55 protein-coding genes and 2 pseudogenes (1 of these 57 only partly in view) are annotated in these 56,406 nt (G+C 68.3%); 16 read left to right on the top strand and 41 right to left on the bottom strand.

All coding sequences use genetic code 11. The features are described 5' to 3' along the window. Together ABT078_RS10920 and ABT078_RS10915 are read right to left on the bottom strand one after the other, a co-directional pair. A protein-coding gene (locus ABT078_RS10920) for a cupin domain-containing protein (protein ID WP_351226415.1) crosses the window boundary here: on the bottom strand, window positions 1-51 show its 5' end (the start). The gene continues 345 nt to the left of window position 1, outside the view; only the first 51 of its 396 coding nucleotides appear in the window; the start codon lies at window positions 49-51; the stop codon falls past the left edge of the window. Window positions 52-126: 75 nt separating this feature from the next. Further along, window positions 127-1,053, bottom strand: coding sequence for a prepilin peptidase (locus ABT078_RS10915; protein WP_351226136.1), 927 nt, complete (start codon window positions 1,051-1,053; stop codon window positions 127-129). A 105-nt stretch (window positions 1,054-1,158) separates the two neighbouring features. Here ABT078_RS10915 and ABT078_RS10910 point away from each other — a divergent pair, with 105 nt between their 5' ends. Then, a complete protein-coding gene (locus tag ABT078_RS10910) occupies window positions 1,159-1,515 on the top strand; it encodes a DUF192 domain-containing protein (protein ID WP_351226134.1) in 357 nt (118 codons plus the stop codon). Between the two features lie 10 nt (window positions 1,516-1,525). On the opposite strand, the gene ABT078_RS10905 is transcribed toward ABT078_RS10910, so the two are convergent. From ABT078_RS10905 to ABT078_RS10880, 6 genes are all read right to left on the bottom strand, one after another. After that, the gene (locus tag ABT078_RS10905) at window positions 1,526-2,341 is read right to left on the bottom strand and encodes a hypothetical protein (RefSeq protein WP_351226132.1); all 816 of its coding nucleotides are present in this window, start codon (window positions 2,339-2,341) and stop codon (window positions 1,526-1,528) included. A gap of 79 nt (window positions 2,342-2,420) precedes the next feature. Then, on the bottom strand, window positions 2,421-3,548 hold the full coding sequence (locus ABT078_RS10900; protein WP_351226130.1) for a mannosyltransferase family protein: 1,128 nt from the start codon (window positions 3,546-3,548) through the stop codon (window positions 2,421-2,423). A 75-nt stretch (window positions 3,549-3,623) separates the two neighbouring features. Then, window positions 3,624-4,187 carry an SUKH-4 family immunity protein gene (locus tag ABT078_RS10895; protein ID WP_351226128.1) on the bottom strand — a complete coding sequence of 188 codons (564 nt, stop codon included), beginning with the start codon at window positions 4,185-4,187 and terminating at the stop codon, window positions 3,624-3,626. 248 nt (window positions 4,188-4,435) lie between these two features. Then, window positions 4,436-4,795, bottom strand: coding sequence for a DUF7674 family protein (locus ABT078_RS10890; RefSeq protein WP_351226126.1), 360 nt, complete (start codon window positions 4,793-4,795; stop codon window positions 4,436-4,438). A gap of 67 nt (window positions 4,796-4,862) precedes the next feature. Next, complete coding sequence (locus tag ABT078_RS10885; RefSeq protein ID WP_351226124.1) at window positions 4,863-5,642, bottom strand: hypothetical protein; 780 nt, start codon at window positions 5,640-5,642, stop codon at window positions 4,863-4,865. A 31-nt stretch (window positions 5,643-5,673) separates the two neighbouring features. Continuing rightward, entirely contained in the window at window positions 5,674-7,347 is a 1,674-nt protein-coding gene (locus tag ABT078_RS10880; protein WP_351226122.1) for a polymorphic toxin-type HINT domain-containing protein, read from the bottom strand. Between the two features lie 232 nt (window positions 7,348-7,579). On the opposite strand from ABT078_RS10880, the gene ABT078_RS10875 reads away from it, so the two are divergent. The 3 genes from ABT078_RS10875 to ABT078_RS10865 are packed head-to-tail and all read left to right on the top strand — an operon-like array spanning window position 7,580 to window position 10,648. Beyond that, complete coding sequence (locus ABT078_RS10875; protein ID WP_351226120.1) at window positions 7,580-9,577, top strand: hypothetical protein; 1,998 nt, start codon at window positions 7,580-7,582, stop codon at window positions 9,575-9,577. Between the two features lie 10 nt (window positions 9,578-9,587). Further along, on the top strand, window positions 9,588-10,169 hold the full coding sequence (locus ABT078_RS10870; RefSeq protein WP_502981200.1) for a hypothetical protein: 582 nt from the start codon (window positions 9,588-9,590) through the stop codon (window positions 10,167-10,169). 29 nt (window positions 10,170-10,198) lie between these two features. Beyond that, window positions 10,199-10,648 (top strand): DUF3592 domain-containing protein, encoded by a 450-nt coding sequence (locus tag ABT078_RS10865; RefSeq protein ID WP_351226118.1) that lies wholly within the window; start codon window positions 10,199-10,201, stop codon window positions 10,646-10,648. Between the two features lie 4 nt (window positions 10,649-10,652). Here ABT078_RS10865 and ABT078_RS10860 read toward each other — a convergent pair whose 3' ends face one another. The 6 genes from ABT078_RS10860 to ABT078_RS10835 all read right to left on the bottom strand — a co-directional run bounded on the left by ABT078_RS10860 (window position 10,653) and on the right by ABT078_RS10835 (window position 14,535). Continuing rightward, the gene (locus ABT078_RS10860) at window positions 10,653-10,934 is read right to left on the bottom strand and encodes a YaeP family protein (RefSeq protein WP_351226116.1); all 282 of its coding nucleotides are present in this window, start codon (window positions 10,932-10,934) and stop codon (window positions 10,653-10,655) included. 245 nt (window positions 10,935-11,179) lie between these two features. After that, window positions 11,180-11,569, bottom strand: a complete 390-nt coding sequence (locus tag ABT078_RS10855; RefSeq protein WP_351226114.1) for a hypothetical protein — start codon at window positions 11,567-11,569, stop codon at window positions 11,180-11,182. Next, a complete protein-coding gene (locus ABT078_RS10850) occupies window positions 11,569-11,904 on the bottom strand; it encodes a hypothetical protein (protein ID WP_351226112.1) in 336 nt (111 codons plus the stop codon). Before ABT078_RS10850 ends, ABT078_RS10855 begins: the two co-directional genes overlap by 1 nt. Before the next feature lie 179 nt (window positions 11,905-12,083). Then, window positions 12,084-12,422, bottom strand: coding sequence for a hypothetical protein (locus ABT078_RS10845; protein WP_351226110.1), 339 nt, complete (start codon window positions 12,420-12,422; stop codon window positions 12,084-12,086). A gap of 47 nt (window positions 12,423-12,469) precedes the next feature. Further along, window positions 12,470-12,889, bottom strand: a complete 420-nt coding sequence (locus tag ABT078_RS10840; protein WP_351226108.1) for a hypothetical protein — start codon at window positions 12,887-12,889, stop codon at window positions 12,470-12,472. Then, window positions 12,889-14,535 carry a Hint domain-containing protein gene (locus ABT078_RS10835; protein ID WP_351226106.1) on the bottom strand — a complete coding sequence of 549 codons (1,647 nt, stop codon included), beginning with the start codon at window positions 14,533-14,535 and terminating at the stop codon, window positions 12,889-12,891. The genes ABT078_RS10840 and ABT078_RS10835 overlap by 1 nt, the downstream gene beginning before the upstream one ends. Window positions 14,536-14,829: 294 nt before the next feature. On the opposite strand from ABT078_RS10835, the gene ABT078_RS10830 reads away from it, so the two are divergent. The 3 genes from ABT078_RS10830 to ABT078_RS10820 are packed head-to-tail and all read left to right on the top strand — an operon-like array spanning window position 14,830 to window position 18,610. Then, window positions 14,830-17,310, top strand: coding sequence for a Tox-REase-5 domain-containing protein (locus ABT078_RS10830; protein WP_351226104.1), 2,481 nt, complete (start codon window positions 14,830-14,832; stop codon window positions 17,308-17,310). Between the two features lie 53 nt (window positions 17,311-17,363). Then, the gene (locus ABT078_RS10825; protein ID WP_351226102.1) at window positions 17,364-18,080 is read left to right on the top strand and encodes a hypothetical protein; all 717 of its coding nucleotides are present in this window, start codon (window positions 17,364-17,366) and stop codon (window positions 18,078-18,080) included. Beyond that, on the top strand, window positions 18,077-18,610 hold the full coding sequence (locus tag ABT078_RS10820) for a hypothetical protein (RefSeq protein ID WP_351226100.1): 534 nt from the start codon (window positions 18,077-18,079) through the stop codon (window positions 18,608-18,610). The genes ABT078_RS10825 and ABT078_RS10820 overlap by 4 nt, the downstream gene beginning before the upstream one ends. A gap of 126 nt (window positions 18,611-18,736) precedes the next feature. On the opposite strand, the gene ABT078_RS10815 is transcribed toward ABT078_RS10820, so the two are convergent. Further along, a complete protein-coding gene (locus ABT078_RS10815) occupies window positions 18,737-19,150 on the bottom strand; it encodes an ATP-binding protein (protein WP_351226098.1) in 414 nt (137 codons plus the stop codon). Between the two features lie 87 nt (window positions 19,151-19,237). Between ABT078_RS10815 and ABT078_RS10810 the strand changes: the two genes are divergently transcribed. Both ABT078_RS10810 and ABT078_RS10805 read left to right on the top strand, forming a co-directional pair. After that, complete coding sequence (locus tag ABT078_RS10810; protein ID WP_351226096.1) at window positions 19,238-19,855, top strand: DUF5753 domain-containing protein; 618 nt, start codon at window positions 19,238-19,240, stop codon at window positions 19,853-19,855. A gap of 11 nt (window positions 19,856-19,866) precedes the next feature. Continuing rightward, window positions 19,867-20,058, top strand: a complete 192-nt coding sequence (locus ABT078_RS10805) for a hypothetical protein (protein ID WP_351226094.1) — start codon at window positions 19,867-19,869, stop codon at window positions 20,056-20,058. Window positions 20,059-20,261: 203 nt separating this feature from the next. On the opposite strand, the gene ABT078_RS10800 is transcribed toward ABT078_RS10805, so the two are convergent. Beyond that, window positions 20,262-20,882, bottom strand: a complete 621-nt coding sequence (locus ABT078_RS10800) for a hypothetical protein (RefSeq protein WP_351226092.1) — start codon at window positions 20,880-20,882, stop codon at window positions 20,262-20,264. 344 nt (window positions 20,883-21,226) lie between these two features. Between ABT078_RS10800 and ABT078_RS10795 the strand changes: the two are divergent. Then, window positions 21,227-21,833, top strand: a pseudogene (locus ABT078_RS10795) (dihydrofolate reductase family protein). A 266-nt stretch (window positions 21,834-22,099) separates the two neighbouring features. Further along, complete coding sequence (locus ABT078_RS10790; RefSeq protein ID WP_351226090.1) at window positions 22,100-23,632, top strand: S1 RNA-binding domain-containing protein; 1,533 nt, start codon at window positions 22,100-22,102, stop codon at window positions 23,630-23,632. 192 nt (window positions 23,633-23,824) lie between these two features. Here the strand turns inward: ABT078_RS10790 and ABT078_RS10785 are convergent. From ABT078_RS10785 to ABT078_RS10705, 17 genes and pseudogenes are all read right to left on the bottom strand, one after another. Then, a pseudogene (locus ABT078_RS10785) lies at window positions 23,825-24,282 on the bottom strand (DUF4240 domain-containing protein). Between the two features lie 110 nt (window positions 24,283-24,392). Continuing rightward, window positions 24,393-26,390: a LysR family transcriptional regulator gene (locus ABT078_RS10780; RefSeq protein WP_351226088.1), complete on the bottom strand. Its 1,998-nt coding sequence runs from the start codon at window positions 26,388-26,390 to the stop codon at window positions 24,393-24,395. 169 nt (window positions 26,391-26,559) lie between these two features. After that, window positions 26,560-27,204, bottom strand: a complete 645-nt coding sequence (locus tag ABT078_RS10775; RefSeq protein WP_351226086.1) for a TnsA-like heteromeric transposase endonuclease subunit — start codon at window positions 27,202-27,204, stop codon at window positions 26,560-26,562. A 289-nt stretch (window positions 27,205-27,493) separates the two neighbouring features. After that, window positions 27,494-28,147, bottom strand: coding sequence for an OmpA family protein (locus ABT078_RS10770; RefSeq protein WP_351226411.1), 654 nt, complete (start codon window positions 28,145-28,147; stop codon window positions 27,494-27,496). An 8-nt stretch (window positions 28,148-28,155) separates the two neighbouring features. Next, the gene (locus ABT078_RS10765; protein WP_351226084.1) at window positions 28,156-28,746 is read right to left on the bottom strand and encodes a hypothetical protein; all 591 of its coding nucleotides are present in this window, start codon (window positions 28,744-28,746) and stop codon (window positions 28,156-28,158) included. A gap of 32 nt (window positions 28,747-28,778) precedes the next feature. Then, the gene (locus tag ABT078_RS10760; protein WP_351226082.1) at window positions 28,779-29,432 is read right to left on the bottom strand and encodes a pilus assembly protein TadG-related protein; all 654 of its coding nucleotides are present in this window, start codon (window positions 29,430-29,432) and stop codon (window positions 28,779-28,781) included. After that, window positions 29,432-29,653 (bottom strand): hypothetical protein, encoded by a 222-nt coding sequence (locus tag ABT078_RS10755; protein ID WP_351226080.1) that lies wholly within the window; start codon window positions 29,651-29,653, stop codon window positions 29,432-29,434. The genes ABT078_RS10760 and ABT078_RS10755 overlap by 1 nt, the downstream gene beginning before the upstream one ends. A 245-nt stretch (window positions 29,654-29,898) precedes the next feature. After that, on the bottom strand, window positions 29,899-31,005 hold the full coding sequence (locus tag ABT078_RS10750) for a response regulator transcription factor (RefSeq protein ID WP_502981199.1): 1,107 nt from the start codon (window positions 31,003-31,005) through the stop codon (window positions 29,899-29,901). Window positions 31,006-31,050: 45 nt separating this feature from the next. Beyond that, window positions 31,051-32,388, bottom strand: a complete 1,338-nt coding sequence (locus ABT078_RS10745; RefSeq protein ID WP_351226078.1) for a sensor histidine kinase — start codon at window positions 32,386-32,388, stop codon at window positions 31,051-31,053. A 42-nt stretch (window positions 32,389-32,430) separates the two neighbouring features. After that, complete coding sequence (locus ABT078_RS10740) at window positions 32,431-33,318, bottom strand: DUF5936 domain-containing protein (RefSeq protein ID WP_351226076.1); 888 nt, start codon at window positions 33,316-33,318, stop codon at window positions 32,431-32,433. 14 nt (window positions 33,319-33,332) lie between these two features. Then, window positions 33,333-34,271, bottom strand: a complete 939-nt coding sequence (locus ABT078_RS10735) for a type II secretion system F family protein (protein ID WP_351226074.1) — start codon at window positions 34,269-34,271, stop codon at window positions 33,333-33,335. 10 nt (window positions 34,272-34,281) lie between these two features. Further along, entirely contained in the window at window positions 34,282-35,619 is a 1,338-nt protein-coding gene (locus ABT078_RS10730; protein WP_351226072.1) for a TadA family conjugal transfer-associated ATPase, read from the bottom strand. Window positions 35,620-35,675: 56 nt separating this feature from the next. Further along, window positions 35,676-36,056, bottom strand: a complete 381-nt coding sequence (locus ABT078_RS10725; RefSeq protein WP_351226070.1) for a TadE/TadG family type IV pilus assembly protein — start codon at window positions 36,054-36,056, stop codon at window positions 35,676-35,678. Between the two features lie 3 nt (window positions 36,057-36,059). Continuing rightward, window positions 36,060-36,482, bottom strand: a complete 423-nt coding sequence (locus ABT078_RS10720) for a TadE/TadG family type IV pilus assembly protein (protein ID WP_351226069.1) — start codon at window positions 36,480-36,482, stop codon at window positions 36,060-36,062. A 12-nt stretch (window positions 36,483-36,494) separates the two neighbouring features. After that, window positions 36,495-37,757 (bottom strand): CpaE/TadZ family protein, encoded by a 1,263-nt coding sequence (locus ABT078_RS10715; RefSeq protein ID WP_351226067.1) that lies wholly within the window; start codon window positions 37,755-37,757, stop codon window positions 36,495-36,497. A 20-nt stretch (window positions 37,758-37,777) separates the two neighbouring features. Beyond that, window positions 37,778-38,482, bottom strand: a complete 705-nt coding sequence (gene cpaB / locus ABT078_RS10710) for a Flp pilus assembly protein CpaB (RefSeq protein ID WP_351226065.1) — start codon at window positions 38,480-38,482, stop codon at window positions 37,778-37,780. Window positions 38,483-38,556: 74 nt separating this feature from the next. Then, window positions 38,557-39,441 (bottom strand): hypothetical protein, encoded by an 885-nt coding sequence (locus ABT078_RS10705; protein ID WP_351226063.1) that lies wholly within the window; start codon window positions 39,439-39,441, stop codon window positions 38,557-38,559. 477 nt (window positions 39,442-39,918) lie between these two features. Here ABT078_RS10705 and ABT078_RS10700 point away from each other — a divergent pair, with 477 nt between their 5' ends. Then, the gene (locus tag ABT078_RS10700) at window positions 39,919-41,634 is read left to right on the top strand and encodes a chitinase (RefSeq protein WP_351226061.1); all 1,716 of its coding nucleotides are present in this window, start codon (window positions 39,919-39,921) and stop codon (window positions 41,632-41,634) included. A 39-nt stretch (window positions 41,635-41,673) separates the two neighbouring features. On the opposite strand, the gene ABT078_RS10695 is transcribed toward ABT078_RS10700, so the two are convergent. Continuing rightward, window positions 41,674-42,018 carry a hypothetical protein gene (locus ABT078_RS10695; protein WP_351226059.1) on the bottom strand — a complete coding sequence of 115 codons (345 nt, stop codon included), beginning with the start codon at window positions 42,016-42,018 and terminating at the stop codon, window positions 41,674-41,676. A 175-nt stretch (window positions 42,019-42,193) separates the two neighbouring features. Then, complete coding sequence (locus ABT078_RS10690) at window positions 42,194-43,510, bottom strand: Nramp family divalent metal transporter (protein ID WP_351226057.1); 1,317 nt, start codon at window positions 43,508-43,510, stop codon at window positions 42,194-42,196. A 155-nt stretch (window positions 43,511-43,665) separates the two neighbouring features. Between ABT078_RS10690 and ABT078_RS10685 the strand changes: the two genes are divergently transcribed. Beyond that, complete coding sequence (locus ABT078_RS10685) at window positions 43,666-45,054, top strand: M14 family metallopeptidase (protein WP_351226055.1); 1,389 nt, start codon at window positions 43,666-43,668, stop codon at window positions 45,052-45,054. 557 nt (window positions 45,055-45,611) lie between these two features. On the opposite strand, the gene ABT078_RS10680 is transcribed toward ABT078_RS10685, so the two are convergent. From ABT078_RS10680 to ABT078_RS10665, 4 genes are all read right to left on the bottom strand, one after another. Continuing rightward, window positions 45,612-47,084, bottom strand: a complete 1,473-nt coding sequence (locus ABT078_RS10680) for a GntP family permease (protein WP_351226053.1) — start codon at window positions 47,082-47,084, stop codon at window positions 45,612-45,614. A gap of 160 nt (window positions 47,085-47,244) precedes the next feature. Further along, entirely contained in the window at window positions 47,245-47,655 is a 411-nt protein-coding gene (locus ABT078_RS10675) for a RidA family protein (RefSeq protein ID WP_351226051.1), read from the bottom strand. Window positions 47,656-47,681: 26 nt separating this feature from the next. After that, the gene (locus ABT078_RS10670; RefSeq protein WP_351226049.1) at window positions 47,682-48,434 is read right to left on the bottom strand and encodes an IclR family transcriptional regulator; all 753 of its coding nucleotides are present in this window, start codon (window positions 48,432-48,434) and stop codon (window positions 47,682-47,684) included. Next, entirely contained in the window at window positions 48,431-49,462 is a 1,032-nt protein-coding gene (locus tag ABT078_RS10665; RefSeq protein WP_502981205.1) for a sugar kinase, read from the bottom strand. Before ABT078_RS10665 ends, ABT078_RS10670 begins: the two co-directional genes overlap by 4 nt. Window positions 49,463-49,704: 242 nt before the next feature. On the opposite strand from ABT078_RS10665, the gene ABT078_RS10660 reads away from it, so the two are divergent. From ABT078_RS10660 to ABT078_RS10650, 3 genes are all read left to right on the top strand, one after another. Next, window positions 49,705-50,985, top strand: coding sequence for an alanine racemase (locus ABT078_RS10660; protein WP_351226047.1), 1,281 nt, complete (start codon window positions 49,705-49,707; stop codon window positions 50,983-50,985). 293 nt (window positions 50,986-51,278) lie between these two features. Continuing rightward, window positions 51,279-52,874: an N-acyl-D-amino-acid deacylase family protein gene (locus ABT078_RS10655; protein WP_351226045.1), complete on the top strand. Its 1,596-nt coding sequence runs from the start codon at window positions 51,279-51,281 to the stop codon at window positions 52,872-52,874. Window positions 52,875-52,965: 91 nt separating this feature from the next. Beyond that, a complete protein-coding gene (locus tag ABT078_RS10650; RefSeq protein WP_351226043.1) occupies window positions 52,966-53,493 on the top strand; it encodes a cupin domain-containing protein in 528 nt (175 codons plus the stop codon). Between the two features lie 42 nt (window positions 53,494-53,535). On the opposite strand, the gene ABT078_RS10645 is transcribed toward ABT078_RS10650, so the two are convergent. Then, entirely contained in the window at window positions 53,536-55,623 is a 2,088-nt protein-coding gene (locus ABT078_RS10645) for a bifunctional polysaccharide deacetylase/glycosyltransferase family 2 protein (RefSeq protein ID WP_351226041.1), read from the bottom strand. Next, complete coding sequence (locus ABT078_RS10640) at window positions 55,620-56,087, bottom strand: hypothetical protein (RefSeq protein WP_351226039.1); 468 nt, start codon at window positions 56,085-56,087, stop codon at window positions 55,620-55,622. The genes ABT078_RS10645 and ABT078_RS10640 overlap by 4 nt, the downstream gene beginning before the upstream one ends. Window positions 56,088-56,406 lie beyond the last annotated feature (319 nt).

Below are 56,406 nucleotides of genomic sequence, written 5' to 3'. Positions count from 1 at the left end.
GTCGTCGAAGGAGGCGAGCGCCTCGGTGAGGTTGACGGGCTTGGACTCCATGGCCTCGGTGTCCATGGCACGAGTCTGCGCGCGGCACGTACGCGGCGTCTTGTACGCATGGGCGCACAGGCGGCACTAGGCCGCGAGCGCTCCCAGCAGCAGCCCGATCAGCGCCCCCGAGATCATGAACGGCCCGAACGGGATCGCCGACTTGCGCCCGGCCTTGCGGAGCACGACCAGCCCGAGCCCGTATGCCGCCCCCAGCAGGAATCCCGCGAAGGCCCCCACGAACAGGACACCCCAGCCGTACCAGCCGAGCGCAACCCCGAGCGAGAGGGCCAGCTTCACGTCGCCGAAGCCCATGCCATTGGGGTTGATGAGGAAGAGCAGCAGGTACGCGGCGCCGAGCACGAGCCCGCCGAGCAGGGCCGTCGGCCACGATCCGGCGGCACCGGGCAGCAGCGCGGCGCCCCCGAGCAGCACGGCGGCCGCGCCCGCCAGCGGCAGGGTCAGATGGTCCGGCAGCCGGTGGACGTTGCGGTCGATGAGCGCGAGCAGTACGGCGACGGGCGCGAGCAGCGCCCAAACGGCGGCTTCGGGCCGGGCCCCGGCGGCCGCCGTGAGCGCGGCGCAGACGAGTGCGGTGAGGGCCGGGACGAGGAGCGAGGGCCGGTACGGCACGGGCTCGCGCTCGAGAGCGGTGTCCTCCGTCGTGGCGGCTTCCGGCGTGCCGGCTTCCGGTGCGACGTCTTCCGGTGCGGCGTCTTCAGGCGCGGCGTCTTCAGCCGCGTCCAAAGCCTGACCCGCCGACGGCACGGGTGCGGGCGCCGGAGCCGGGGCGGTAGCCGGAGCCGGAGCGGCCACCGCGCAGCTCGCGCACCGAGCCGGCCCCAGCCAGCCCCGCGCGGGCCCGGTGATCGGATGCGCCGCGGGGCACGCGTCCCGCCACTCCTCCTCGGGCTCCACGGACAGCCGGTACGCGGCACGCGGCACGAGCGCCCCCGCCCCGGCCCCCCAGGCGGCGGCGATGACGGTCAGCGCGACGACGTACCCGTTCTCCACGCGCTCGACCCTAGAACCGCCCCGCGCCACGGTCATGGGCCCAGGGACCCACTCCCCCGTGGTCCTGGGCCCATAACCGCACGACTGCCGCTACGGTCTACCCCCATGGGCATCTGGCATGACGGCAAGGGCGAGTTGAGAGTCCCGGGCCACGACCATCCGGTGGATCTGGTGATAGCCGCCTCGTACCGGGCACGCACCCGAGGCCTGCTGGGCCGGGACGGCATCGACGGCGCGATCATGCTGACCCCGTGCAACAGCGTGCACACCTTCCGGATGCGCTTCGCCATCGATGTGGCCTACCTGGACAAGCAGTTGCGCGTCATCGACGTACGGACCATGAAGCCGGGGCGGCTGGGCATGCTGCGCCTCCGTTCCCGCCATGTGCTGGAGGCGGAGGCGGGGGCGATGGCGGGATGGGGCGTGCGACCGGGCGTACAGCTCGCGATCGAGACGCCCTGAGCCGTTCGCGCTAAGGCAACTTCGCGGACTGCTTCTGCACCAGGGCCACCGGGATCTCAGGCGTCTGCGCGTCGATGAAGTTGGCGGTGTAGAAGGTCGCGACCGTCGCCCCCCGGCGTACGACGTGGAACACAAGCGGCATCTTGCTGCCGTCCATGGCGCCCGTCACCTGGTAGGCGATCGCGTCGTCGCCCACCTTTTGCGTGGGCAGCTTCTTCACCTCGGAGTAGGTCGAGGCGCCGCCGTCACCGCCGTGCGTGGTGAAGCCCTCGGCACACGCCTCGACGGCGGTACCCACCGACTTCAGGACGGCGTCCGCCGAACCGGCCGTGTGGGAGGTGAGGATCACGGTGACGACCGTCTGCCTCTCGTTGCCCTCTTCCCTCTTGTCCACGACCGTGCGGTACAAGGTGGCGCTCGCGGCGGGTTCGGGGGCGCCGTTGATGACGGCCGCCAGCGGCTGGCAGTCCGGCTTGTCCGCCTTCTCGGTGCCGGGCTCCTCGCCGCCCTGCATCGGTGTGACCACGTAGTTCGGTACGTCGCCGGTCACGAGGGCCGCCTGCGTCAGCTCCGCCTTGGTGAGGGTCTTGCCGGTGCTCGGCTGCTCGGAGGCGGGCGGCACGGGCGCGTCGGACGCCTCGGGCGGCACGCCGTTCGACGGAGGGGCCTCCGAGGGTGTCACGGACGCGGACTCCTTGACAGGCTTCTTCGCGTCGCCCTCGGCCTTGTCGTCGCCCTCGCATCCGGTGGCCAGTCCGGCTGTCAGCGCGGCGGCCGCCGCGGTCATCACGATGCGTCGTGCCGTACCCGCGATCCGCGTCCCCATGCCGTTCCCATCTCGCTTCGTGTGTGTGAGCAGCACGCTAACAACGGGGCCCCGGGCGGCACATGGGCCCACGGGCCCATTACGGCGGCCCCGATCCGAGCAGCGTGAACGCCCCGTACGCGCCCGAGGCGACGGCGAGCAGCGCCACGACCACCACGACCGTTCGCTGCCGCAGCCGCGCCAGCGCCACCGCGGCGGGCAGCAGAAGCGGGAACGCCGGCATGATCAGACGCGGCCGGGAGCCGAAGTACGCGGCCCCGATCAGCGAGACGACCACGATGCCGATCCCGTACACGAGCAGGGGCAACGGCTGCCGCTGCCGCACGCACAGCCACACCACCCAGCCGAGCAGCCCGAGCGCGGCGATCAGCCCGATCCCGGCGAGCGGGGTCGGTCCCGTCAGCTGCTCACCGACGAACCGGGCGAGGGCGACGCCGCCGTCGATGTTGTTGCCCCAGGCGGCCTGGACCTCGAAGTACGCGGTCGGGCTGCCTTCGCGTACGGCCACGAAGACCACGTAACCCAGCCAGCCCAGCGGCGCCAGCACGACCCCCATGGCCATCCGCCAGGTCAGCACCCCAAAGCCCTCCCGGACGAGGCTCACGAGTGCGGTGATCCCGATGGCCGCGACGAGCGCCGCGGCCGACGGCCGGGTCAGCCCGGCGAGCGCGCACAGCGCCCCGGCGGCGATCCAGCGCCCCGTCAGCACCGCGTACAACGACCAGGCGGCGAGAGCGGTGAACAGCGTCTCCGTGTACGCCATCGACTGCACGAACGCGGTCGGGTACACCCCCCACAGCACCGCCAGCAGCGCCCCGGCACGGCGCCCGGCCACATGCGCCCCGACGGCGTAGATCCCCCACGCGGCCGCGAAGGCGGCGACCCAGGCGACGACCAGCCCGGCGGTCGCGGCGTCCACGCCCGGCACGACCTCCGAGACTCCGCGTTCCAGCGCCGGCAGAAGGGGAAAGAAGGCGAGGTCGGAGTGGAGGCTGCCGTCGGGGAGCCGGACCTCGTAGCCGTACCCGTTCTCCGCGATCCGGATATACCAGACCGCATCCCAGCGCCCTTTGAGCCGCTTCAGCCCGTCCGTCCCGGCCAGGGCCGCGCCCACCGCGAGGATCACCATGCCGGTCAGCCGTACGGCCGCGTAGCCGAGGAGCGCGGGCGCGGCGCGGCGCGGACGGAGTTCCTGATCTGTGGACATGCGCTCGATTATGTCCGTGCCGCGGCGCGGGACCGCGCACTCCTCGCGCTCCGACGCCGCCTGCCATGGGCCGGGTCAGCTCAGGGCCAGGTCCTCCCACCAGCTGGTTCCTGTCGCCGAGCGCGACTTCGCCTCCGGGTCCCGGGCCACCGCCCAGGCGGCGAAGCGGTCCAGGCACCAGTGGAAGGTCTCGTACTCCTCGCTTTCCTCCAGCGGGTCGACGAGGTCGCAGAACCGGGTCCAGCGCCAGACGGTCTCGACGTACGCGGTGACGGAGGTGTTCACCAGCCCGCCGGTGGTGTTGCCGGGCCGCGGTACGCCGAAGACACCACCCGCCTTCGCGATCGCCCCGTAGTCGCGCAGCCAGCTGCTGGCCAGGCGGTACGCGCGGGCGCCGTCGGCGAGGGTGAGGGCCGGATCGGCGGCGTCCTGGAAGTCGGCGGTCGGGCTGTGGGTGGCTGCCCCGACCGGATGGGTCACGGGCAGCCCCCACCGTACGAGCGCGTCGATGTCACCGGCCGGAAGTCGCCAGGCCCGTACCGCATCGCCGGGGCGCGCCACTTCGGGCGGCGGGCCGACCACGGCGTCCAGGTCACGGGTGAGCAGGTCCTCCAGGGCGCGCTGGGCCACCTTGTCCATGGGACGCAGGGTAGGGGGCACGTCCGGCGCCGGGCGGGCCGACGCCACGGCGACCGGCGCCATGAGCGTTGGGGCCACCATGGACGGCAGCCGCAGGGCGGTCCGCGTCCACATGGGCCGCGTCGACCTGCGACGGCTCGACCCCGGCGGCCTCGGCCAGGGCCGCCACCATCGCATCCGGCTCCGGCCGGTGCACGGTCAGGAAAGTGCGGAGCACGATGAGCGACAATTGCGGCGGCTACGGTCATTCAGCCCGAGGGCCGGATCTTCGCGAACTTGGCCGCCAGGACCGGGCCGAGGTGCTGGACGATGTCGTGCCCGGGCCGCCCCGGGTAGGGCAGGTCGTCGAGGAACGACGTCACGATGACCGCGTCGATCTCCGGCACCCCGCGAGCGCTGTGCTCCTCCAGGAAGTCGAGGGTGCGGCGCCAGTCCGGCGCCTCGGGGTCCTCGCCGAGATACGACCGCACGACCTCCTGCACGACGTCCCAGAAGAACACATGCGGGAGGACGCCGTCCTCGTTGAACACGTGTGACTCGTACAGATCCTCGTACTCGGGGATCCGGGCGACGAGGTCCTGCACCAGCTGCACATCCGGCGTCGTCATCAGCAGTCCAGTCCGGGCGGTTGTGCAGGAAGGCTCGAGAGCACTGCCCAACAGGCAGGTCGAGTCGTCAATCGATCAATTCCTCAAGCGACTCCACCCACGTGGTCAGATAGGAGCGGAGCACCTCGCGGCCGCCATGGAGGCCGGTGCCACGGCCGTCGTTGCCACCGTCGCCCACCCGGATCCGGTCTCGGAGGCCCCGCATCGCCGCGAGCGCCTCCCGGTCCTCGTCCAGTTCGATCCGGGCGATGACCTCGTCGTCCGTCAGAACGTAGAACTGCGCGAGCCAGCCCATCAGCTCGGGATCCCGCGGTGTACCACCGCCCGTACGAGACGGCTCCCGACCCAGCGCCGTCTCCGGCGCACGGAGCAGCCAGCCCGCGTAAAGGCCATCGGTGAAGAGCAGCTCCAGCCCGTCGGCGACTTCGACGCCCAACAGTTCCCCCTCGGCGCTCCCCTCAGCGACCTGGCACACCAGCATGTCGTCCTCGATGCTGCAGTGTCGGGAGACCGTCTGCGGAAGTCGGAACGGGTCGGCCGCCTTCGCCACGAGCTGCCCCTTGACGGCCGACCTGTCCGCCCACCGCGCCGGCACGTGCTTCGCCTCATCCGTCTGCGAGGTCGCCGGGATGCTCAACCACGCACTGACCAGGCGCAAATCGTCTGTGGAGAAGCGCAGCTCCTCCTCGCCCGACAGTCGCCAGTCCCCGCAACCGAAGGTACGGGCGACATGCAACTCGTGCTCCTCCGGATCACGGGTCGGGCCGACATCCAGCGAAAGCGGGGCAAGGTGAGGCAGTTGGGGGAGGGTAAGCCCCTCCTCGATCCAGAACTCGGCCTCGCCCAACGCAACCGTGCGCATTTTTCGGTCCCCTGCCTTACATGATGAACTTGATCGCGCGAGCCGCGTAACCGTTCTTGGTACGCATCTTGCCCTGCTCGATCATTTCAGCCGTGATCGGAATGCCCGGGTCGCTGGCCTTGCCTCCGAAGATCTCGGCGCCGGACGAGCCTCGCGGACCATCCTTGCCGTAGGCGGTGACAGCCTGTCCGATCGTGGCGCCCTTGCCGTCCAGGAACACAACGTTGCCGTCCTTGTAGAAGATGATCCGCCCTTCCGTCCCCTGGGAGATGTAGATCCCTTCGGGGTTGGAGAGGATGTCCAGGACCTTCTCGTCGGTCAGGCGCCCGTGATAGCTGTACTTGGGGTTCTTGTCGACCTTCTTCTTGAACTTGCCGGACTTCGCATCATCGATGATCTTCTGGATGCGCTTCTTCATGCGCTTGTGTTCTTGCTCTTCGCGCTTCTTCTTCTTCTCGCACTCCGTCGGGTCCTGGTTATGGACGAGGACGCCCGTACTGCCGGCTCCTACGTAATACGTATGGATGGATTCGACAGTGAGGTCGTGCGTGCGCTGCTGCTTCAGATAGCGGCTGATCCCGATGACAGACAGCGAGCGCCCGGTGGAGCTGCGCAACTCATCGCCCACATCGATGTCACCGGCGTCGACCCAGCGCTCTTCGCCGACCACCCAGAAGGGGTGGGTGTCCGTGGCGGTCAGCGTCGTCGCGCGCCCGCCCTGGCTCACCGTGAGGCGGGTGAACTGCTTGTCGTCCGCGGTCGAGATGGTGTCCGTGACCACTCGGGCTTCGGTACGCCCTCGCTCGGGATCGGTGGCCAGCACCCGGTCGCCGATGCGTACCGTCTCGATCGGGATCCTGGTCCCGTCCGCAAGCAGAACCGGCGTGCCGGGCAGGAAGCTGTGAGTGGGGCAGGAGTCCTTCTTCTTGGGTGGGTCCTTCTTCTCGGCATCGAGCTTCTTCTTCGCGTCGGCGAGTTTCTTCTCGGCCTCCTGGACCTTCTTGCGGTTCTTGATCAGGCCCTTGATGCCGTCGTAGAGGTCACCGCCGTGCTTCTTGAGCTTCTTGATGAGCTCGGCAGCCTTCTTCCATTTCCACGGCGCGCCGTACTTCGCCGCGAGCTTGCCCACCGCGCCACCGATCAGACTGGTGAGGATGTTGATGAGGGTCTCGGTACAGGCGCCCATGTCGCCCTTGGTGATGCAGTCGAAGGCATCCTTGATGCCGAGCTCCTCGGCAAGGATCTTGGCAAGCTCCTTGGCGGCTTCCTTCGCCTTGTCGGAATCCGACTTCTCCGCTGCCTGGGCGTCCTGGAGCTCCTTCAGCGCCTTCTCGTAGTCGATCTGCTCCTGCGACTTCGGCGCGTCAGCGTCGCCGCCGTCGTCCGACGCGGGATCACTCTGTGTGCCACCGGTGCCATCGGCCTGGGCATCATCGCCCCCGCACTCGCCACCGCCGATACATGACACCTGCGCCGCGATCTTCTGGGTCAGCTCCGCACCGATCCCGGTCCCCACCAGCGCACCGACGATCGCCACCACGACCAGAACCAGACCCAGGTACTCCAACGCACCCTGGCCACGATCCCGCCCCCGACGCCGCCGACGCAGCCCGAGCAGCCGCGCCTCCGTCCGAGGCACCCTCAAACGAACCTGTCGGCGAACTCGCCTTACTACCCCCAGTGGTGACATATGCGCGACGCTAACCACCCACGACACCAGCCGTCATGGGCCCCAGGACCCAGAGCCGGTCCCAGAGCACCCGGCCAACCAGCACAGTTGCCTGCCCCCGTCCGGTTGGGCCCGAGATTGGGGCCTGGGACCCACGTAACCGGGGCCGCGCGCTCGTACGCTCGCGCCGCGAGCAGGCAGCGCGGATGCAGCCGGATGCAGCACCGGCTTCGGAGACGAGAGAGGTACGGCCGTGAGCGGTGGCGGGACGTGGGGCAGCGGATACGGACGCAGCGGGTACAACCCCCCGGGGCGGCACGGCCCCGGCGGCTCAGGTCCGTTCTTCGCGCTGATACGCAGCTGGGCAGCGGCGATCATCGTGTACTTCGCCAGCGGGCTGCTCTTCGCCAAGGCTCTCCTGGAGCCCCTCGCCACCTCCGAACGGCTAGAAGTCTTCGGCTGGCGGCTCGCGCTGCTGCATGTCCCCAGCATCCTCACCGTCACACTGACCGCGCTTGCCGCCGCCCGCGTTCTGCCCGAACCTCAGCGCGACTCCCTCGCCACTCGGCTCCCCGCGACCCTCACCGTGCCCGTCGCCGGCCTCGTCTACGGCTACGCCGTGTCCTGGGACCTGCTCTCGGCGGAGGGCATCTTCATGCCAGTCGTGGCCTTCGCCACCGGCACCGCCACGGGCCTGGCGTTCGACCGGCTGCTGGAAGGGCGCAGTGCGGACGACCGTACCCCTGCATATCCGTACACCTGGCGGGACAGCGGCGCGACCGCCTTCGAGTACCTCGGCGTGATCGTCGTGGTCGTCGCCCTGGTCCTCGCGATCTCCGCGGCGGGTATCGGCGGCGGCATCGGTGACCGTATCCGATGCGCCATCACCTCCCTCACGGGCTCCGGCGGGGGCAACTGCGCCACCGGCCCGGACGGCACCGCGAAGCCCAAGACCGACGCGGACTACGAGCCGAAGCTGTGCCAGGTCTCCAACGTGTCCGACACTGCGGGTGGCAAGGTGAAGATCGGCTGGTTCGAGTGGGGCGAGGAGTACGGCTTCCAGCAGAAGGTCGCCCAGGCGAACACCGACGTGAACGAGGACGGCAAGGTCGACGGCAACGACAAGCTCGTCTACCTCACCTTCACCGACGCCGCGTCCGCGGGTGTCAACGGCTCCACCCCCGGCATCAAGCTCGGCAAGCTCGGCAAGGCCGATGTGGACCTCGGCGCCGGCATCAAGGTGACGAACGGCGACACCTGGGTCTTCAAGAGCGAGGAGGACGCCAAGAAGATGCGTGACGACATCGAGGAAATGAAGATGTGGGAGACCTCGATGACGCACAGCGGTGGGTACGGCGGCGGCAACTGGTACGCCGCCAACAAGTGGGGCGAGAAGAAGGAAGCGATCGAGAAGCAGATCGGCGACAAGAAGATCTCGTACTCGACGATCGGCGCCTACGTGCAGGCGGACGGCGGGCTCGGCATCAAGGCGGGCGACGACACCAAGCTGGGCGCCAAACTGGGCGGCAAGGCCAAGTTCTCGCCCGACGTGACGATCACCAAGGACGACGTCAACGGAAACGAGTCCTACACGTACACCGCCAAGCTGGAGATCGAGGGCAAGGTCAGCGGCGAGGCAGGCCCGCTCGGCGGCACGGCCGGGGCGAAGGACTCGTACACCGGCGCCATCACGGTCACGCGCGACCAGAAGACCGGCAAACTGGTCCGTATCGACATGACGAAGACGTTCGAGGGCACGCAGACCTCCGACAAGACCGAGGTCGGTCACGACAACGGAAAGAAGAAGGACGAGAAGCGGGGCGGCAAGGGCAGCGTCAACGACTCCTCCGGGCCGACCGGCATCGAGGTCCAGACGAACTCCATCGTCTTCGGCAAGGAGAGCGACCAGCCGACCGAGGACAAGAGGGCCATCGCCGAGCAGTGGCTCGACGGCTCCGGGAACAACACCGCCCCGTTCGAGTACATGTTCGGCGACAAGTCGCTTCAGCAGAAGCCCGAGGGGAACGACCCCTTCGAGCAGATGATGTTCCATGACGGCCTGTCGAGCACGATGAACTACCACGGCGAGACGGACGCCCAGGAGTTCGGTTTCGAGGTCTCACTGGGCATGAGCCTCGGGTTCTCCATCTCGGACGAGCACAAGGAGGAGACACTGACGGACGCCCAGTTCCTCGGCGCCCCGCAGGGCGACAAGCGCTCCTACCTGCCGTACAGCTACTGCGCGAAGTAAGGACGTAAGGATGATGAAGAACTTCCGAGCGCTCAGTGGCGCAACGGCTGCCGCCCTCTCCCTGGCCCTGCTGACCGGCTGCGGTGGCGGCGCCGATGCCGCAGCACTCCCTGACGGCTGGGACACGCTCGACACCAAGAGCCTGTCCGTCGGCTACCCGGCCGGGGAGGGCTACAAGGAGCAGCCCGCCGCCGAGCGCAGCAAGCACAACGCCGCGGTCGCGCTCAAGGAGGAGGGCGGACTGCGCACCGGCATGGTGTCCGTGCAGCTGAACTTCGCCACGGGCGTGGACGACGCGGCGGAGGCCGCATCCGCGGCGGGCGCGGTGATCGGCATCGGAGCCACGCGCAAGGACACCAGCGACGTCCGGCTGAACGGCGAGGAGAGCGCGCGGCAGGCACGCCGCATCAACTACGAGTTCACGTCGAGCGGCGAGGAGCGGACCCCGGAGCAGGGGACGCGCATGACGGGTGTCATGGTGGCGGGGGTCGATTCGAAGGGGGTCCCCTTCCTCGTACGGATCAACGCGGTGAAGGATGCCCTGAGCGAGGACGAACTCGATACGTTCGTGGAGTCGATCACCGTCAAGTAGCCCACGCCAGTGACGTAAGGCAGGCAGCGATGCAGATCCTTCCCGGTGGCAGCGCCACGTTTCTGCTGCTGCTCGGCGTCCTCTTCGGGGCTTTCGCGATCCGCTCCGCTCTTCGGCTGGGCCGCGTCCTGTGGCTCGTGCGGCGCGGCGAGCATGCCGAGGGGCGGTGCGCCGAGCGCCGCATGGTCGACCGCGGCCCGGGCATGGAGCACCGTTACGCCACCGAGTACGTCTTCGCCTTCCGCACCCGCGACGGCCGCGACGTCGAGTTCACCGACTCGGCGCCGGGCCCCTTCGGCTTCGAGGTCGGCGCCCCGATCCGCGTCTCGTACGACCCGGCGGCCCCGGACAAGCGGGCGACGGTGGCCGGCCCCGGAGCCTGGGGTCCGCTGCTGGTGCCGGCCGCGTTCGCGGTGGGGCTGGGGGTGCTCGCGCTGGGGCTGCTGTACGGGTTCGTGGCGATGCGGGGCTGGGTGTGAGCGTCTACCGCCGTGCCTGTTCCCGGATCTCGGGCGGCACGGACTCGTCGGCAGCAATCCTGTCCAGCGACTCACGGCTGCACGGCAGTTCGTCCACGGCCCACAGCAGACGTACGGCGCTGCCCGCCGCGAAACCCCGCCGCACGTACGACTCCGCCAGATCGGCCGCCCACGGGGCGGCCGCCTCCAGCGTCCCGGCGGAGTGATCGACCAGCCAGTCGAAGACGTCCTCGGCGAGCCACGCCGCGATCCGCGCGGTCCACCGCTCCGTGAAGTCCTCTTGCACTGCTTCTTCTGATCCCTGTTGGCAATGCGGCGGGCGTGGTCGGCGTGCCACTGTGCCTCGTTGGCGTGCTTCAGGGCCTGGTCGAGGTCGCCGCGCTTGGCTTCGTCCCTGGCCTTCTGCGCGGACTCCGCGGCTCGGCCGTTCGGCGTGGCGGAGCCAGCGGCATCCGACACCCACGGACCTGCCGCGCCTCTCGGACGGAGCAAGGTCGGGCGGGGCAAAGCCGGGCGCCGTACCAATCCCCGTCATTCAGTCGGGGTCTGCCCGTAGTAGGGCCTCACGGTCCTGGCCAGCTTCCGCTGGATCGACCGCAGCGTCCTGATGGTCCGTTCGTCGTCAAGCCCCGTGGTCGTCCGCCACTCGAAGCCGGTGCCCGCGAGGTCGCTGACGAAGACGATCTCCGTAGCCAGGAGAGTGCGCGCCCAGTCCACCGGGGCAAGCGCGACGTCGTCGGCGAGTGCGGCCCGCAGCCTGCGGCACTGCTCGAGCAGATCCTGCATGGACGCGAATCCCATGCCGACGGCGAGCTGATCGCTGCACCGGGCAGGCCCTCCCCACTCCAGGAGCGCCCGCCGAAGCAGTGCGATCTCGTCCTCGGCGAGGAGTTCACTCGCCGGCACGTCTCGTCCCGCCATCAGTTCAGTCCTTCCCAATATTCTTCGAGCGAGCCCGGGTCCCGCCGGAAGATCGTCCCGCCGTCAGGATGCATGGGGTCGTGGATCACGATGGTCGTGCCGTCCTTGCCGAGGAACGCCTTCCGACCGCTGCCCAGGTCCTTGGTCCGCGAGGGATTCTGGATCACGTCCTTGGTGAGTTTGCGGAGATCGTCGACCGACATACCGGGGAAGTCCCCCGCGTGCTTGCTGCCCGCGTGCCAATCGGCGATGTCGTCGGCGTCCTCAAGGCGCATCTCGTCGGTGCACCAGTCGTTGTTGTGCACCAGGACGGGGGCGAGCCCCGCCCAAAGCACGTCTCAAATGCCTTACGGCGGCGGCCTTCCGGCGTCCGGCCCGGGGCGAAGGAACCGGCGCGACCGGGGCCGGACGGCCCTCGAGTACGACGGAAAGGCATGCGGGTGACGACCCGGCGGGGCCGCGGGCGCTGCCGGAGCCGACACCATCGGCAGGCGCACGCGGGCGCCCTCCCCCCTCAGCCCCGTTCCACAGCCGCCTTGGCGTACCCGTGCCGGAGCCCCAGCGCCACATCGGACACGTTCGCCCGGAAGTACCCGACTCTCTCCACGCACTCGCGCTCCGACGGGAGCAGGGCCAGCAGCGTGACCAACAGTGCGTGCACGGACCGCAATTGGCCGTCCGTCGCTCGCACGTCCGAGGAGTGGTCGGGATCGCGCTCGACCGCGAACAGCGTCGCGAGCGATTCGCCCTCCGGCCCGAGTACGAAGACCCGCTGGGCCTCGTCCGGCACCAACTCGGCGAACGCGCCGGCCGACCTCCCCAGCAGGTCGAGCTGGGACGGGGTCAGCCGCACGAGCCAGCCCTCATCCCCTTCCGCACGGCGAACGGGTACCCGCGCCCTCATCCGCCCGCCTCGCCCGTCCGCACAGTGATCCCCCACCTCAGACTGCTCGCCAGCCGTAGGAGCGTCTCCCTGAAGTCCCCGACCCTCCCGACGAACTCCTCCTCCGTCCAGACGGAGGAGGTGGGCAGCGTGGTGAGGACGGCGTGGAGCGCGTGGAGCTGCGCGAAGGTCAGCGTGACCGGACCGGGAACGACGTCGTCGTAAGGAAGCGTGAGCTGAAGCGGTTCGTCCAGGCTCACGTCCCAGGACCCCAGTACGAGTGCCCTGGCGGCCGGGGACTGCTCCTGAGCGGCGAACACGACGGCCGCCCGGCGGAGCAGATGGAACTGATCGTCCGGGAGCACGAGCACGTAGCTCCCGCCGGCACTCCCGTCCCCGGTCCCCTCGGCCCGCCGGATCACTGCCTCGGTCTCCATCAGCTGGGCTTCGGTCCCTTCGTGTAGATCCGGTCGAACTCTTCCTTGGACAACTTGTACCCGTGGATCATGGTGCCGTTCCTGAGGATCACCACGCCCTTTTCCTCATCGTAGAGCGCCTCCGACTGGGAGTTCGGCTTCGACGGGTCCGGCGGCCGGGAGTCGTGGTGGCTGAACTGCTTGTCCTTGAACTTGGCGAAGTACTCCGCCATCTTCGTCGGGTCGCCGTTCGTCCCAGGAATGATGTGGTCCTCGGCGTTCTTGATCCGCTTGGCCGCCTCCTCCGGGGTCTCGCCGGGCACCGGCTGGTCCTTGGACTTGATCCGCTTGACGTTGTAGTCCACACCGTCGGCGACTTTCGTACCGTGCGCCTTGTCGATCTTCTCGTGCGCCTTGTCCGTGATGCCGTAGTTCGGATCTTCGTCGTAGTCGGGGTTCTCACAAGGATCGTTGTTGTGGACCAGTGCGTTCTGCCCGCCCACACCGACGTAATAGGTGTGAATGTCCTCAATGGTGAGGTCGAAGGTCGTCTGCCGGAGCGAATAGCGCACGATGCCCGTGACCTGCAGCGTTCCGCCCGACGGGGTCAGGAAGGCGGCGCCCGTCCTGATGTCCCCCGCCGTCACCCAGCGGCCGCCGTGGCCCGCGACCCAGAAGGGGTGAGTGTCGGTGGCGGTGAGTGCCGCCGCCCCCGTGCCCGTACGGACGGTCAGGCGGGTGAAGTCCTTGTCGTCATGGGTGGTGATGGTGTCCGTGACGCGGCGTGCCGTGGTCAGCCCACTGTCCGGGTCGGTGACAGTGACCCACTGACCGACGCGTACGGTCTCGATGGGGATGCGGGTGCCGTCGGCCAGCAGCACCGGAGTGCCCGCCAGGAAGCTGTGAGGCGTCGCGCACTTGGTCGGTTTGTCGTCGGGCTTCTTCTCGTCCGGTTTCTTCTGCTTCTCCGGGTCCCACTTCTTCTTGGCGTCGTCGAGTTTCTTCTGGGCGTCCGCGACCTTCTTGCGGTTCTTGATCAGGCCTGTGATGCCGTCGTAGAGATCCCCGCCGTGCTTCTTGAGCTTCTTGATGAGCTCGGCGGCCTTCTTCCACTTCCACGGCGCCCCGTACTTCGCCGCGAGCTTGCCCACCGCGCCACCGATCAGACTGGTGAGGACGTTGATCAGGGTCTCGGTACAGGCGCCCATGTCGCCCTCGGTGATGCATTTGAGCGCATCGGTGATACCGAGCTCCTCGGCAAGGATCTTCCCGAGCTCCTTGGCGGCTTCCTTCGCCTTGTCCGAGTCCGACTTCTCCGCCGCCTGAGCGTCCTGGAGCTCCTTCAGAGCCTTCTCGTAGTCCAGCTGCTCCTGGGACTTGGGGGTGTCGCCGTTACTGCCACCACTGTCGGATGCGGGGTTCCCCTGTGTGCCACCAGTGCCGTCCGCCTGAGCGTCGTCACCCCCGCCACCGCACTCGCCACCACCGATGCACGACACCTGCGCAGCGATCTTCTGCGTCAGCTCCGCACCGATCCCCGTCGCCACCAGCGCACCGACGATCGCCACCACGACCAGAGCCAGACCCAGGTACTCCAACGCACCCTGACCACGGTCCCCACGCCCGCGCCGGCGCAGACCGACCAGCCGCGCCTCCGTCCGAGGCACCCACACACGAACCCGCCGGCGAACACGCCGCACAACCCCCGCTGGTGACATACGCCGAGCCTAGGCCTCGCGGCAGCGACAAGTCGTGGGCTCCTGGGCCCAAAGTGGGGCTCAAATACCCGGCCCCGAGGGGCTTCCCCCTCCGCACGACATCCCCGGAACGCGCATGTCACGTAACTACGCGTACCGCTTGGGCCTGGGGTTGGGTCCGGGGGCCCACGACATCGCACAAGGTCTGGCCATAGTCTGACCGATCTTCACTTTACCTACTGCCAGGACTGGTTGGGGTCACACATGTCTGCGTTCGGTGGCATACCTGCTTACGGAGGCGCCGTTCCGGCGCCGGTCGGGGGGCGGGCGGAACTGCCACGCCAGCTCCGCGTCGTACGGGTGCTGCTGCATGTCCTTTTCGGGGCAACGGTGTTGGGCGGACTCGGCCTGTTCGGCTCCGCACTCGCCGCGGATGCGATGGGTGGCCTGCTTCTCGGCCTCGTGCTGTACGCCGCCGCGCCGGGAGTCGTGGGCTGGGTGCTCGGCCGGCGAATCCAGGACGGTGGCGCCGGTGTGTGGATCAGCCTGATCGCCGTACAGGTGTGGCTGCTCATCGGCGGCCTCGCCAACATCGGGGACGGTTCGGGGCATGGCTTCACCGAGCTCTTCCTGCCGGCACTGATCCTGCTCTTCCTCCTGCAGCCGGAGAGCCGCGAGTGGTTCCGGCTGCCGGGACGGGAGCGGGAGTCGAGGCCGTGGCGCGGCTTCTCCCTCTCCCGCATGATCACCTGGCGGCGCGACCGGGGCCAGACGGCGATGGAGTACCTCGGGCTGGTGCTGGTCGTCGTCGCGATCATCGGTGGGCTTGTCGCCACCGGGATCGGTCAGGAATTGACGTCCAAGATCGGCGCCCAGGTGTGCCGGATCGGCGGCGGCTCGGACTGCGGCGACGGCGGCGCCACGACCGTGGAAGCCGGCGACGGCGAGGACTCCGCGGGTACGGACGGCTCGGGCGATCCGGGCGACGCAGAGACCGATGGCTCCACCGGCGCGGGCGGCTCGGACGCAGGCTCTACGGGTACGGGAGGTTCAACCGGAACAGGAGGCTCCACCGGAACAGGAGGCTCCACCGGGACCGGAGGTTCAACCGGAACAGGAGGCTCCACCGGGACAGGAGGCTCCACCGGAACAGGAGGCTCCACCGGGACCGGAGGCTCCACGGGCGGGACGGACGGCGGCCCCACCGGCGGGCCCGACGACGGCACGACTGGCGGCCCCGCCGGCGCAGGCGACACCTACCCCGAGACCCACAAGGAGCCCGAAGCCGCGTACGACGTCCCCGCCTCCGACACGGACGACGAAGGGTCGGACGACGGTGACGGAGGCGACAAGGGTGACGAGGAGGACTGCGGCGGCTGGGGCTTCTTCGGCTGCGCCTGGGACCGCACGACGCAGGTCGTCAAGGGCGTCTTCGTCGACGGTATCTGGGGCGACCTCACCGGCATCGTCGATCTCTTCAAGCCCGAAACCTGGTCCGGCCTCGCCGACTACGGCAGCCAGCTCGGCGACCAGTGGACGGAGGACTCCAAGGACGCCGGCGACAAGTGGGACAAGGGCGACTACCTCGGCGCTCTCGGCGACTGGGGCGGCGCCTCGCTCAACACCGTAGTGAAGGTCGGCGACGACATTTTCGTCGGCGACGAGGTTCGCGAGCGCTGGAACAACGGCGAGAAGACCCGTGCCGTCACCGACGTCGCCTGGAACGTCGGTTCCCTTTTCATCCCCGGCTACAACGTTGCGAAGGTCGTCGGCAAGGTCGGCAAGCTTGGCAAAATCGGCAAGATCGCCGCAGAAGTGGCCGAAGCCGCCACGGACGCGGGCGAGGCCGCGAGCCGTGCCCGTAGGGCCGCCGACGCCGGAGACGTCGAGGGCGCCCGCAAGGCGGCGAAGGAAGCCGACGACGCGGCGGACGAGGCCGAGGAGAAGGCCCGTAAGACCGGCTGCTCCATTGCCTTCGGACCTCCTCCACGCCCGGTGTTCAACGGTGTCGCCGGCTCTGGGACCGGCGTGCTCGCCGCAGGGCCCCCGGACCGGGTGATCCTCGCCGATGAGGGCTGCGACGAAGCGGCCAAGGCCAAGGCAAAGGAGGCCCGCGAGCAGGAAAGGGCCGCCTGGGTGGCAAAGAAGCGCGCCGAGGAGCCGGCCCGCGCGGCCAAGGCCGCGGCGAAGAAGAAGCCGCATCCCGCGCCCAAGCGCAACGACACGTCTGACCCGCGCAATTACAACCCGCAGCCGTGGGCCAAGGACCTGAACGACCCGCCCCTGGGCTCGGCCGACAAGGGCGACGGCTATTGGGCCGGCCGGGACCGCAACCCCCCGCCCAACTGGAGGAACGACTCCTGGATGCGCTACCAGGAGCAGGTCACCGGCACCGTGCGCGGCAGGGAGTACGTCGTCCCCCACCCCAAGGAAGGTGAGCTGCCTGTGGAGTACGACGGCTGGGACTCCGGCAGGCAGACATTTCTTGAGGCCAAGAACGGCTACGCCGATCATCTGACCCCTGACAAGAGCACGCTGCACAAGTCCAAGAAGGAAGAGTTCGTCGCCGAGGCGGAGCGGCAGGTCGACGCGGCGGGCGGGCGTACCGTCGAGTGGCACTTCTCCGACCCTGACGTGGCCAAGGCCACTCGCAAGGCATTCCGGGACGCGCGACTGCCGATCAAGGTCATCTATACCAAGCAGAAGCCGAACGAGGCCACCAGGAAGCCCGAGGCCTTCGACTAGCGTGGCATTGTGACGGCGTCCAGGCGGAGGACGAGAGGCGACGGAGGCAGGACATGCGACGTGTGGTTCGGGGCGCCTGGGGGCCCCGGGAGGAGTCGGTCGAGACGCTGGCCGGTCGATGGAAGCTGACGCTGGAACGGCTCACCGGGCTCCTCCCGACAGTCGTTTCGGGGCCCGGCGAAGTAGGAACGTGGCGGCACATCCGTGAATCCGAGCCTTTCATCAACTTCCAGCCGGACGAGGCATCGCTCCGCGGCGTCTTGCGCGATACTCGGGAGGCCGACGGATGGACGGACCGTACCGGCACCAGGCTGACACTCGCATCCGCAGGGGAGACGGGCTGGAACGCAGAACTCAGGGGCCGAGGGGGTGGCACCTCGGAGTTCCTGCTTCAGACGATGATGATCGCCATCGAATCGCCGGACGACGCCGAGATCCCTGACGTCGAACTGCTCACCGTCCTCGCCGAGGTGTGGGCGCCCGATTTCGGTGATGTGAGCAACGACGACGTGCTCGATGCTCTGGAGGACGAAGGCGGCTTCGGCCCCGACGAGCCTTCCGTCGGCTGGGTCGGCTACCTGTCTCCGGGGCGCGCGGCCTTGGTGCCGGACGGCATGACGGCCCCCCGGAAGGAGCTCGGCGTGGGCGGCATCCTCCTCGAGATCGCGCCGTACGGCAACATTGAGTCCGTCCTTCAGGCCAACCTGCGGCTGCGGGACTCCGGAGCACTGCAGCCGCTGCCCCGCCCCATGGAAAGGACCGCGCTGTGAGTGCCCGGGCCGGCGAGGTCTTCGATACGGACCGGGTGGTCTCGGACATCGAGGCGCTGCTGGCCCAGCCCGTACCGGCGGCCGGGCCAACGATCAGGGAGGACGAGCCGGTCCCGGATGGCGAGTGGGCTGAGACCAGGGGCGAAGGCTTTCTGATCATCCCGCTCTGGGAGGGCAAGAGCCTGACAGGGGTGTACGACCCCGAATGGACTGAGGCGGTGGAGGCAGCCGAGGCACATCTGGCTGTTCTCGTGCAGGAGTTGCACCGACGGTGGGGCACCCACCGGGAGGTGGCCATGCATCTGCCGCTGTTCCGGAAGCAGGCGGACGAGCCTATGCCGCCCCTGTTTCAGGCGCTGTGCGACAACGACAGTTACGGCGATCTGACGGTGTGGGGGCCAGTGCCGGTGGGCGACGAGCTCGGGGTCGACCGGTGGGTAGGCATCTCTGTCGGTCACAGCGACGGCGATGCCCCGCTCGTCATGGTGGCCGTCGTCAGCGACCGGCCGATCATCGAACTTGAGGAGTAGCGCGGACTCGATGAGCCCCCCGGACCGCCCAGGGGTGCGGCCTGGTCCCTGCGGTCCGCGGCGAACGTCGTGCCGTCACATCGTCCACCGCTCTCTGCGTGCGTGCAGCCCGCGAACGCTCGCCGCTCAGCGCGGCAGCACGACCCAGGACTTGGTCCCTCGGTGCGGCGGGCGCGCATCGCAGATCCCCCATTCACCGCCCCAATCGTCCACAACCGCGTTGAGCAGCCACAGCACCTTGCGACGTCGCGCATGGCACAGGGTTACGGCATCGGGGTCGGCGTGCTGCGCGTGCTGATCCCAGACGACGAGTCGAAGGACGTCGTCGCGGTGCCGAAGGGATAGGTAGACATCCTCCCGCGGGCTCAACCTCGCTGTCATGGCGATGAGTTCGGTAACACCATGCGCGATCGGGAGGACGTACGGGTCCAGGCGATGGGCGTGCAGCGCCGACGTGATGGCGTTCCGGGCGATCCCGGCGCTACGGGGCTCCCCGGGAAGGGTGAGGCTGAGTGCGAGACCCTCGCGGGGGTTGTCCACGGGCTGAGGGTCGACCGGGCACAGCGCATTGCACAGGAGAGAAGATATGAGTGCGCGGACACGGCGTACGTCGACGCCCTGGCCGATATGGCCGTTCACCGCGAACGCGGCTGGTGGGAGGAGTATCGAGGCACGCTCCCCCAGGGTCTGCTCGACATCGCCGAGCTGGAGTGGCATGCCGACCGCCTCCGCACCGCTCAAACGGTGCACCTGCCCGGACTCCTCCATACGGAGGACTACGCTCGCGCAGTATTCGGCGCGGTCCTTCCGCCGCTGTCCCGCCTGGAAGTCGAGCTGCGCGTGACACACCGCATCCAAAGGCAGCAGGTCTTCGAGCGCTATGAGCCGCTCGACTACTTGGGCTACATCCATGAAGCCGCCTTGCGCATGCAGTTCGGCGGCAGGAAGGTAACCCACGACCAGCTGGTTCGTCTGATTGAGGCTTCCGAGCGAGACCACATCACCCTGCGGGTTATCTCGGTCGAACGGGGCGCCTTCCCGGGCGCCGGTCATGCGCTCCTTTACGCCCACGGCGTCGTACCGCAGCTCGATACGGTGCAGCTCGACTCAGCCCATCAGCCCGAGTTCATGCACTCCGAAGCCCAGCTGCACAAATGCCAGGCCCATCTGGACTGGATGGATGAGGCCGCGCTGTCCCCCAAGGACTCTCGGGACTTCATCCACAACATCGCGCGCCAGCTCTGAGGGAGTTCAGCATGACAGAGATCAACTGGGAAGAAGCGTTCTGCGGTGGGGGGAACAACTGCTTCCGCCTGGGCACCGACGACAACGGCAACAGCTACATCGCCGTCCTCGGCCGGGAGGACCGTTTCCTCACCGACACCCATGAGGCCCTGCGGAACCTGATCCGCGACATCAAGGCCGGCAAGGCGGACCACCTTCTCTGAAGTGGGGCCACACATACGAAGGGGCCCGGTATCGCGAGCACGTCGCGATACCGGGCCCCTGTAGGATCTCGCGGCTCATGTCCCAGGGCATCGCACTGACCAGTGGGTTCTCGGGTTGTCTCACGTCGTGACCGACCGCTCGTGTCTCAGGACGGGTGGCATTTCCTCAGCGAGCCGCGGGTAGGGCTCGCGGCCGCGCCCACTCAGTTGTCGAACCAGACGACGAGCCGCACGTTGTCATCACCGTGCTGCGCGGCGAGCGCCTCCATGACAGTCCAGACCGATTTCCACTCGCCAGTTGCCGGAACGGCGTCTCGGCGGCGGATCTTCTCGGATCTGTAGAGGGTGTCGCCGATTAGCCATTCGGTCCCCTCGGGCCACTCTCGATCTTCGCCCGGCTGAAGGCCAACGGCTTGTGCGAAGCGAGGGCTCCAAGCGGCCTTCCCCGTCAACCTGAGCCCATCCGGGGTCTGCCGGTATTCGTGGAGTCGGCTGTCGGCCTTCTCAGCCGGCTCGTCCCAGTCGACTTCCTTGATCTCGGCCCAGGTGATCCAGGTGGTGCCATATGCCTGATCCGGCCCATACCACTGGGCGAGTCGCTCGAGTTCGGCGCGAACAGTCTCCGAGGCACCGGCCGGGAGTCCTCGGTCTGCAGCCAGCGGTCGGAAGTTGGCGTAGTTACGGACCCCGAAGAGGCAGCCGAACGCGTCGTAGTTCCTGGTGGTGTTGAGGAAGAAGAGGTCGATGGCGGCTCGCCAATCCTCATCCTCCTTGTGGAGGTGCCATGCTCGGCACTCGACGAAGCCACTGATGTCCGTTCCCATGCCAGAGATTCTGCAGCCGCCGTCAATCGGTTTTGGGGGTGGTGACCTGTCGATACCAGCCGGAGTGCCCGAATGGCAGCGCGACCGCGCTTCGTGGCCGTTCGGCTGTAGGGTCTCGCCGCCGATGACATGTCGATCTTCTGTGACCTGCTGGTTCTCTGTTGTCTCACCGCGATGTCACCCAAGATCAGTCTCAGATCGATGCCATTTCCTCGGCGGAACGATGAGTCTGCGGCTGAGCCACCGAGCACGAGGACTACATGTGAGCTCAGATCGCGCACCGATGAGTTTCCCGCGCCGCGCCGGTCTGTACGCGTGAGACCGACTCAGGGAAGGCCGGCGCCATGCGGAAACTGATCTACGGCATGAACCTGACCCTGGACGGCTACATCGCCGCGCCCGGCGACGACATCGGCTGGAGCGTGCCGAGCGACGAGCTGTTCCAGTTTTGGTCCGACCAGTTGCAGGCGACCGACCTGTCGCTGTACGGGCGCAAGCTGTGGCAGACGATGAGCTCCTACTGGCCGACCGGCGACCAGCATCCCAACGCCACCCCGGCGGAGATCGAGTTCGCGCGCCGCTGGCGGGACATGTCGAAGGTGGTGTTCTCCTCGACGATCGACAAGGTCGACTGGAACACCCGCCTGGTCACCGGCGACGCGGTCGCCGAGATCACCCGGCTCAAGGCCGAGGACGGCGGCCCGATGGACATCGGCGGCGCGACGCTCGCCGGGGCGGCGCGGCCCGATGGACATCGGCGGCGCGACGCTCGCCGGGGCGGCCATGCGGGCTGGGCTGATTGACGAGTACGTGCTGGCCACCGCACCGGTCCTGGTGGGCGGCGGCACGCCGTTCTTCACCGCGCTGGACAACTGGGTGAACCTCAACCTGGTGGAGACGCGGACGCTTCCCTGCGGCGTGATCCTGACCAGGTACGAGACGAGGCGCTGAGCGCCCGTCCTGGGTGACCCGGACCACCGCCCACCTACCCAAACGAGTGAAGCCCCTGAACTGCAAGTCTCATGGCAGTGGCATCAATCCATCTGCCAAGTGCCGTGAGATTCTGCCAAGGCTTTTGAGACCCTACAATTTTGTAGGATCTGGCGGCTCGTGTCATAGAGCATTGCTCTGACCGGCAGGTTCCTTATCTATCTCAGGACGTTGCCCTACGCCTCTGTCTCACCTCCCATGACATTTCCTCGCAGGGCGGCACGGGCGTGCTGGATGATGAGGCGGTGCAGCTCCCCTACGTCTACCGCGTCACCAAGTACGACCCCGCCGACCGAGACGAACACGGGCATTACACCGGTAGTGAGGACAACGTCAGCGATCACGGCAAGGTCGAGGCGTCCTATCTTCAGGCGGTCGCGGCCTTCGCTGGGGACACCGGCGTCGATCACCTGGCCGTACGTGAACCACAGATCCCGTCCTTCGCGCACTTCGGCGCGGAGTCTCCGGTGGACGGGTTTGGGCTGGACGGGCTCTTCTCTGCCGACCCGACCGGATTTCACGACGGGGCTGAGGTATCGCTCGAAACCGGGCTGGAACTGGTGCGTGCCATGTTGCGCGACAACGGCGCCTGGTGCCGGCTGGAGGCGGCAGGCACGTTCACGGTCCATGTGGGATGGGACCAGTATCTCTACATCAGCAGTATCCGGCCCTGCGAGGAGGCACTGGCCCGAACTCGCGCGCTGGGGCTGTTCCCGGAGCGCCAGGCCTCCTCTCCGTACGAGATGGAGACCGATGACGCCGATGTCCAGCGGCCCGGTGACGACGAATTCTGGGCCGGTCTGCGCTGGGCAGTCTCCGCATGCCTCGCCGGGCTCCTGGAAGAGACATACGTCGAAGGCGCCTCACGGTGGCACCGCCTCACGCGCGACTCCATCGATACGGTTCGCGCCGGTATCGCTCCCCGCGCGCGTCTGGCCGTCTGGCCGGACCTGTCCTCCAACATAGACGCGGTCCTCGGCACGCTCCCCACCGAAGGGCTCGTCGAATGTGTCTGGCAGGACAAGGACGGCCAGCTCCGTAGTGCCATCGCTGACGAAGACGAATTCCCGGAACTGGCCAAGAGAATCTCCGGTGCCAGCGCTGCGGCACTCCTGTCCATGTATGCCGATGAACGTGTGCCTCTGTTCACCGCCGTCATGCCTGACAGCGACGGAGTGGTACGGGCCCGCTGGCGGACCGAGCCGACGCCGAGCGACCGGAACTGGGCCTTCCTCAAGACCCTTCACCGAGGTGAGATCGTCACCGGCTCCGTGACCCAGATCGCCAGCTTCGGCGTCACCTTCGTGGACATCGGCGGCTTCGAGGCGATGATCAATATCCCTGAGCTGTCTTGGCGTCCCATCAACCACCCCTCCGACGTCGTTGCCGTCGGTCAGGAGATCAGCGCCGAAATCCTCGACGTCGACCCGATCCGCGAACGCGTGTCACTGTCGCTCAAGGCCCTGCACGAAGATCCGATGCTGCTGCTGACCGGGCAGATCGGCCAGACCATCGTCGGCCGCGTCACCAAGCTCGTACCGTTCGGCGTATTCGTACGCATTGAAGAGATGGAGAACGGTTTCGAGGGGCTGGTGCACAGCTCCGAACTGGGCGAGAGGCACCCGGACCATCCACAGCCGGTCGTCCAAGTCGGTGACGCACTGCCAGTCAAGGTCCTGGACATCGACCCGATCCGCCGCCGCATCACGCTGTCGCACCAGCAAGCGATCTCCGCTGACCAAAACGAACCCGGTGCCTGAAACGCGCATGCCCGGGAGCCGGATGCTCACAGACACATCGTCACCGATGGCATCCTTCACTGTTTCGTTGCGGCTCAGTGTGCGGTGTCACGGAGGTAGAGAGCGGCGAGCCGCGGGAGTCTGCGTCGCATCTCAACGGAGTCATCGAAGTCGAAGTCTTCGCCCATGTCTTCGGCGTCTTGTCCGGAACTGTCACGTGAGGCTGCGTACTCGTCCCAGGCCTCGTAGAAGTCCTTCCTCTTCGCCACCGGTGATGCGCTTGAACGCGTCGCTGGCTGCGTAGTTGACGTCCTCGTAGAACACGACTTCATCGTCGTACGCCTCTGCGGCGGCGATCACCGCAGGATGCTCAGCAAGACTGTCCGGGCAGGCCGCAGCCCTCTCGTACCAGTCGCGGCCCAGCGCGATCAGACCGGCGCGGAAGTCCATGAAGCTGTCGTCCGAGCAGCCGCCGCCGATGAGGTAGGCATTGCCCATACGTCCCATCGGTAGACGGCTTCGTGCACCTCGTCGAAGCGTTCCTGGTAGCGGAGGATGTCGTCCTTGGCACGGGTGGCCAACTCGTCAACCAGGGCTTCGACGAAGGGCTTGTCAGCTGTGCCGGCCGAGCGAGCGGCCTCGATGATGGTCCAGAACTCAGAGGTGTCCATGGCTGGGAACTCTGCCAGCCGGGTGTGACAACGGCTCCTGCTGGGGCGGATGGCTGTCGCTGTGATCACGGCGACGACCGCGACGACCTTCGCTCCGAATGGTGTCAGCGTTATGCCTCGGACAGCCAACTCGTTGCTGCTCTGACGACCCGCTTGCCGAGTGGCGTGAATTTCATGGGCCGGCCCCGTTCCGCTCGTTCGAGTAGCGGGCCGCCCAGTTCGCGGGCCAGGCGGTTGATCTGAGTGACGAGGGTGGGCCCGTTGACGCCCATGTCCCGGGCTGCCGCGCCGAGGGTGGGATAGGCGGAAGCTTTCACGAACCGCCGGAGGCGTTCTTCAGCGGCGAGGCCGTCCAGTGCGGGTCGCAGCAAGCGGGGAGCCTGTCTGGCTCTCTCCCGGATACGGAGGCTCTCGTCATGGCTGGCGCCGCCGCGAGGACGCAAGGGGATCTCGTGCATCCTGGCCCACTTGGCGACGTTCGACATGGTCATACCGGTCTCCTCGGCGATGTCGGCGAGGGTGCGACGGCGTGTGACGTACTGCTCGTGAAGCCATTCGCGGGTGATCTCCTGACGGTGTCGGTACTCCTTGGGAGTACGGATCGGGATCTTGTACTCGTCGGCGATACCTCTGATCACGTCGGCCTGGACACCGTAGAGCTCTCCAATGGCACGCAGGGACATCCGCTGATCGATGTAGAGCCGCGCGAAGGTGGCCGAGTTAAGGACTTCGCGGACAGGGTCGGAGACGGGGGCGGGCCACGCACGTCGTTCGCTTGTATCGGGTGCCGGGTGCCGGTCGAGGAGGCAGCGCACGACGTCGATCGTCGTATGCAAGCGGGCGGCGGCCTGGGTGGCCGTCATTTCTTCATGGCGGATCAGCCTGTGCAGCTCCATGATGTCGATCTCAGAGGGGCGATGTCCGGGCAGGCTGAGGTCGTGGAGGAGATCGTCCGGTGGGTACCAGGTCACGGGTTCGTCGGTGATGCGGTTGCGCTGTAGGAATCCCTCGGCAGCGTGGTCGAGATGCCCGAGAAGCTCAGGGGTCAACCGGAGGTAGCGAATGGCGTGTTGGCTGCGAGCGGAGTTGTTCTCGGGGGTGCAGGTGGAGGGCGCCATTCGGGCGGGCAGGCCGCTGATGCGCAGGAACACATAGCTTCTGAAGAGCCGGGCGAGGGTGCCTGTGCTGCGGACGATGTCGCATTGCCGGGCGATATCGAACCATTGGCCGTCAGGGAGCAGGAGGGTGTAGTCGAGGCGTCGGCGCCGCTCGTAGTCGATCGGGGCGGGGCAGGTGTCGAGGTAGTCCGCGATATGGATCAGTGCGGCCTGGATGTCTGGCCACTGCTGGTGTTCTCGCAGGTGGCCGAGCATTCGGGAGGACATGAATCCGGTGGTGGCCTGGCCCAGGCGTTCGGCGATGACGTCGATGGACTGACGGTTGCCGACGAGCCCGATGAGACAGGACAGGGCAGGTCGCATGATCCGGTGATCGTGGAGTTCGGGCGGTGCGAGGGGCAGGGCGAGTTCGGGCCAGAGTGCGGCAGGGAGTGAGCGGAGACGCTGGGCGGGGATGTGGTCTGGCTGGGTCCCTGGGTGGAAGGTCTGAACGCGGTAGCGGAGCTGGTAGACAGCCTGGAGCTGTGGGCCGATGGCCGCGAGCTGGACCGCGCGGAGGACTTCGGTGGTGCCCGTGCCCCAGGGGGCGAGCAGGCTTCGGCCCGGTGATGGGCGCGACTCGCGTTCGGCTTGGATGATCCAGCGTGCGGAGGTTCCGGCTTGCTGGATGTCCAGTCGGCTGAGGATGTCTGCGGCGAGAACGACACCGGCCGCAGTCATGGCAGCGCTCTTCGGGGTGTGCATCCCCAGGGACTGAATGCCGACGTCGGTCGGGGTGAGAAGGGCGTTCAACTCATCGGTATTGATGGGGAGGTCCGCGAGAAGGCGTTCGGCTAGGGATTGACGGGGAGCGTGGAGGAGGATCTTTCCGACGAGCGCTCGCAGGTCAGCGAGGGCTCCGAGTGCGGATTGCGGATGGTCGGTGTAGGGGCCGAACGCTGCGGTGCCGGAGTCGGTCATCGCGTAAACGAGCCGCTGTGCGTCCAGCACGGGATGATCGGCGTCGAGGAGTGGGGTGGACGCCTGGGCCAGATCGGCGTCGCAGCGCCGTCGGCCGGGACCGGTGGCCCCGCAGTGGTCGCAGCCATCTGCACCACCTCGACTGTCTCCCTGTCGTAGCGGAACCGCGTGCCCACCCCGACCCTTGCTCCAGCGCCGCTCATGCCGACCTCCGGCACACCCGCGACGGGTCGAGTGGGCGATCGAGATCCACGAGGAGCTCATGAGTCCAGAGCAAATGGTGGACAGCAGAGCGCACTTCCGGCTCGGCACGTCCAGGGATCCGACTCGTGATCCGACCCAGCGGAACACCATCGAGTTCGGCGCCACGAAGCTCGTCCAGGAGATCGGTGTCGAACAGCCAGGATCGGCGGTAGCCGGCCAGAAAGCGGATGTTCTCCAGCTCCGCCGGTGACGGCTCGCTCCAGACCTCGTATTGCCAACCGCGCGACTCCACTGCCCCGCGGGTCCAGTCGAAGGTAAAGGCCACCTCAGGCTTGGGCACGCGACGCAGCGGCTTCACGTCCACCACTACGGGCCCTTGCTCGGTGATCAGCAAGTAGTCCGGGATGTGCTTGCGAACCTTCCCCTCCAGCGTCGCCTTCAGCAGGAAGGGCTGGGCCACGATGTGGCGTACGGAAGGATCAAAATCTGCAAAAAGGAAACGTGCCAACTCAAGCCGTGACTCGTAGATCACGTGGTCTTTCGTCGTCGCCGACCAGTAGATGCCCGAGTAGTGCTTCTGCCCCTTGAACCAGCGGAACGTTCGCCATGGCGCCGCCGACGCCAAGAGCTCGACGGACACCTCGCTCCAGGCCCGGTCCTCAACCACTGCGCGCCCCTCGGGACGGACGCTCACAGACGCAGCCAATTCCCCCACCGCTAACCCCCAGCCACAGATCAACTTCCTGTGCAGCCAAGGTGCCAGCGCGGCGAACGCAGGCGGGATGAATCCCTGCTCTCGCCACCCGAATGGGTAATGCTCCGACCTGCGAGTCTCACGGCGGCGGCATAAGTGCCGCCGCCGTGCAGTTCTCGCTGAGATCATGCAGCGAGTTTTGAGACCCTACACCCCTTCTGCGTGAGCGCCAGCTCTAGGCGCTCTCACCGCGCGGGAAGGAGACCTCCACCCGGCGGTTCTTCTTGCGGCCCTCTTCCGAGCTGTTGTCGGCGATCGGGTACTGCTCGCCGTAGCCGCGGATCTCGAAGGTGATCGAGGTCGACCCGAGCTCCTTGTTCAGCACTCCCTGCACAGCGTCGGCGCGCTGCTTGGACAGCACGTCGCCATGCGCGGCGGAACCGAGGTTGTCAGTGAAGCCGAAGACGCGGACCTTTGCGGCGTTCTGCTTCTTGATCTCAGCAGCGATCGCGGCGATGCGGGAGTTGGCAGCGGGGCTCAGCTTTGCGCTGTCCTTGCCGAAGAGGACCTCGGCCTGGAGAGCGAACTTGACGGACTCGTTCGAGTCCTCGCGGCGTTCCTCGCCGCCCTCGTCCTCGACCACCTGAACGATGTCGAGAACCTTGGCCGCGGCGAGTGTGGCGCCGTCGGCCATCTTGAGGTCGGGATCCTGAGCGTCGACCTCGACGGGCGGCTTGGCCGATGCTTCGGTGCCGGGGGGCACGCTCGGGCCATCATCGGCAGTCGCGGTCGTGACTCCACAGACAGTCGCGCCAGCAATCAGCACGGCCGCAGCAAACGCACGTCCCGCAAGATGCGTCGACTTGCACTGAGTACGGGTGTAGGTCATCTCTGCCATCACCCAGAGATCTTCAGGGATGTGGTAGCGAAGGTCGGAAGGTTGAAGTCAACCTCAGTCGTGGTGTCCGGCGGAGCCGGGAACTGCATGAAGACCGGCGTCGACTTGCCGGGCTGAAGCGGCCTGATCTTAGTAGTGCAGAGGCAACGCCCGTCCGTGTCCCGGAGGACGTAGTAACGCTTCTTGCCAGCCTTATCAACCAACGTTGCTCCGCCCACGGAGTTGAGGTTGTTCCTCACAATGGCGCTTTCATTGCCGGCCCAGGCCGCAGGGTTGATCGACTGATCGCCATCGTTCTTGATCTCGCCTTGGACCGTAACGAAGCCACCCGAATCGCGCTTTACCTCATTGACAACGAGTACCGCCCCGCCCTGGCCCTTGACCTCGGCCAGCTTCACATTCGGGTCCACCTTCTCCCCGGCCGCAGTGTCATTCTGCGACCCCTCACTGCCCGCTGGTGCGGATGACGAACCAGTCTCCTTCGACTTGTCGTCATCACCTCCGCAACCGGCGACGGTAAGGGCCAATACCGCCGCCATCGCCCCAGCTGCCACTACCCTTCGGGGCTTCGTGGTGAGCCGAATGTTCATGGATACCGATTCCTTTTACTCGTCGTTCGTTGTCAGTCGACCAGATGTACGGCGAAGAAGACCTCCGCCAGTTCTTCCCAGGGGTCCAGGTTCAAGGGATCGAGTAGAAACGAGTCGCGGCCGTCGCACTTGAAGGCGATCGGTCCCGGGTTGTCCTTGTTCTCATCGGGACCACCACCGTTACCCGGCTTGTCTTCCTTGTCCGCGGGCTTCCAGGAGCACCGGAACTCGACCACCGCAGTTGCCTTGGCCGTCGCGTGCCTCGTCTCCGTACCCGGGATCACGGAATCGCCGACGGTGTAGCGGGTCTCGACCTCCACCGTGACTTCGTCCCGCATGAACCCGCTGTTCCACTGGCAGCCACCAGGAACCACGTCGGAGCGGTTCTCCGCAGCAAAGTACTGGGCCCGATTACACGGCGCGCCCGAACCGAAGTGGTTGCCTTCGAAGAATTCGTCCAGTCCGCCCGGCAGTAGGAGCGCGGCGAGGAAACCCGGCCCCATCTGGTCGCGAGCCTCCTGAGCCGCCGCGAGCGCGGCAGCATCCGCAGCACCCTGAGCCCCGTTGCGGGTGGCTGATGCCTTGCCGACCGTAAAGAAAACGAACGCGAGGAAGAGCAGGCCTGCCACCATCATGATGTAGATGGGGAAGGCCTGCCCTCCGTCACGGCGTTGACGCCCAATCATTAGCCAGCCGTGATCTCGTCGACCAGGTTGGTGATGCGCTCCGTGATCGCCCCACCGATGCCCGAGGCCACCATGCCACCGATGATCGCGACGACCACCAGGATGATGCCGAGGTACTCGAAGGCCGTCTGGCCGCGGTCGCTGCGCGCCTTGATCTTGGAGACGGCGGTGCTGGCCCAGCCGTTGACGCGGACGGCGGTCTTCAGGGTGATGTTCGACATGGGATTCCCCTCCAAGTTCGGCCGACCGCTTGTCGGCCGACGCGTAAGTCTCTGTGGTGTCTTCGGCGGTTCCGGCTTCCTCCTGGCCGGTGCCGCTTTCGACATGAGAAACGTACGCCGGGACAACCCCTGCACCAGAGGGTCCCAGGGCCCAATCCCGGGCCCAAAGCGAAGCTTGGGCCCTCCCGGTGCGGGTCTGGGCCTCGGGGCCCAGAGCCACCATGCCCTCTCCCTGCATCCCCCGCTCAGCCATGGTTGCCCGTCCCCCTCAGGCCATGTCCCGACGCCGGCGCCGTGCCGAGCCACCGGGCGATCGCCTCGCTGCGGCTTCCGCTGTGCAGCTTGGTGAAGATCCGGTTGATGTGGTTCTTGACCGTCTTCTCACTGATGAAGCAGGTGGCGGCGATCTGCTGATTGCTCATTCCGGAAGCAATCAGGTCCATGACCTCCACCTCCCGCGAACTCAGCCCGAACTCTTCCCTGTTCGGAGGGCCGCTCGCCCCCCCTGCACTGGAAGACTTTGCCACAACAGATTGCATTTGCGAAAGACCCTGTGCCTGAACGGCAGGTTGTGCCGCCGGCGGGACGGCCGGAGGAACGGGGCCGTGCAGGCCGGTGTCGTGCCCCTGAGGTCCCGTCGGAGCATGCCCGTCGTGGCCGGGGCCCGCATACGGAACCCCCGTCGTGAACGCGGCTCCCAGCCCTTCGGGCAGCGGCTGCCCGGGCCCGCCTCCCGGACCAGGCGGACCCTGCCTCATGTGTGCCAGCAGGGCGTTCGCTGCAGTGACCGTGAAGTGGGCCCGGCCACTCTTGATGTCCTGTACCGCCTGGACGAGCTGGTCCGCGGTGAACTCACCATGCACCAGATAGCCGCCGGCACCCAGGCGCAGCGCCTCGTGCACGATCTCGCTCTCCCGGCTGTACGTCAGCATCATCACGGGTGCGACACGAACCAGATGCGGCAGCGCTGAAATGCCGTCCACTCCAGGCATGCGGACATCCAGCAGAACCACGTCGGGCCGGTGCTGTACAGCCGCCTCGTATGCCTGCCGGCCGTCTGCGGCTTCCGCGACGACGTCGATGTCGTCGCGGCCGGAGAGCAGCACGCCCAGGCCAGCCCGGACCACCGGGTTGTCATCGGCGACCACGACGCGTAGGGGCTGTGGCGCCGGCGTCTCGGGGGCAGCAGGGAAAGCGGGCATCGCTCCGGATGCCGCGGCCTGCTGTGGAGTGGGAAACCCGGAGGAGCTTTGCTCCGAGCTGAGCGGGGTGCCGTGCGAGGACGTGTGCTGGGAGACATGGGTCTGCTGAGCCCAGTTCTGTCCCGACGTGCGGGAGATGTCGTCAGGCATCGTGCGGCCTCCTCTCAAGGTGTTGGGGACAGTGGGGGGGAGCGGTCAGTTCATCTGCGGTGTGTGGGGCGTGCTGTGTGGAACCGGTACGACGGAGAGCAGAGCCGCCATGGGCAGTTCCAGCCTGACCTCGGTGCCCTTCGCCGCCCTCCCCTTTCCGATCCGGATCCGGGCGCCGATCGACGCGGCGCGCTCGACCATGCCGACCAGGCCGAAGTGCCCCGCGCGTTTGAGTTCGTCGAGCGTGGTTCCGGCGGGCAGGCCGCGCCCGTCGTCGTACACGCTCACGCGCAGGACATCGCCGACCACACCGGCCGACACATCGACGTACGTGGGGTGTGCATGCCGATGCGCGTTCTCCATCGCCTCGGATGCGACGGTGAGCAGCTGGCGGGCTACGGCTTGCGGAATCAACGGCACCGGCACCTCCCCGAGACGCCGGAAGTGGGCGGGCAGATCGTGTCGACGGATGAAGTCAGCTGCCCGCGCTGCCAGTTCGGTCGTGATGTCGACTCCGCCGTCCAGTCCGGACTCGCGACGAAGATCGGACAGGAGTTCTCGCGACTCGGCCGCGGCCCGTCGGGCGGACCGTGCGACCAACTCGGCCTGGTGCTTGACGGTGAGCGGGTCCATTCGGTCGGCCGAGTTGGCCAGGCCGTCGGCCGCCAGTGCCAGACCGTGAAGAGTCTTGGCGACGGAATCATGCATCTCACGGGCGAGTCGCGACCGCTCTCCCTCGACGGCCTCGTTGACGGCAAGACGGGCACGGGTGTCGGTGAGAGCCTGGCTCGCCGTGCCGAATCGAAGCAGCAGATTGCGCAGGGTGACACCGACGGCACCGGCGATGATGCAGAAGCCTGGGAGGAGAAGGGCAGTGGCGTCACTGGCCTTCAGCTCCTTGTCGGCTCCGTAGACAACAATGATGATCACCGTCTGGAGGGCGGCGAAGACCGCCGCCCCACGCCAGCCGTAGACGAGCCCGGCGAGCAGGGGGGTGCATACGGTCACGTAGGCGAGGGTCGACTCCGGCGTGCCCGTGATCAGCAACAGCGCACCGAAGATCGCGTCGACCGCCAGCAGCCAGGGGTGGCGCAGGAAAAGCGGCCCGAAGCGCTCCCAGTCGCGGAAGAGGACGTACGAGCCCATGAAGGTGATCAGGATGGCCGCGCCGATGAGCCAGGTCGCGAGCCCGGGCGCGGTTCTGTCGATGGCGAACGGCGTAGCGACGGCGATCATCGCGAGCCGGAATCCGAAGACCTGGCGGCACATGGCCTGGAGTGCGTTGACCTGTATGGCGAAGGCCGGGCGCGACTCGGGATTCGCCGTCGCCTGTCGTACCTCTCCGGTCAATCCGCCCTGCAAGCCGCCCAGGTGCATCGTCATCGGCCTGTCACCTCCCCCTGCTCGTCGGTCTCGTCATCTCCGTCATCCACCACCCAGGAAGCTGAAGTCGACGTTCGCGCCGTACACGAAGCCCACGGTCAGCAGCACCAGCGTTCCCGGCAGGAGGAACGTCGTCACAGCGAACGTCGCCTTCGGCACCGCCTTCGCCGCCTTCCGGCGCGCGTTCTGCGCGTCGGTGCGCCGCATGTCGTTCGCGATCTGGATGAGCGTGTCGACGATCGGTGCGCCCAGTTCCTCTCCCTGTTGAAGGGTGGTCACGAACATCGCCACCTGCTCCGAGTCGTTGCGCTTGCGCAGTTCCTCGAAGGCCTGTCGACGGCTGACCCCCATATCCATCTGGCGCAGGGTGATGCGCAGTTCGTCCGCCCACGGTCCCTCGTACTTCTCGGCGACCCGCTCCAGCGCTTGGCGGAAACCGAGACCGGCCGAGACGACGACCGCGAGGACGTCGAGGAAGTCCGGCAGAGTCCGCTCGATGTGTTCCTTGCGGACCCGGATCGCCGACCAGATGCCCACCTCGACCCAGAACAGGCCGAAGGCGATGAGCAGGATCGTGACGAAGATCTGGCCGCGGATGAGCGTCGAAAATGCGCCGAAGAAGCCGAGCGCGCCGTAGACCGCGCGCCGGGCGGCGTAGCGGTCGATGGTGAGACCGCCCGGGTTGCCCGCGAGGTCGATCTGGCGGCGCTTCTTGTTGACCGCCTTGGGGCCCATCATCCGGAGCACCATCGGAGCCCAGCGCATGCCAAGCCGGTCGACGCCCGATCCCACCGCGCTCGTACGGCTGGAGCCGATCTCCAGCGCGACTGCGAGGTCGCCGGGAAGCTTGGCGTCGGCCCGGTACATCCGGATGCCGTGGATGACTCCGTAGATCGCCAGACCGAAGACAGCGGCAAGCAGCAGTTCCATGTCCGTCACTCCCCTCAGACGTCGATGCGGGACAGGCGGCGGATCACGATGAACCCGATCGCGTACAGGATGAGTGAGACGATGACCGCGCCCTGACCGATGAGCGCGCTTGTCATCCGGTCCAGCGCACCGGGCATCACCGCGTTCATCAGGAGCATCGCGCCGAAGCCGAAGACCGGGACCGCGTAGGCCGTCACCGTCACCTGGGACAGCTGCGTCTTCACCTCGCGCCGGGTCTCCTTGCGCTCCTCCAGCGTCTCGGTGAGGTTCCGCAGCGAGCTGACGACCGTACCGCCCGCCCGGTTGGACAGGACGAGCGTCGTAACCAGGACGACGAGCTCCCTCGACGGCAGCCGGTCGGTCAGCTCGCTCAGCGCGTCGTCGAGGGATTCGCCGACAGCGAGCCTGCGTGCGACGCGGGCGAGCTCCTCACCCGCAGGGTCCTCCAGCTCCTCCGCCGCCATGCCGATGGCAGTACGGAGGGCCAGGCCGGCCTGGGTCGCGTTGGCAAGGATGCGAGACAGCTCCGGGAGCTGGTTGATGAAGCGCTCGGTGCGCTTGGTCCGTTGCCAGTTGAGAAAGGTGTTGGTGCCCCAGAGGCCGATCAGGGCAGCAATCGGGCCGAAGAAGGCGGCCAGGATGGACGAGGCGATCATCCAGAGGCCCACGGTCGCCGCGATCGCGTAGACGAAGAATTCGCCTGGCGTGATCTCAAGACCGGTTGCCGCGAGCTTGAGTTCCAGTTTTCGGCCGAGCTGTGTCTTACGGAGCCGACGGTCCACACCCTGGAAGCGCCGGTGCCGGCCGCCCACCTGTATCTGGCCGGTGTGCGAGAGACGATCAACCAGAGACTCGCGCTGAGCCTTCCCCTTCGAGTACGCCTGCAGGCCCATGACACCGAGCACGCAGCACAGCAGCGTGATGCCGATCGTGAGCAGAGCGAGATTGTTCATCTTGCGGTACCTACTTGGCCTCTCGGGTGGCGAGCTGATCGTCGGACGCGGCGACCCCGAAGGCCTGCGGGATGGGCTGGCTGGCCATGTAGAGGCGCTCGGCTAGACGGCGCGGGAGCGGGAGATACTGGAACTGGCCGTAGATCCGCCCGTCGGCGGCCATCGGCTGGGCGTTGTAACGGGCGAGGGTGGCGATGCGATAGGCGTCCCGGCCGTGCGAGTCGAGGAATGCGATTTCCGTGACCTTGCGGGAACCATCGGTGTGCCGGGTCAGCTGGACGATGACGTCGACGGCGCTGTTGATCTGGTCGTGCAGCGCTTCGAAGGGGATCTTGATCTCGGACATCGAGGCCAGCGTCTGGAGACGCATCAGTGCGTCCTCGGCATTGTTGGCGTGGACGGTCGCGAGCGATCCGTCGTGACCGGTCGACATTGCCTGGAGCATGTCAAGCGATTCGCCGCCACGGACCTCACCGACGACGATGCGGTCGGGGCGCATACGCAGTGAGTTGCGGACAAGGTCGCGAATGGAGATCTGGCCCTTGCCCTCGACGTTCGCCGGGCGGGACTCCAACCGGATGACGTGCGACTGCTGGAGCTGGAGCTCTGCGGAGTCCTCGATGGTGATGATTCGCTCGTTGTTCGGGATCAGGCCGGAGAGCGCGTTGAGCAGGGTCGTCTTTCCCGTACCGGTGGCGCCGGAGACGATGATGTTGAACTTCGCCTGGACAAGGCCCGAGAGCAGGATCAGCATCTGCTCGTCGATCGAGCCGAAGCCGATCATCTCCTGGAGCGTGAAGGCCCGCGGGAAGCGCCGGATGGTGAGCGTCGCACCGGTCAGCGCCAGGGGCGGGATGATCACGTTGACACGCTCGCCACTGGGGAGACGGGCGTCGACCATCGGATTGGCCTCGTCCACACGGCGGTTCACCGTGGACACGATTCGCTCGATGGTCTGCATCAGCTGCTCGTGCGATCCGAAACGCATGGGCAGCTGCTCCACCTTGCCGCTGCGCTCGACAAAGATCTGATCCGGCCCGTTCACCATGATTTCGGTGATGGACGCGTCTTCGAGGAGCGGCTCGAGGATGCCGAGACCGAGTGCTTCGTCGACGACCCTGCGGATCAGCTGGGAGCGCTCGACCGTGGAGAGAACGGGGCCCTCTCGGCTGATGATGTGGCCGAGTACGCGTTCGAGCCGGGCCCGCCGCTCGGCGGCCGCGAGCGAGGACATCTCCGCGAGGTCGATCTCCTCGAGCAGCTTGGCGCGGTACGTCGCGACCATGTGGCCGTCCTCCCGCCCCCCGCCGTTCTCCTCGGGGGCGGTGATGCGTGCCCGCAGACTCATGCGCGTAACTCCTAGAACGAGGTGGTTGTGCTGTTCGCGGCCAGTGCGTGGTTGCGTCAGTCGACGGGCATGGTGGAGCTGCGCTCCGCCCATCCCCAGTCGTCGATGCCCGGGACGACGGAGGGGACCTTGACCCTGACGGTGTACGTCACCTCGTCGCCGCCCCCGCTGCCGATGACGTCGAACTCGTCCTCGGCGTCCGTGAGCCATTCGCTCATGGAGCCTTGGGCCGCCTGCCTCGCCGTCATGTCCGGGTTGTCGAAACTGGCCATCCTGGCCGCCGCACGTGCTCCCGTGCCGGCCTGGTTGGCGGTGTACGCGGCGACACCCAACTGGATGGCGAAGAGGCCGACGAGCAGCAGGAGCGGGATGAAGCCCAGATACTCCACGGCGACCTGACCCCGGTCACGGCGTCGTATTCCTGTGATCTCCTTCATCGCTCAGCTCTCCCTCACGGCGGATGCTTCACCGTCGACCTGGAACGGGAAGTCGAGGACGCCCGGCACCAGCACCGGCACGTTCAGCTGCACCGTTGCCTTGATGAGGCCGCCATCGGGATTGCAGACCGTTCGCACGTCATCGGCCCAGGCATCCGGAAGGTCCTCCTTGGCGGCCTCCCGGCACTCCGCGCGCCAGTGGGCGCTCTCCGAAGTCGCACCTGTCCGTGCGGCCACGTCCGCCGAATTGCTGGCCAGGCTGAACGTGTAGCCGATCAGCGCGCACTGCCACAGCGCGATCAGCAAAAGGATGATCAGCGGCGTGACGCCCACGAACTCGATCGCGGTCTGGCCCCGATCCTTGTCACGCCCGTCGGAGATTCGCCTCGTTGTACTTCTGACAGACCTTGTGAACCGTTCCCCCATGCTCACCATCGGTCAGCGAGCCCCCTCCCTCTCTCCACGCTTTCGACGGCCCCCGATCGAGCCACGGTCGTTTCGGAACTTACCGCTCTTCTCAGCGCCCTCGGGGATCTTCACAAGACCCAACTCCCCTGCCAGGCCCCACAGTGCTTGCTTCACCACACTCTTGGCCTCGAGTTCATGCATGCGTCCCGCATCGACCGCGCCCTGGAGTTCCTTGAAGTTCGCGGGGACGGCGATGCCCGCCATCCGCGTACCCGTGATCTTCTGGATCAGAGGCGGCTGGATCTCGGTGTTGCGGGTGTACCGGTTCACCAGAGTCACCGTCTCCTCCGCCTTACGGATCTGGAGCCGGTCCCACATCCGCACGACACGCTTGGCGCCACGCACGGCCACCACATCCGGCGTCGTGACGAGCAGCGCGATGTCCGCCATCTCGATGGCCGCGGCGTTGGCACCGTGCATCTGACTGCCACAGTCGATGACGACCACCTCGTACCGGGAACGCAGCGCACTCACGATCTGCCGGGCCGCACGGTCGGTGACCTCTTCACCTCGCTCGCCCTCTCCGGGGGCGAGCAACAGGGCGACCCCGGTCGTGTGGCTGAAGACGGCATCGGACAGAACACGGGGCGAGATGTCCGAGATCGCCGCGAGGTCGACGATCGACCTGCGGAACTGGACATCGAGGTACGAGGCGACGTCACCCGCCTGCAGATCCATGTCCACGAGGGCGACAGTGTTCCCCGAGGCCCGGGCTGCCAGGGCGAGTTGCACCGCCGTCACGGTCGCGCCGACGCCGCCCTTGGAGCCGGTGACGGTGACGACCGTACCGCCGGGGCCGGTGAAGACATCGCCACCGGCGCCCAGGTGACGGCGTACGCCGACGGACCACTGGGACGCGGCCTGGACCCGGTTGGCCAGCTCCTCGTAGCTCAGCGGCAGAGCGGCAAGGCCCCGGGCACCCGAGTCCATCGCGGCCGAGAAGAGGCCCGGGCTCGCGTCGGCGGTGATGAGCACGACTCCGACGGCGGGAAAGCGCAGGGCGACCTCCCGGATCAGCTCCAGTGCCGGCACCGGACCGATCCGCTCGTGCACCAGCACGACCTCGGGCAGCTCGTCGAGGGACTCTCCGGCCAGGCGGGCGAGGGTGTCGATGAGCTGTGTCGAGTCGCCGACCGGAGCCGCGGGCTCCGCATCGGGCAGCTGGCTGAGCAGCGTGGTGACGGACCTGGCCGCGTCGGCGTCACCGACGGCCGGGAGGATCCTGGTGGTCATCCAATCCTCACTTGTCCTTACTAGTCCTTGTCGAGCGTGTACGTGCGGTCGCTCGGACGGATCGTGGTGTCGCCACCCTGCCCGATCAGCGCAAGGCGTACGTGCTCCGCGAAGGATTCGGCGTAGGCGATGCGCTGGGCGTCCAGCGTGTTGAGCGCGAAGGTGATCGGTACGGCTTCGGTGGCCTGGCTCCCCTTGTTGTCCCGGTCCGGCTCCAGCGCGGTGAGCTGTCCCACGTCCAGAACCTTCGCGTTGGACACGATGACCTTCGACTGGGCGGGGTCACCGTCACGTTCGCCGGCGAAAGTGGCGTAGATGTTGACCCTCGAGTCCGGCTTGATCTTGCCTGCCACGCCGGTCGCCGCGTCGATCATGATCGCGATCTCCTGCTCACCGGGCTGAAGGGCGGGGCGCTTCACGATCATGTCGTTCTGCAGCAGGGAGCCCTTGTTGAGCCTGGTCACGGCGATCTTGCCAGTGATCTCGGAGATATCGGTCACCGCGTTCTCCGAGAGCCAGCGCTTGGGCATGGAGATCTTTTCGAACTGGCTCGCGCTGAGTGCCGTGTAGGGCGGCACGTCGGTCTTGATCTCGTATGCCGTGACTTCGGGACCGACCTTCGAGTTCACGTCGCTGATCACCGAAAGCACGCCGACGAAGGCACCGAAGGCGCACAGGACCGACAACAGCAGGAGTATGACGCCGCGGCGCTGGCGGGAATTCATGGACCGTACAACCTCGTTCGAATACGTGGGGCAGAGCGGACAGGGGATGTGCGGATCGCAATTCGTGGGGGAAACTACGACCTGGGCTGTGCGGAAGACCCTTGATTGAGGACACTCGAGGAACCCGATTGGTTCTCGGGCTCGGGGAGTGGCGCGGAGCAGAACCCGCACCGGTCACCGATGAGCTCCATGGAGCACCAGTGGCACCTGGCGCGCCGCACGGATGAGACCAGCTGGTAGATGATGGAGATGTCCGGCAGGAACGCGGCGAACTCCGTCAGTTTTCCGGTACCCCACCAGCGGGGGGAGTCTGCGGGCAGGCCTGCCTCCTGGACGCCCTGGACCTGCCAGGCCGGGGCGAGGGTTCCGGTGACCCATTCCGTCTGAAGCTGTCCCTTGGCGATCAGCAGTTGCGTACCGAACTCGGGACCACCCAGAACTCCGGCACCCTGGCCGATCTTGAGCAGCTGGGGACTCGGCCCCGCCAGCACGGCGAACTGGGAGCCGGGCACCCAGGACTTGGCATGCGACTTCAGGCTCACCGGCACGCGGTCGAGCTTGGCGACGGAGTTGAGAACAGCGCCGGCGTAGATGTAGTGCGAGAGCAGCCGGGCCGCGGAGGCCACGACGCCCGCACTGAAGTCGCAGATGGAGAGCTGACGCAACTGCCGCACGAGGACGGCGATGCCCAGTGGCGGCAAGTCCGATCGGAGCAGGGCGATGCGGTCGCTCTCCAGCATGGCTCGAACGGCGAACATCCGCTGCTCCAGCGCCGGCGGCACCGACGACGGGTAGACCGCGACCACATATCCATGCTGTTCGAGCAGGACATGCATCTCGGTGAGTGCGTCCTCCAGTGGCTGGATGTCGGGCGACTGGAAAACGGCAGCGGTGGGTGTCTGTTGGTCGGTCGGCGGCAGCACCAGGTCAGCGCTGGTGGCCGCAATGACTGTCGGCACTCTGAGTTCCCCGTCCACTCCGGTCACCGGGTTGTCCCGGGGGCCGCAGATCGTTCACTGCTCAGTACAGCTGTATCAGCACCTTATCCGCGTCTTACTGACCGGAGAACACCCAACTTTTGATCTCACCCTGCAAACGACTCTGCAATCAACATCAAAACTGGACAGATTGGGCACCCGGAGGATCACATTCCCATTCCTGTGATCGAGATCATCGATATGCCGATCTTGAAGCAGCTTGAATGATGAACAGGCAACAACTGTAGGTCGATTGGGGAGCGATAACCCGCTTGTGAGGGAGCCGTGAAACCGGTGGCGGTATTGCCGATCACCGCGCTCGGCGATGACTCCGCCGTATACGACCCTGTGCCACAGGTCTTGACAACCCGATTGGTCTGGACCAGCTTGTACGCCCAGCGGTGGCCGCCGTTCCTTCCCGTACCTCCTCCTCCCCAACTCCCCCACCGGAGGCAGCAAGTGGACCGCACGAACCTCAGGGAACGCACCACCCGCACCCGCAGGTGGCTCGGCGGAGTCCTGGCACTGGCCCTGGGCGCCGGGCTCGGGCTCGCAGGCGGGGCCGGGACCGCACAAGCGGCCGATGTGAACAACGCGAAGAACGCGGGGTTCGAGTCCGGGCTCGCGAACTGGACCTGCACCGGCGGGAGCGGGGCGGTCGTGTCGTCGCCCGTGCACGGTGGGGCCGCCGCGCTCAAGGGGACGCCTGCCGGGCAGGACCACGCGAAGTGTTCGCAGACCGTGCCCGTGAAGCCCAACTCGACTTACCAGCTGAGTGCTTGGGTGCAGGGCTCGTACGTGTATCTCGGGGCGAGCGGGACCGGGACGACCGATGTGTCGACGTGGACCCCCGGGAGCACCGGGTGGCAGCAGCTCAGCACCGGCTTCACGACCGGCGCGAGCACGACCTCGGTGACCGTGTACACGCACGGGTGGTACGGACAGGCCGCCTACTACGCCGACGACATCTCGGTGTTCGGGCCCGACGGGGGCGGCGGCGGTGACCCCGACCCGGTCGTGCCGCCCGCTCCGGGTGGGCTGGCCGTCGGATCGGTGACCTCGTCGTCCGTCGCGCTGAGCTGGAACGGGGCGTCCGGGGCGACCGGGTACAACGTCTACCGCAACGGCGCCAAGGTGCAGTCCGTGAGCGGTACCTCGGCGACCGTGACGGGGCTGGCCGCGTCGACCTCGTACCAGTTCCAGGTGAGCGCAACCAACGCGGCCGGCGAGTCGGCGAAGTCCGCCGCGGTGACCGCGACGACGTCCGCCGGCGGCAACCCCGGAAACCCCGCCGTGCCGAGGCACGCGGTGACCGGCTACTGGCAGAACTTCAACAACGGCGCCACCGTGCAGAAGCTGCGCGACGTCCAGTCGCAGTACGACATCATCGCCGTGTCCTTCGCCGACTCGACCGCGACGCCCGGTGAGATCACCTTCAACCTCGACCCGGCGGTCGGCTACGGCTCGGTCGACGAGTTCAAGAGCGACATCGGCGCCAAGAAGAGCGCGGGCAAGTCGGTGATCCTGTCGATCGGCGGCGAGCGCGGCAACGTCACGATCAACAGTGACGCGTCCGCGACCGCCTTCGCCAACAGCGCGTACGCACTCATACAGAGCTACGGCTTCAGCGGCGTCGACATCGACCTCGAGCACGGGATCAACTCCACCTATCTGACGAAGGCGCTCCGGCAGCTCTCGCAGAAGGCGGGCTCCTCGCTCGTGCTGACGATGGCGCCGCAGACCATCGACATGCAGAACACCGGCACCGAGTACTTCAAGACCGCCCTCGCCGTGAAGGACATCCTCACAGTCGTCAACATGCAGTTCTACAACAGCGGTTCGATGCTCGGCTGCGACGGCAAGGTCTACTCGCAGGGCTCGGTCGACTTCCTCACCGCGCTCGCCTGCATCCAGCTCGAGGGCGGCCTCGACCCGTCCCAGGTCGGCCTCGGCGTCCCGGCCTCCACGCGGGGCGCGGGCAGCGGGTACGTCGACCCGCAGATCGTGAAGAACGCGCTCGACTGCCTCACCCGGGGCACGAACTGCGGCTCCTTCAGGCCCTCCCGTACGTACCCGAGCCTGCGCGGCGCGATGACCTGGTCCACGAACTGGGACGCGACCGCCGGGAACGCCTGGTCCAACGCGGTGGGGCCGCACGTGCGCAACCTGCCGTAACGGCAGCCAGGCCCCCCCGTCGAACCGCTCACCGGCCCGCTACTGCGCCGGTGGGCGGTTCGCCAGGTAGTGGTGGAGCACGGGACCGAGCTCGGCGAGCCACTGCTGCAGGACGGCCTGCTTCCGGGCGGCGATCCGGCACTCGTAGAGCATGCCGCCGGGATGCGCGACAGCGACCATGAGGACGGTCCCGAAGGGCGCCGGGGCGAAGTGGACGGTGCTGATCCCCGCCCAGGGGAACTCCAGGGTGTGGTCCTGGATCTCCAGGGCCACACCCGACTCGTCGACGATGACCGAGTTGTGGCGGTCGTGCGCGACGAACTCCGGGCCGGCGGGCAGGAACGGCTGCACCTGCTGTGGCGGCGGGCCGTAGCCGGGCTGCACCGGGATCGGGGGGCCGAAACCCGGAGGCGGCGGGGGCGGGGGGCCGAAACCCGGAGGCGGCGGGGGCGGGGGGCCGAAACCCGGAGGCGGCGGGGGCGGGGGTGCGCCCTGGGGGTGGTGCCGGTCCGGGTAGCCGCCATAGGTCATGTACGTAAGTATGACCGGAGCCGGGCCCCTACCAGGGCAGGTCCCGCACCTGCTGCACGCACAGCACGACGAACAGCAGCCCTGCCGCCGCCAGCATGCCGTTGCTCACCCAGCCGTTGCGCCACTCGCGCGGCGTGCGGGACGAGTTGAGCAGCCAGATCAGGGTCAGCGCGAGGAACGGCATGAAGAAGGCGCCGAGGACGCCGTACGCCATCACGAGGCCGAAGGGCTGGTCCAGCCAGAGCAGGCCCATGGGCGGGAAGGTCAGCCACAGCATGTACGCGCGGAACGGCCAGGAGCGCTCGCGGCGGCCCTTGGCCACCTCCTCGACCGCGTTCTCCTCGATGCCCTTGCGCGTGCGCACGATGCGCTCGGTGAAGTCGGCGAAGAGAAGGCTCACCCCGTGCCAGACGCCGACGAGCGCGGAGAACGAGGTGGCGCAGAAGCCCACGAGGAAGAGCTTGGCGGTGAAGACGCCGAAGCGCTCCTCCAGAACGTTGCTCAGTTCGAGCAGGCCCTTGTCTCCGCCGGCCAGCGCGATGTTCGAGGCGTGCAGCAACTCGGCGCCGATGATGAGCATGGCGACGACGAAGACGCCGGTCGTGAGGTAGGCGACCCGGTTGTCCAGGCGCATCATCTTCATCCAGGACGAGTCGGTCCAGCCCTTGGAGTTGATCCAGTACCCGTACGCCGCCATGGTGATCGTGCCGCCGACGCCGCCGATGAGGCCCAGGGTGTAGAAGAGCGAACCGTCCGGGAGGACGGGCACGAGGCCGGCGAGCGCGGCCGGCAGGTCCGGGGCCACGCGGGCGGCGACGTACACGACGATCAGGAACTTGATGCCGATGAGGACCGTCATCAGCTTCTCGAAGCGTGCGTAGCGGTTGAACCAGACCAGGGCCAGGCCGATCAGGCCGGCGGCGATCGCGAAGGTCTTGAGGCCGCCGGGTGTGTCCGGGAAGAGCGCGGCCAGCGGCAGCGCGGTCGACGACATGGCCGTGGCGCCGTAGATGAAGCCCCAGACGACGACGTAGATGCCGAAATAGACGGAGGTCCAGGCCCCGAGGCTGCGCCAGCCGTCGAACATGGTGCGTCCGGTGGCCAGGTGCCAGCGGCCGGTGGCCTCCGCGAGGGAGATCTTGACGAGGCAGCCGATGACCGCGGCCCACAGGAGGGTGTAGCCGAACTTGCTGCCCGCGATCAGCGTCGCGACGAGGTCACCGGCGCCGACGCCGGTCGCGGCGACGACGATGCCCGGCCCGATGAACCGCCAGCTCGCCTTGCGGGGCGGGGAGGTCATCGCCCGGTTGTCCGATGCTGCGTCTTCTTCCGTCGTGTCCGCCATGGTTGAGGCCGCCTTTCCGCTCATCATCGAACTCGTGGCCGAAGCGTGCCCTTGACCGGAGCATGCCACACGCTCACCATGTGCCCACCCGCATCAACAAGCACGCCGTACATGTCGCACTGAGCCACCCCCACACTCCCTACCCAGGAGATCGCATGCGACTTCGCACACGCGGCAGCGGCGGAAGGTCCGTCACTCGGTCCGCCGCCCTCGCGACCCTGCTCGCTCTCGCCGTGGCGGCCCCGTTCACGGCCACCGCCGCGCCCGCCCACGACCCCGACCGCATCCGCGCCACCGTCACCGACGCCGGGACCGCAGCCGCAGCCGAGGCCGAGGAGGAGATCCGTCAGTACGAGATCCACGGTCCGTCGACCGTCGCCGAGCGCACCGCCGTCGCCGCGACCGGTGTCTCGATCGACGAGGCCGACGACCACGCGATCGTCGTCAGCGCCAACGCCGCCCAGGCGAGACGCCTCCGAGCACTAGGCCACGTACTCGAACCCCTGCCCGCACCGCCCGACCGCAAGGCGGCGGGCGCCGCAGCCCAGCCGTTCGACTTCCCCTCCGCCGATGCGCGCTACCACAACTACGCGGAGATGACTGCGGAGATCGACCAGCGCATCGCCGCCCACCCGAACATCATGAACAAGCGGGTGATCGGCAAGTCCTACCAGGGCCGCGACATCGTCGCCATCAAGATCAGCGACAACGTCGGCACGGACGAGAACGAGCCGGAGGTCCTCTTCACCCACCACCAGCACGCCCGCGAGCACCTCACCGTCGAGATGGCGCTCTATCTGCTGCGCGAGCTCGGAGACGACTACGGAACGGACTCGCGCGTCACGAACGCCGTCAACGGCCGCGAGATCTGGATCGTGCCGGACCTCAACCCGGACGGCGGCGAGTACGACATCGCCACCGGCTCCTACCGCAGCTGGCGCAAGAACCGGCAGCCCAACGCGGGCTCGTCGTACGTCGGCACCGACATGAACCGCAACTGGAACTTCAAGTGGGGCTGCTGCGGCGGCTCCTCCGGTTCCACCAGCTCCGCGACCTACCGCGGCTCCGCCCCCGAGTCCGCGCCCGAGGTGAAGGTCGTCGCCGACTTCGTGCGCTCCCGCGTCGTCGGCGGAAAGCAGCAGATCAAGACCGGGATCGACTTCCACACGTACAGCGAGCTGGTGCTCTGGCCGTACGGCTACACCACGGCCGACACCGCCCCCGGCTTGACCCAGGACGACCGCAACGCCTTCGCCACCGTCGGCGGCAAGATGGCCGCGAGCAACGGCTACACGGCCGAGCAGGCGAGCGACCTGTACATCACGGACGGGTCGATCGACGACTGGCTGTGGGGCAACCAGAAGATCTTCGCGTACACCTTCGAGATGTACCCGACGGGCACCGGCGGTGGCGGTTTCTACCCGCCCGACGAGGTGATCGAGCGCGAGACGAGCCGCAACCGCGACGCGGTGCTGCAGCTGCTGGAGAACTCGGACTGCATGTACCGGTCGATCGGCAAGGAGGCGCAGTACTGCACCGGCTGAGCCCCCTCGGCGCAGCGTACGCACACCGTCCAACTCGATGCCACCGACCTTTCACCGGCGGCCGGCGCTCCCGGGCCGATCTGCGGGAACTCGGCCCCGCAAAAGGGCGTTGAGGGGATGACCACGGGTCCGCGGCACCTCTCACGCGGTGGTGCGGGCCCCTCGGACCGACGTGGTCCGGGTCGACGGCAAGCGCACTGCGCAACAGTCAGGGAGGGTTCAGCATGGACGACATCTTCGGAGAGATCGTGGAAGAGATCGTGGAAGAGGCGGCCGAAGAGGTCGGTGGCGAGATCGCCGAGGACATCGTCGAAGGACTCTTCGACTGACCAGGCATCCGGTGGGTGCGACGACGGCCGGACCGCCGCCCGCGCGGCCCGGCCGGGCGTCGACCGCGGTACCGCCGACGCGTGGGTCGGGGTGACCCGCGCCGGACCGGCATAAAGGCCGAGAGGCCGAGAGGCCGAGAGGCCGAGAGGCCGAGAGGCCGAGAGGCCGAGAGGCCGAGAGGCCGCCCGGGACGGAAGTCCCGGGCGGCCCCTCGCTGTCAGCAGCCGCTAGACGGCCAGGCTCAGCGCCGCCGCCACCGCGAAGCCCGCCACGGACAGGACCGACTCCAGCACCGTCCAGGACTTCAAGGTGTCCCGCTCCGAGATGCCGAAGTACTTCGCCACGATCCAGAAGCCTCCGTCGTTGACGTGCGAGGCGAAGATCGAGCCCGCCGAGATCGCCATGATGACCAGCGCGAGGAACGCCTGCGAGTGGTCGCCGCCCTCCACGAGCGGCAGGACGATGCCCGCGGTCGTCACGATCGCGACGGTCGCCGAGCCCTGGGCGACGCGCAGGACGAGGGAGATCAGGTAGGCGAGGACGATGATCGGGAGGCCGACGTCGTTGAAGGTGTCGGAGAGGGCCTGGGCGACACCGCTCGCCTTGAGGACCGCTCCGAAGACGCCGCCTGCGCCGACGACGAGCAGGATGTTGCCGACCGGCTTCAGGGACTGCGTCGACACCGATTCCAGGGACTTGCGGGACCAGCCGCGGCGGATGCCCAGCAGGTAGTACGCCATGAAGAGGGCGATCGTCAGGGCGACGAAGGGGCTGCCGAAGAACTCGATGACCGAGCGCAGGGTGGACTCGTCCAGCGCGATGGAGGAGAACGTCGCGGCGAGGATGAGCACCAGCGGCGTCCCGATGATGGTGAGGACGGTCGCCAGGGAGACCGGTGACTCCTGCGGCGCGCGGCCCGCGGCGGCCTGTTCGGCGGCGACGGCCGCCTTGGCGTCCTCCGCGGCCTCGACCATGTCCTCCGGTACGGGGACGAAGAGACGCCTGCCGATCCAGGCGGCGTAGACCCAGGCGACGAGGACGGCCGGGATGCCGACCACGATGCCCATGAGGATGACCCAGCCGAGCGAGACGTGCAGCAGGCCGGCCGCGGCGACCGGGCCGGGGTGCGGCGGGAGGAAGGCGTGGGTCATCGACAGGCCCGCGAGGAGCGGCATCGCGTACAGCAGGATCGACTTGCCGGACCGCTTGGCGGCGGCGTACACGATCGGCGCGAGGACGAAGATGCCGACGTCGAAGAAGACCGGGATGCCGAAGATGAGGCCGGTCAGGCCCATGGCCAGCGGGGCGCGCCTCTCGCCGAAGAGGCCGAGCAGACGGGAGCTCAGGACCTCGGCACCGCCGGACACTTCGAGGATCGCGCCGAGCATCGTGCCGAGGCCGATGATGATCGCGACATGGCCGAGGATGCCGCCCATGCCGGACTCGATGACCGATACGGCGGCGGACTTCTGGACGGTGCCGAAGAGTTCGGTGACGGACAGGCCGGCGGCGAGGCCGACGGTTATGGAGACGGCGAGGAGCGCGACGAACGGCTGCACCCTGACCTTGATGATCAGGACGAGGAGAAGCGCGATGCCGAGGGCGGCGACGGTCAGCAGTCCCGCTGTACCGGGTATGAGGTGGAGCAGTCCGCCTGTGTGGGGCGTGGGTGGTGGAGGTGCGTCGGCGGCGAGCAGCATGGCAGGAGACCTCGGTTTTGGGTAGGGGGGAGCGCGGCACGGCGCCGTAGGGGTGGGCGCCGTGCCGTGAGGCATGTGCTTCAGGGGGATCAGCTCAGGGATCGGCTCAGGGGTCAGCCGCTCGGCCGGTCAGCGGGCCGGCAGGTCGCCGAGCGGCGGGTCAGCCGAGGACCGCCAGAGCGTCGATCTCGATGAGGAGGCCGGCGGGGAGACCGACATAGACCGTCGTCCGGGCTGCGGGGGCCTCCTTGAGGCCCTGCTCCTCGAAGTAGGCGTTGTAGATCTCGTTCATCTCGGCGAAGTGGCCCGTGTCCGTGAGATAGACGCGCATCATCATCACGTCGTCCCAGCTCGCGCCGCCCTCCTCCAGGACCGCCTTGACATTGGCGAGGGTCTGGAGGGTCTGCTCGCGCAGGGTCGGGCCGGCGGGCGTGGGGGCCCGGCCCTCGACGGCGGGGAGGAAGCCGACCTGGCCGGCGACCTGGAGGATGTTCCCCTTGCGGACGCCGTGGGAGAACTTGGCGGGCGGGGCGGTGTGGGTCGGGGGCGTGATCGCGGTCTTCTCGGTCATGCGTGGTCCTTCGGGGGTGGGCCGGTCTAGGAGTTGGGGGCAGTGCCGGAGTACTCCCGGGTGATGGCGTCGGCGGTGCGGCGCACCAGCGGGAGCAGGGTGAGGAGTTCTTCGGCCGTGACGACGACATTCGGCGCGGACACCGACATGGCGGCGACGACGCGGCCGTCCGCACCGCGGATGGGGGCCCCGATGCAGTTGATGGACTCCTCGTGGCCACCGAGGTCGGTGGCCCAGCCCTGTTCGCGTACGGTCGCCAGTTCCTTGAGGAAGGCGGCGGCGTTCGGGATCGAACGGGGCGTGTACATGGGGTAGTCGAGCCTCGCGGCGATGGCGCGGCGCTCGGGCTCGGGGAAGTCGGCGAGCAGGAGCTTCGCCACGGCCGCGACGGTGATCGCGACGGGCTTGCCGATACGGGAGTACATCCGGACCGGGTAGCGGCTCTCGACCTTGTCGATGTAGAGGACCTCGCCCTCCTCGTGCACGGCGAGGTGGACGGTGTGCCCGGTCCGCTCGTTGAGGGCCATGAGGTGGGGATGGGCGATCTCGCGGATGTCGAGGTTCTCGACGGCCTCCTGGGCGAGGGCGAAGAGGCGGGCACCGAGCCGGTAGCGCTGGTCCTGCTGGCGGTAGACGAGGCCGTGCTCGTGGAGGGTGCGCAGGAGCCGCAGCGCGGTGGACTTGTGGACGCCGAGGCGGTCGGCGACCTGCCCGAGGTCCGCGGGGCCCTGCGCGAGCAGCGGCAGGATGCTCAGGGCGCGGTCGACGGTCTGGCTCATGACGTACGTACCTCCTCCGTGGCCTGCGCGGCTGCCGTCCAGCCGGGGCCGAGGTGCAGTCTCCCCCAGGCGTCGTCGTCGAGGGCGGCGAGGCGGTCGGCGTAAGGGGTGGGCGGCGGGGTGCCGAGGTCGCCGGGGACGGTGAGGGTGGCGGCGGCCGTCAGGTGCCCGAGGCGCAGGCGCGCCGTGTCGCCGAGGCCGCGGAGGGTGGCGGAGAGGAACCCCGCGGCGAAGGCGTCGCCGGCGCCGACGGGGGCGACGACGTCGACCGTGGGGGCGGGGACGGAGGTGACGGTGTCGGGGACGGAGGTGAATGTGTCCGGGGGCAGGTCCCCCGGCGCGGGTTCGGGGCGAGCGCGGCGGGCGTAAGCCGTCGCGCCCCGCGCACCCTGCTTCACCACCAGGACTTCCGGCTCGGGGAGCGCCGCACGGATCACCTCCGCTCCCCGCAGGCCCCACGCCTCCTCCGCCTCGTCCTCGCCGACGAAGACGAGGTCCGCGCCGCGCGCCAGGTCGAGGAGGACGGCGGGGTCCTCGCGCCAGAGGCCGGGGCGGTGGTTGACGTCGAAGGAGACGAGGGGGCGGCCGGGGCGGCGGGCGGTCAGGGCGCGCATCAGGCCGAGGCAGTCCGGGGACAGGGCCGCCGTGATGCCGGAGAGGTGGAGAATGCGGCCCCGCGCGAGATCCTCGTACGGAACGTTCTCCGGCGACATCGCGGAAGCCGCCGAACCGGCCCGGTAGTAGAGGACCTCGTGCGTGTCCGTGGCGCGGTCGGTCGCGGTGCGGAAGTAGATGCCCGTGGGACGGACGGAGTCGCGGTGGACGGCGGAGGTGTCGACTCCGTACGCCGCGACGGCGGCGATCAGATGGTCGCCGAAGCCGTCGGAACCGACCCTGCTGACCCACTTCGCGCGGTGCCCGGCGGCCGCCAGCGCGCACGCGACGTTCGACTCGGCACCGCCGATGGTGCGGACGAAGGAGGGCACGTCGGCGAGGCGGCCGGGCTGCGAGGGCAGGAACGTGACCATGGACTCGCCGAGACAGACGACGTCCACGACGTCCCCCGCGTCCACGACGTCGCCCGGGGCGACGGCCGAGGCGAGACACGCGTCCACGGCCGCGTCGGCGGCCGCTGTTCCGGTCACCCTGGCACTCCTCACTGGTCGTGCGGGTCCATTGACCCGGCATTGGCCCGGATGTTAGACAGCGTAGAGCGATATGCGCAATGACCGTTGCACATACTGCAACCGTACTCTTCGAGGAGGCTCCCATGCCCGCCGACAACGCCGTCGAGCAGCTCGCGAACGAGCGCGTCGACCACCGCTTCAAGGCGCTCCCGCCGGATGCCGAGGGCCTCACCGTCGGCGAGCTGGCCGCCCAGCGCCGCAACCTCTTCACCGGCGGCTTCACCACTCCCGTCCTCGCCCTCTCCGCGGAGTCCCTGGAGCACAACCTCGCCCTCCTCGAGACGTACGCCGAGCGCCACGGCCTCGCCTTCGCGCCGCACGGCAAGACATCCATGTCGCCACAGCTCTTCGCCCGCCAGCTGGAGCGCGGCGCATGGGGCATCACCGCCGCCGTGCCGCACCAGGTCCGCGTGTACCGCGCCTACGGCATCGAGCGGATCTTCCTCGCGAACGAGCTCGTCGACGCCGCGGCGCTGCGCTGGCTCGCGGGCGAGCTGGACCGAGACCCGGACTTCCGGCTCGTCTGCTACGTCGACTCCGTGCGCGGCGTCGAGCTGATGGACGAGGCCCTCACGGCGGCCGGCGCCACCCGCCCCGTGGAGGTCGTCGTCGAACTCGGCGCGGGCGACGGCGCCCGTACCGGCGCCCGCACGGAGGCCGACTGCACCGCCGTCGCCGATGCGGTCGCCGCCACCGGGACCCTGCGCCTCGCCGGCGTCGCGGGCTACGAGGGCGAGGTCCCCGACGCGACCACCGAGCGGGTACGGGACTGGCTGCGCCGACTCGTCACGCTCGCAGCGGCCTTCGACAAGGACGGCCGGTTCGCCGGTGCCGAGGAGATCGTCGTCAGCGCGGGCGGCAGCGCCTGGTTCGACGCCGTCGCCGACGTCTTCGCGGAGATCCCGGAGCTGTCCGCTCCGGTGCTGAAGCTCCTGCGTTCCGGCGCGTACGTCTCGCACGACGACGGCCACTACAAGCACCTGACGCCCTTCAACCGCGTGCCCCAGGAGGGCGCCCTGGAGCCCGCGTTCCGGCTCTGGGCCCAGGTCGTCTCGCGCCCGACGCCGCAGCAGGCGTTCACCAACGCGGGCAAGCGCGACGCCGCGTACGACCTCGACCTGCCCGAGGCCCAGGTCGTACGGGACGCCCGTGACGGCGAACTCCGTCCCGCGACCGGCATCACGGTCACCGGCCTGTCGGACCAGCACGGGTGGGTGCGGACGGACGAGGGGGCGGACCTGGAGGTCGGGGACTGGCTCGGGATGGGGTTGTCGCATCCGTGCACGTCGTTCGACAAGTGGCAGCTGATTCCGCTGGTGGAGGCGGACGGCACGGTCACGGACTACATCCGTACGTTCTTCTGATCCCAGGTTCCCCTTCCCCTTCCCCGCCCCCGTCCCTCCCCCTTCCCGAACCGGGGCCCGGCCACCACCGGGGCTCCGCCCCGGACCCGCCCTCGGGGCTCCGCCACCGGGCACGAGCCCGGCCCGTCCGGCGTCCGAGCACGGGCATCCCGGACCACCGGGCGGTACCGGCACGCCCGGGTCCTGGGCCGAGCCCCGGTTCGGGAGGTGGGGGTCCCCCACGCCGCAGGGCATAGGGGAGCGGCGGCGAGAAGGCCCACCGCAGGCGCCCCCACCCGCAGAAAGGCACCCCCATGGACCTCGTCATCCGCGACGCGCGTGTCATCGACGGCACCGCCGGCGCCTCCTACCGCGCCGACGTCGGCATCACGGACGGCCGGATCACCGCGATCCACCCCGAAGGGCAGGGCGGCCCACGCCCCACCGCCCGTCGCATCGTCGACGCCGACGGCCTCGCCCTCTCCCCCGGCTTCATCGACATGCACGCGCACAGCGACCTCGCGCTGCTCCGCGACCCGGACCACAGCGCCAAGGCCGCTCAGGGCGTGACGCTCGAAGTCCTCGGCCAGGACGGGCTGTCGTACGCGCCCGTCGACGACCGCACGCTCGGCGAGGTCCGCCGGGCCATCACCGGCTGGAACGGTGACGGTTCGGACATCGACTTCGACTGGCGGACCGTCGGCGAGTACCTGGACCGCCTCGACCGGAACTTCGGCGGCCGGGGCATCGCCGTCAACGCCGCCTACCTCGTCCCCCAGGGCACGGTGCGGATGTACGCCGTCGGCTGGGACGACCGCCCCGCCACGGCGGACGAGATGCGCCGCATGAAGCAGCTCGTCGCCGAGGGCCTGGAACAGGGCGCCGTCGGCATGTCGTCGGGTCTCACCTACACCCCGGGCATGTACGCGAACGACGCCGAACTCACCGAGCTGTGCCGGGTGGTGGCGCGCTACGACGGCTACTACTGCCCCCACCACCGCTCGTACGGTGCGGGCGCCCTGGAGGCGTACGAGGAGATGGTCGGCCTCACCCGCGAGGCCGGCTGCGCCCTCCATCTCGCGCACGCCACCATGAACTTCGGCGTGAACGAGGGCCGTGCGCCGGAGCTGCTGGCCCTGCTCGACGAGGCGCTCGACACGGGCGCCGACATCTCCCTCGACACCTACCCGTACACCCCGGGCTGCACGACGCTCGTCGCGCTCCTGCCGAGCTGGGCGAACGAGGGCGGCCCCGAGGCGGTCCTCGCCCGCCTCCGCGACGACGGGACCGCCGAGCAGATCCGCCACCACCTCGAGGTCGTCGGCTCGGACGGCTGTCACGGGGTCCCGATGGACTGGGACACCATCGAGATCTCCGGGGTGAGCGACCCCGCTCTCGCCGGACATGTCGGCACCCGGCTGGACGGCTGGGCCACGGCCCGCCGGCTCCTCCTCGACGACCGGCTCGGCTCGACGATCCTGCAGCACGTCGGCCATGAGGAGAACGTCCGGGCGATCATGCGGCACCGCGTCCACACGGGCGGCAGCGACGGCATCCTCCAGGGCGACAAGCCGCACCCGCGCGCGTACGGCACCTTCCCGCAGTACCTCGGCCGGTACGCCCGCGAACTCGGCGTCCTCTCCCTGGAGGAGGCGGTGGCCCATCTGACCTCGCGGCCGGCGGCCCGGCTCCGCCTCGCCGACCGGGGTCACGTGCGCGAGGGCTACCGCGCCGACCTCGTGATCTTCGACCCGGACACGGTCGCGGCGGGTTCGACGTACGAGGAGCCGCGCACCCTCCCGGTCGGCATTCCGCACGTCCTGATCGACGGCAGGTTCGTGATCGAGGACGGGAAGCGGACGGACGTGCTGGCGGGACGCTCGGTACGGGGAGGCCGCCGGGACCGATGACCGCGAAGTCGCGGGAGGGCGGTTCCTCACAGATGATGGGGGATCTGCGCGCTGGTCGATGACCGTCGAGTAGGTTCGGAGGTTCGACGTCATGATCGAAACACGACGTGCCTTGCGGTGTCTGGCTGCCGGCATGGTGGCCGCGACCGCCGCATTCGTCCCCGCGGCAGGGGGAGCGACTGCTGCCGAGCCATCCGCGGCGAAGGCGGCAGTCTCTGGGACCGAGCAGCCCTCACCACCCACACCAACGACGTCCCCCACGCAGGCCACGCCGCCCGCCGAGACGGTGAAGGTGCTCCTTGAGCAGGGACTTCCGAATGTCCCGGGCAAGACCTTCACCTCGGAGATCGTCGACTTCCCGCCCTCCGCACGCGCGGTGCCGCATCGCCATGGCGAGGCGTTCGTCTACGCCTACGTGCTCGAGGGCACCGTGCGCAGCCAGCTCGACAACGAGCCGGTCCGCACCTACCGCGCCGGCGAGCACTGGGTCGAACCGCCGAACTCCTACCACGCGCTCACGGAGAACGTGAGCTCGACGGAACCGGCAAAGCTGCTGGCCGTCATCGTGTCGAACACAGGCGATCCGACCAAGGTCGATGAACCGAAACCGACGGAGTGAGCTGGATCAGCGTCTCCGCGTCAGGTACGACGGGGGCCCCTGTCAGGCACGCACCGTTCCGCGATCCTCCAGGACGTCCGTCGCCGAGCCCGTGCGCTGCAGGCGCTGCCACCGGAGTCGGTTGCCCAGCAGGGCGGTGACCACCGACTGGACGACGACCAGATACATCAGCTGCCGGTAGACGAAGATCTGGAGCGGCAGGGTCCACAAGGGCTCGAACTTCTCCCGGTCCAGGCGCAGCGCGTACACCGCGCTGAAGACCTGGACCGCGGTGAAGGCGAGCCAGACCGCCGCCGCCTGACCCGCGCCCTGGAACAGCAGTCCGTACAGGGCGAAGACGTCGACGAGCGGGGCGAGCAGCGGCAGGACCGTCTGGAACAGCAGCAGATAGGACAGGCCCCGGCGGCCGAGCTTGCCGCCTGCACCCCGCTCCAGCAGCGCGCCGCGGTGCTTCCACATGGCCTGCAGCGTTCCGTAGCACCAGCGGTAGCGCTGCTTCCACAGTTGCCGCACGGTCGAGGGAGCCTCGGTCCATGCGATGGCCGACTCCTCGTAGACCACACGCCAGCCGGCCCGGCACAGGGCCATGGTGAGGTCGGTGTCCTCGGCGAGGGTGTCCTCGCTGACGCCGCCGACGCCCACGACGGCGTCGCGGCGGAACGCGCCGATCGCCCCGGGAACCGTCGGCATGCACTCCATGACGTCGAACATGCGACGGTCGAGGTTGAAACCGATGACGTACTCGAGGTGCTGCCAGCGGCCGAGGACACCCTGCCGGTTGCCGACCTTGGTGTTGCCGCTGACCGCGCCGACGCGCGGATCGGCGAGCGGCTGAATGAGGTGGAAGATCGCGTCGGGCTCGAAGACCGTGTCACCGTCGATCATCACGACGATGTCGAAGTGGGCCCACGCGAGGCCGGCGTTGAGGGCGGCGGCCTTCCCCGAGTTGGCCTGGCGGATCACCATGACCCGGCGGTCGTCGATCGACTCGGCGATCTCGAAGGTCCGGTCGGTGGAGCCGTCGTCGACGACGATGATCTGGACGGCCTGGTGGGTGGAGGCCAGCAGCGAACGCACGGTCGCCTCGATGCCGGCTTCCTCGTTGTACGCGGGGACGATCACCGAGACCGGGTCGGTGAGCGGCGGGAAGCGCGGGGTGCCGCGGCGCCGGGGGCGCTTGGCCCGTACGCGCTTCACATGCACCCGGGCGACGGTGAACAGCATCACCAGGCGGGCCGCGGTGATCACACCGGCCGCGACCAGGAACCAGGTCATGGCGTCGGCGAACGCCCGGGAGACCTGCTGGGCACGGACGACCGCGGCGCCCCGCCACTCGGCGGCCGTGCCGACGTCGTACGTCGTGCCCGGGAGACCGAGACCGGCGCCGACGGTCGTGTACCTGACCTGGTCGCCGCGGCCGGCGGTCAGCAGTCGCTCGGTCTCGGCGACGGCGGCCGCCGACCCGGTGAACTGGCGCACGGCGCCCTGGTCGGGGGTCCGGGCGGGCTCGTCGGCAACGACGACGACATAACCGTCGACGATGGCGCGCCGCGCGGCCTCGCTCATGTCGTCGCAGAGCGAGGCGGCGTCCTCGGTGTGCGGGAGGCGCAGCAGATGGGTTCCGACGCCGGCGGTGCCGGCCAGGACGTTCTGGGTGAGGGCGAGTTCCAGACGGATACGGGGCACGGAGAGGCCGGCGAGGTTCGCGTCCGTGTAGGTGTGCGAGCCGATCTCGTGGCCCTCGTCCTTGATCCGGCGCACGAGGTCGGGGTGGGCGGCGGCCTGGGTGCCGGTGAGGAAGAAGGTGGCCTTGACCTGGCGCTGCTTCAGCACATCGAGCAGACGTGGGGTCCAGGCAGGGTCGGGCCCTCCGTCGTAGGTGAGAGCGACGGTGCCTGCGGGCATCCGGGTCGCGAGGACTCCGCCGGTCTTCGGGTCCTGACGCATGACGGGCCCGTTCGCGAACGGCACCTCCGGCTCCGCCGGGCACTGGGCGGTCGGCGCGGCCGTCGGCGCAATCTCGTGCCTCCCGTAACCGCTGAAGAGCAGGGCCGTGGCGACGACGGCCAGGGTGAGCGTCAGCAGCACCCAGTGAGCGCGGGGATCCCGGCGTATCGCGTGCCGGGTCACTTGGGCCCCTTGCCCTCGGCGGTGGGCGTGTGCCGGGGAGCGTTGCCCGAGTTTCCGGGCGGGGCGCTCGCCGTGGGAGCTCCCGCCGGGGGCGCCTGGGTGGTGGCGGACGGGACGGGTGCGTCGGCGCCGGGTCTCGTCGACGCGCCGGAGCCCGGGGAGGCGGAGGCCGAGGGAGAGGTCCGGTCGGATATCGGATCCCCGACGGGGTCACTGCCGGGGTCGTCCTCGGCAGGCTCCCCGGACTCGGCGGTGGACGGCGGCGGCTCCGCCGTCGGGGACGCCTCCTCCCGGCTCTGGCTCCAGGGCAGCGGGCCACCGGCCGGTCCGGCACCGAAGAGCCCGGCCAGAACAACGGCGACAAAACAGACGCACGCGGCGCCGACGGCAACCGACGCATATTTCATGAAGCGGCGCCGGCGCCCCGAGGCGTCGACGAAGACTGCGTTCTCCTGGTGGCTCACAGCCGCGAATTGTAAGGAGGGAAGGGCTCCATTTCGAAGCGGGGTGCGAAATCCGACATCACCGACACCCTTCCTGGCGTCGCGTCACAAAGACACCGGGTGGCGCCCCGGCACCCGTGAAGCACGCGGGGAACCCGGGGCCATGGACCGGACGGGCGCGGTGCGGAGCCCGCCCGCCAGGCCCTATCGGCTCGCGCCCGTAAGGGAGTCCGCCTCCGTGCGCGCCGGTCCCACAGGGCGCCTCACGGTGATCGGTCACGCTTGCTCCGAGGTCCCCCGGGAAGTGGTCAGGACGTAGTGGGCCGCACCGGATAGGGAG

This window comes from Streptomyces sp. NPDC002133 (genome assembly GCF_040296405.1).
In the GTDB taxonomy this organism is placed as follows: domain Bacteria; phylum Actinomycetota; class Actinomycetes; order Streptomycetales; family Streptomycetaceae; genus Streptomyces.
This window is presented reverse-complemented; position numbering and strand designations above follow the sequence as displayed.

Bases quoted from the DNA above. Each gene is read 5' to 3' on its own strand.
- ABT078_RS10760 (WP_351226082.1), bottom strand. From the start codon at position 29,432: ATGATTGGGCGTCAACGCCGTGACGGAGGGCAGGCCTTCCCCATCTAC.
- ABT078_RS10650 (WP_351226043.1), top strand. From the start codon at position 52,966: ATGATCGAAACACGACGTGCCTTGCGGTGTCTGGCTGCCGGCATGGTG.
- ABT078_RS10755 (WP_351226080.1), bottom strand. From the start codon at position 29,653: ATGTCGAACATCACCCTGAAGACCGCCGTCCGCGTCAACGGCTGGGCC.
- ABT078_RS10670 (WP_351226049.1), bottom strand. From the start codon at position 48,434: ATGAGCCAGACCGTCGACCGCGCCCTGAGCATCCTGCCGCTGCTCGCG.
- ABT078_RS10880 (WP_351226122.1), bottom strand. From the start codon at position 7,347: ATGTCACCACTGGGGGTAGTAAGGCGAGTTCGCCGACAGGTTCGTTTG.
- ABT078_RS10665 (WP_502981205.1), bottom strand. From the start codon at position 49,462: ATGGTCACGTTCCTGCCCTCGCAGCCCGGCCGCCTCGCCGACGTGCCC.
- ABT078_RS10800 (WP_351226092.1), bottom strand. From the start codon at position 20,882: ATGGGAACGGACATCAGTGGCTTCGTCGAGTGCCGAGCATGGCACCTC.
- ABT078_RS10750 (WP_502981199.1), bottom strand. From the start codon at position 31,005: ATGCCTGACGACATCTCCCGCACGTCGGGACAGAACTGGGCTCAGCAG.
- ABT078_RS10745 (WP_351226078.1), bottom strand. From the start codon at position 32,388: ATGACGATGCACCTGGGCGGCTTGCAGGGCGGATTGACCGGAGAGGTA.
- ABT078_RS10805 (WP_351226094.1), top strand. From the start codon at position 19,867: ATGACAGAGATCAACTGGGAAGAAGCGTTCTGCGGTGGGGGGAACAAC.
- cpaB (WP_351226065.1), bottom strand. From the start codon at position 38,482: ATGAATTCCCGCCAGCGCCGCGGCGTCATACTCCTGCTGTTGTCGGTC.
- ABT078_RS10825 (WP_351226102.1), top strand. From the start codon at position 17,364: ATGCGACGTGTGGTTCGGGGCGCCTGGGGGCCCCGGGAGGAGTCGGTC.
- ABT078_RS10715 (WP_351226067.1), bottom strand. From the start codon at position 37,757: ATGACCACCAGGATCCTCCCGGCCGTCGGTGACGCCGACGCGGCCAGG.
- ABT078_RS10735 (WP_351226074.1), bottom strand. From the start codon at position 34,271: ATGAACAATCTCGCTCTGCTCACGATCGGCATCACGCTGCTGTGCTGC.
- ABT078_RS10655 (WP_351226045.1), top strand. From the start codon at position 51,279: ATGGACCTCGTCATCCGCGACGCGCGTGTCATCGACGGCACCGCCGGC.
- ABT078_RS10740 (WP_351226076.1), bottom strand. From the start codon at position 33,318: ATGGAACTGCTGCTTGCCGCTGTCTTCGGTCTGGCGATCTACGGAGTC.
- ABT078_RS10905 (WP_351226132.1), bottom strand. From the start codon at position 2,341: ATGGGGACGCGGATCGCGGGTACGGCACGACGCATCGTGATGACCGCG.
- ABT078_RS10730 (WP_351226072.1), bottom strand. From the start codon at position 35,619: ATGAGTCTGCGGGCACGCATCACCGCCCCCGAGGAGAACGGCGGGGGG.
- ABT078_RS10660 (WP_351226047.1), top strand. From the start codon at position 49,705: ATGCCCGCCGACAACGCCGTCGAGCAGCTCGCGAACGAGCGCGTCGAC.
- ABT078_RS10680 (WP_351226053.1), bottom strand. From the start codon at position 47,084: ATGCTGCTCGCCGCCGACGCACCTCCACCACCCACGCCCCACACAGGC.
- ABT078_RS10900 (WP_351226130.1), bottom strand. From the start codon at position 3,548: ATGTCCACAGATCAGGAACTCCGTCCGCGCCGCGCCGCGCCCGCGCTC.
- ABT078_RS10830 (WP_351226104.1), top strand. From the start codon at position 14,830: ATGTCTGCGTTCGGTGGCATACCTGCTTACGGAGGCGCCGTTCCGGCG.
- ABT078_RS10685 (WP_351226055.1), top strand. From the start codon at position 43,666: ATGCGACTTCGCACACGCGGCAGCGGCGGAAGGTCCGTCACTCGGTCC.
- ABT078_RS10765 (WP_351226084.1), bottom strand. From the start codon at position 28,746: ATGAACATTCGGCTCACCACGAAGCCCCGAAGGGTAGTGGCAGCTGGG.
- ABT078_RS10810 (WP_351226096.1), top strand. From the start codon at position 19,238: ATGGCCGTTCACCGCGAACGCGGCTGGTGGGAGGAGTATCGAGGCACG.
- ABT078_RS10720 (WP_351226069.1), bottom strand. From the start codon at position 36,482: ATGGGGGAACGGTTCACAAGGTCTGTCAGAAGTACAACGAGGCGAATC.
- ABT078_RS10690 (WP_351226057.1), bottom strand. From the start codon at position 43,510: ATGGCGGACACGACGGAAGAAGACGCAGCATCGGACAACCGGGCGATG.
- ABT078_RS10855 (WP_351226114.1), bottom strand. From the start codon at position 11,569: ATGGCGGGACGAGACGTGCCGGCGAGTGAACTCCTCGCCGAGGACGAG.
- ABT078_RS10725 (WP_351226070.1), bottom strand. From the start codon at position 36,056: ATGAAGGAGATCACAGGAATACGACGCCGTGACCGGGGTCAGGTCGCC.
- ABT078_RS10675 (WP_351226051.1), bottom strand. From the start codon at position 47,655: ATGACCGAGAAGACCGCGATCACGCCCCCGACCCACACCGCCCCGCCC.
- ABT078_RS10870 (WP_502981200.1), top strand. From the start codon at position 9,588: ATGATGAAGAACTTCCGAGCGCTCAGTGGCGCAACGGCTGCCGCCCTC.
- ABT078_RS10770 (WP_351226411.1), bottom strand. From the start codon at position 28,147: ATGACCTACACCCGTACTCAGTGCAAGTCGACGCATCTTGCGGGACGT.
- ABT078_RS10840 (WP_351226108.1), bottom strand. From the start codon at position 12,889: ATGGAGACCGAGGCAGTGATCCGGCGGGCCGAGGGGACCGGGGACGGG.
- ABT078_RS10865 (WP_351226118.1), top strand. From the start codon at position 10,199: ATGCAGATCCTTCCCGGTGGCAGCGCCACGTTTCTGCTGCTGCTCGGC.
- ABT078_RS10890 (WP_351226126.1), bottom strand. From the start codon at position 4,795: ATGACGACGCCGGATGTGCAGCTGGTGCAGGACCTCGTCGCCCGGATC.
- ABT078_RS10910 (WP_351226134.1), top strand. From the start codon at position 1,159: ATGGGCATCTGGCATGACGGCAAGGGCGAGTTGAGAGTCCCGGGCCAC.
- ABT078_RS10895 (WP_351226128.1), bottom strand. From the start codon at position 4,187: ATGGACAAGGTGGCCCAGCGCGCCCTGGAGGACCTGCTCACCCGTGAC.